Consider the following 57,671-nt stretch of genomic DNA (forward strand, 5'->3'; position numbering starts at 1 on the left):
CTTGTTCAGCTCCTCGATGGCTGCATTCAACGCCACCTGCTGCTTGACCAGCTGGCCCATGGCGTCGGAGCGCCATTGCTGGGCCTGATCTTCCATCTGCGACTGCACCGACTGAATGTCATGGGCGCCGCTTTCCAGCTTGCCTTCGACTTCGCGGATCGTGCCGGTGACTTCCAGCACCCAGTCCTTGGCCTTCAGACCATCGGCCCTGGAGGCATATTTCTTCTCGACCAGCGCACTTTTCATCGCCTCGCTTTCCTCGCTGAGCGACAAGCGCTGGCGATTGACAGTGAGTTCCTGCTGCAATTGGGCTTGCGTGGTTTGTAGCGAAGAGATCTTCGCCTTGAAGGTCGACATCGACGCTTCATATTGCGACCGGCGGGCTTCAAAGAACCGGCGCTGCAATTTGCCGAAACTATCGCCGTCGCGCGGCTGGTAATCACGCCCATCGATTTCCGCCTTCAGCCGCTCGACTTCCGCCGAAAGGCTGGCCATCTGCCGGCTGGCCGTGGTCTGGTCGGCACGCGAAAAGGTCGGATCGAGCGTGGCCAACAATTGCCCCGCTTTCACGTCCTGGCCTTCGCGCACCAGGATTTCCCGCACAATCGAGGTTTCCAGCGGCTGCACCACGGTATTGGGCGCTTCGGAGGCGACACGACCGCGTGCAGTCACCACCCGCTCGACCGGCATGAACACCGACAGCAGGATCGCGCTGGTGATCAGGGCCGCCACCGTGGCAATCGTCATCCGCGCCGATTTGGGCGGGGTGCGATGCAGGATGCTGGCGCTTTCGGACAGGAATTCCGCTGTCGTACGGACCGCGTAACGATGCTCGTCAGGCGACAGCGTCAAGGTTTTCGTCATGATCTTTTCCCGTCGTCAGGTGGCGGTTCTGCTGGTTCCAGAGGTGGCGGTAGTCGCCGGAGCGGCGCAGCAGGTCGTGATGGGTGCCGCTGTCCTTCAACTGGCCGCGATCCAGAACCAGGATCTGGTCGCAATCGACAAGCGAGGACAGACGGTGCGAAATCATCAGCACGGTGCGGCCTTCGGCAATGCGCTTCAGGTTGCGCAAGATGATCGCTTCGCTTTCCGGATCGAGCGCGCTGGTGGCCTCGTCGAAGATCAGAATGGGCGGGTTGACGATCAGCGCCCGGGCAATTGCCAACCGCTGCTTCTGGCCGCCGGAGAGATTGCTGGCATGTTCTTCCAGCATCGTGTCATAGCCGCGCGGCAGACGTTCGATAAATTCATCAGCACCGGCCAGTTGTGCCGCCTCGATCATTTCCTCAGGCGAGGCATCCGGCTTGGCGATCAGGATATTGTCACGGATCGTGCCACGAAACAGAAAGCTTTCCTGAAGCACGACGCCGACATTGGTGCGCAGATGATAGAGATCGACTTCCTTCAGCTCGACGCCATCGAGACGGATCAGCCCCGAATAGCTCTGATGCAGGCCCTGCAACAGCCGCGTCACCGTGGTCTTGCCCGAGCCGCTACGGCCCATCAGCCCGACGATATTGCCCGGCTTGACGTGAAAATTGATGGCGTTGAGCGCCGGCACCGCGGTACCTGCATAGGCAAAACGGACATCCTCGAAGCTGATCCGGCCGGAAAATTCCGGGCGTACCCCGTGTTCACGGCGCGGTTCCGGCTCGGCATTGATGACGGATGCGACCTGGCGCAATGCACCGCGCGCCTCTTCCATCTGCTGCATCATGCCAGCCATCTGCACCAGCGGCTGGGTGGCGCGCATGGCAATCATGGTAAAGGCCACCAGCGTTCCGGTCATGACCGTATGCTCGTTGACGATGACCAGATAGGCGCCGATCAACAGCGAGCCCGCATAGATCAGCTTTTCCAAAGGGGCCAGCAAGGTCTGCGGCTGGTTGGCCAGAAACAGCAGGTTGGTCTGGTTATTGACCGCTTCGGCGACTTTCTGGTCCCATTCGCGCCGCTTGCGGCCTTCAAGTGCCAGAGATTTCACCGTGCGGATGCCGTTGATCATCTCGATCAGCATGGCGGTGCGGCGGTGTTCGCTGCCCATCACCTGCGCATAGGCGCGGCGAATCGGCTTCATATAGATAAACAGTATCAGGCTCATCATCGCGCCGAGGCCCAGGACCCAGAAGGTCAGGCCGGGGCTGAGCAGGAACATGACAGGAATGAGCACGAACAGCGACAGCATATCCAGCACCGAACCGAACAATTGGCCGGTGACGAAAGCCCTCAGCCGACGGGCTTCGCCCAGCCGATGGACGATGCCACCGGTGGCATTCTGCTCGAAGAATTCGATGGGAAGACGCGACAGCCGGTCAAAGATCATCAGGTTCAGCCGCACGTCAATCTTGGCGGTGACGATGGCGGTCACAGTCCGGCGCATATAACCGAGCAGCATATCGAACAGCAGCACGACCAGAATGGCCGCAGCCATCAGCGTCAGCGTCGACAAACGGTGATGCACCATGACCTTGTCGATCACCACCATGTAGAACAGCGAGGGCACCAGCGCCAGAATACCCAGCGAAATGGCCGAAATGAACACGTCGCGCACCATGCGACGGTCCTGCATCACCTGGGCCAGCAGCCAGTGAAAGCCAAATTCCTCACGCGCACTTGCCTCGGTCATCTCCCGCTTCATCAGCAGGACATGGCCGCTCCAGTTTTCCATCAGCCGCAATTCATCGACCACAAACCGGGCGGCTTTCGAATCGGCGGGATCACGAAACACCATGCGCGGCGTCTGCGGATCATCGACAAAGTTTTCAAAGACAAGGAGCGACCCATCATTGAGCTGAATGACGGCGGCGACAGCACCTTCCATCTGGCTCAACAGCTTCCAGTTCATGCGGATCGGCTTGGCCTTTACCCCATGATCGCCGATGATTTCGGCCAGTTGCGGCAGCGAAAAGCATTCCTCATCGCCGTAATCGCGGCACAATTGCTCGACCGAGAGGGATAAGCCCAATTTTTGCGTGGCAAGAGCCAATGCAGCAAGAGCGGATCTGGCCTGCCCCTCATCCGCCAGATCTCTGTCTTCAGCATTCATCGACACACCTCATCATCCATCGCCGGAAGCACACATGGCGAGTTTTTCGTGAGGATCCGTCCTGCCCCACAAGCCGGGAACGGACCCATTCAACCCGACCGTAGAAGCCGAAGCTTTCGCCATGCTGGATTTTCGTGAATCCGCGTCGCAAACAGAAACAGATCCAATACCGTCGTTGATAACGCGGCCCACACCGTTCCAGCGCCTGGAAAAGCAGGTTAAGCTTTTGCAACCGGGGCGAATCGCCCTTCAAACCGCAAAGCCCGGAGATATGCAGCCGTGACCCAGACGCCCAGACGGCCCGTGATTATCCATTGGGGCATATCCAGCTTTTTCGGCTGGGGCATTTACGGCCTCAACCTGGCGCTCAACTGGTCCACCGATCCGCAGCTGGAGCCGGTCACATCCTTTCCGTTGCAATCCGACCAGATCGTCGTCGATCCGTTGCGCCAGCGCGCACTTGGCGGATTTTTCCGGGCCAGCGCCGACCTTTCGAACCGCATCGCCGCCCAGAGCGAAAAGTCCCTGACGGTCAATACCCCGCTTCTCGCCGGGCTGGGCAATGATTTCACCATGTCGCCCGGCCCCAAAGGCGTTGCCCTTTCCGGCAGTCCGACGCTGGGCGTGGTGTTCTTCGAACTACCGCAACTGTCGGAGGCCACGAAAGCCAGAGCCAAAGCATTGCCGCTGGTGATTGCCGGATCGAGCTGGAATGAAGAGATCATGCGCGCCCATGGCCTCAACAATGTTACCACCGTCATCCAAGGCATCGATCAGACACTGTTTCACCCCGGCCCGCGCCAAGGCGTTCTGGCCGACCGGTTCCTGGTGTTTTCAGGCGGCAAGCTGGAATTGCGCAAAGGGCAGGATCTGGTGGTGGCAGCCTTCGCAAGGTTTGCCAAACGCCATCCCGAAGCCCTCTTGGTTTCCGCATGGCACAGTCCATGGCCGCAATTTGCCCTGACGCTCAACCGGTCCGGCAAGGCCACCGCCATCACCACCAATGACAAGGGCGCCATCGATCAATCCGCCTGGATTGCCGCCAACGATATCGCTGCCCATCAATTCCTCGATCTCGGCTCCGTACCAAACGCGCTGATGGCGCCGATCCTGCGCGAAATGGACGTCGCGGTCTTCCCCAACCGCTCCGAAGGCGGCACCAATCTGGTGGCGATGGAATGCATGGCCTGTGGCGTGCCGACGATTCTGTCGGCCAATACCGGTCATCTCGACCTGATCGACGGCGGCAATTGCTATGCGCTGGAACATCAGACCCCCGTTGCAGGCGAAGGCGCTGGTGTCGGCTCCGTGGCCGGGTGGGGAGAAAGCAGCGTCGATGAAATCGAAGAGGCGCTGGAGCGGGTCTGGCGCGACCGCAACGAAGCCCGTCGCCGTGGCGAGCGCGGCGCGGCGAAACTGGCTGGCTATACCTGGTCGCGCACGGCGGATGCGATGAAAAAGATTATCAGGACCTATCAGTAATCGCTTCAGCAAGTGACACCGCCTGGGCAATCGAGGCGGTAAAATTCCCCGCCTCGGTTTGGCGGCAAAGCTGCATCGACGGATACCAGGGCGTGGTGGCGCCCTCAGAACCCCAGCGCCAATCCGGCACTTTCTTCAAAAGGCCGATGGTCGGTACGCCAAGGCTACCGGCCAGATGCAAAGGCGCGGTGCAGACCGAAATGAAGGCCGAAAGCTGGGTGAGGATGGCAGCCGTGTCGAGAAAGGCATCCGCTCCGGCATCGAAGTCCGGGCCTGGATGTTCCAGCGTGAAGGACAGGCCCGCCACTTTATAGCCTGACGGGGTATCGGCGGGTTCCAACGCCGCCTCATCAAGCTTTTGCAGGGCAATCAGCCGCGTGCCGCCAAGGTTCGCAAAGGGCGACAGCTGTTCGGGACCGGCAAGACTGCGGCCTTTTTCCGCTGGTGACAGGGGATTGCCGCGCCAGACAAAACCCAGGGCTTTCTCGCCTTGTTTCAAATCAAGCCGTTCACGCCACAGCGAAACCCGCTCCGCCTGTGGCTGCAAATAGGCACGGGCTTTCGGCACACTGCCCAGCGTCAATTTCAGCCGATGCGGCAGACCAAGCAACGGCACCTGAAAATCGATGGTCCCTGCTGGCGGGTTCTCTGCCTGTACCCGATCTGCCCCCGGCACATCCGCCAGCAGCCCGACCAGCTTGTTTGGCACTTGCAGGATCACCTCGCCGCCAAGCGATTTGACCAGGGGTAGCAGCTTGACGAACTGGATCGTGTCGCCAAGCCCCTGTTCCGCATGAACCAACAGGCGTTTGCCTTGAAAAGGCCGCCCGTTCCAATCGGCAATATCCGTGTGACGTGCCTCTCCCGGAAAGCCTTCGGCCTGCCAGCGCCATTCGTACTCGGCAAAACCAGTGGTATAATCGAAAAGCCGCAGCAGGTTGAGGCCAAGGTTATAATGAGCCTCAGCGGAGGTGGGATAGATTTCCAGCGCCTTGGACAGCAGCGCCATCGCCGCTTCCGCCTCGCCCAATTCGGACAGCGCATTGCCGAGATTGTGGAGCGCTATGCGGTTTTGCGGATCGAGTGCCAGCGCTTGCCGATAAGCGGTAATCGCTGCCGGATAATCATCGAGATCAGCGTGCGTTACGCCGATATTGGCGTGACAGGCGGCATTGTCAGGTGCCAATTGCGCGGCCCTTTGATAGGCTTCCAGCGCATCCGGCTTGCGACCGGCCTCACCCAGCGCATTGCCGAGATTGTACCAGATATCACTTTCCTCAGGCGCAAGTCTGAGCGCCCTGGCATAAAGCGACAGTGATTGCGCCAGATCGCCACGCGAGCGCTCCGCCGAGGCCAGCAGTCTGAGCGCATCGACCTGGTCGGGCTCTTCCTCGAGAATGGCACGGTAATGGGCAATCGCCTCGTCCAGCATCCCAGCCTTGTGCAGCTGAAAGGCCTGGATCAGCCTTTCGCCCGACGCAGTTTGGTTCGTCATGGCTTACGCTCCACCAACCGTTTAAGGTCTTCTGCCACCGCCTTGGCCACACTTGCCCAATCGCCTGGTTGCGGTTGGCGAAACAGTTTCAGGCCCGGATACCAGGGGCTATCGTCTCGACCGGTCATCCAGCGCCAATCCGCACCGTATTTCAGCAGCGCAAAGCATGGCACGCCCAGCGATGCCGCAAGATGCAGAGTGGAGGTGCAGGAGGAAATCACCAGATCAAGCGCAGCAATCGCTGCCGCCGTCTCGCCGAAATCGCCAAGGTCTGACCCCGGCACCTGCATGGCCTTGGCAAACTCCAGACCGGCCATCTGTTCCAGCCCGTCCTTGAATTGCAGGCTGATGAAATGCGCTCCTTCGACAGCAAACAATGGCTCCAACACTTTCAAGGGCGGCGAGCGCCCCTTGTCAGCGCGCGCGACCGGATTGCCCTGCCAGACCAGCCCGACCCGCAAAGCGTCACGATGCGCAAACCGCGCTTCCCAATCCGCCACCCGGCGAGGATCGGGCCGGAAATTGGCCGGGCCGGGCAAAGTTTCCAGCGTGGTTGCAAAAATCAGCGGCAGGCTCATGATCGGCGCTTCGACATCGGCATCGTCAATGGCATCGACGCCCTGGCGGCGCAGGGTGATGTTGCGCCTCTCCACCACCAGCGTTGAAAACAGGCTGATCAGCGGCTCACGCAATTCCAGAATGACATGCCCGACCTTGAGAGCGGCTTGGCGCACGAAACGGGCAAACTGGATCTGGTCGCCCAACCCCTGTTCTCCGTGGATCAGCAGTACTTTGTCCGGCAGGGCCTCGCCAGTCCAGCGCGGCATAGGCAGCGAGCGCGCCACCATTTCGGCACCCTGCCAGCGCGTCTCGTAATCGCGAAAACCCTGCGGCAGATTGCCCGCCATCAAATGGGCATGCGCCCGGTCGATCAGGGTTTCGACATCACCAGGCAGGAGATCCAGCGCCCGATCGAGACTGGCGATTGCCTCCTCAACCCGGCCCATTTCGCGCAATGCATTGCCAAGCCCGCGATGGGCCTTGGACAGATCCGGACGCAATTGGATCGAGGCGCGGTAAGCCTCCAGCGCTTGCCCATAGCGGTCCGTGTCGCGCAAAAGATTGCCAAGCGTCATATAGGCTTCGGCGCTGGGGCTGGTCTCCAGGCTTTGGCGCAGGCAGGCCTCGGCCTCATCCTGCTTGCCGACGTGGCGAAGGGCTATGGCATAATTGGTCTGGAAGGTCGGCGTTGCAAGGCCAAGTGCCGCTGCGCCCCGCAGCAGGACATAGCCGCGATGGTAATGCAGGCGCTCAACCGCCAACCCGCCCAGCATATGCAGCGCCTCGGCCCGTGTTTCGTCCTCATGCAGCAGCGCCGCATAGGTCGCCTCGGCGGCAGTGACATTGCCGGCCATATGGGTGCGGATGGCGGCGGCCAATCGTTGCTGCGGACCCGGCTGGGCCGGAACGGCAACCACAGGCTCGGCGGCTTCAAACAGTTGCGCCCTGTCACCCTCGACCAGCCTGCCAAGCGCGTCGGCCACGCGGGAGACGACACCGGCAAAGGGTTCCGCTTCGACCTCATCGGCCACCCGGCGAAACACCCGGCTTGTCGGATACCAGGGGCTATCGCTGCGTCCGCGCAGCCAGCGCCATTCGGCATGGGATTTGAGGATTACCCAGGTCGGGCGGCCAAGCGCACCAGCCAGGTGCGCCACCGCCGTATCGGAGGTGATGACGAGATCGAGATTCATGATCATCGCTGCCGTATCCGCAAAGGCATCGGCACCGCTGTCAAACTCTTCCGGCGGGCGCTCGACGACAAAATCCACCATGTCCAACTGCTCTTCGCCTGCCCCCTTTTGCAAGGCGATCAGGCGCACACCGTCAATGGCGGCAAGCGGCGCCAACACCTGCAAGGGAAAGCTGCGGCCCTTATCGACCTGTGGATCGGGATTGCCCTGCCAAACGAGGCCGACGCGGAAGCCAGGCTTTGCCGAAAGCCAGCCTGCCCAGCGCCGCACCCGCAGCGGATCGGCAAACAGATAGGCGGGAAAAGCCGGGATTGTCTCGACGACTGTGCCGCAAAGCAGCGGCAAGCTCATCATGAAAACGTGGTAATCGAGCGGCGGGACGGGATCGCTTTCGCAGACAACGCCATCCACTCCCGGCACGGTTTGCAGCAGCGTGGCAATCTTGCGACGGCAGCCAATCATCACCTTGGCCGCGCCTTTTTCCTTCAGGAGCGCCACATAGCGGACGAACTGGAAAGCATCGCCAAAGCCCTGTTCGGCCAGAACCAGAATGGACTTGCCCGCCAGATCCTCCCCCTGCCAGACCGGCAGCCGGACGCGGGTGCGATCTATGCCGAGGATTTCCACCAGGAAGCGACGCTCGTAAAGCGGCAGGCCACGGGCATAATCGCCCTCGTTCAGCAAACACATGCCCAGCGCCATTTCCGCATCGGCATAGCCGGGACGGGCCTCGATCGCCTTGCCAAAAGCCAGTATCGCCTCGTCTTCGCGGCCGGTATCCATCAGGCTGATGCCGAGATTGCTCCAGGATTCGGCATGGCCGGGCTTGGCAAGCGCGCCTTGCCTCTGGATCCAGCAGGCAAGATCGGCATAGCCGTGATTACGCTCCGCCACACCCAGATTGCTCCAGGCATCGGCATTGCCGGGGTCAAGCGTCAAAGCCTTTTCCCAGGCGCGCGCGGCGGCCTGCGGCTGCTTGGCTTTTAGCAGAACAGCACCCAGTTGCACGTGATGCGAGGCCAGTTCCGGCTCGATCCGGCAGGCGCGTCGCAGAGCTTCCTCCGCCACGTTGAACCGGCCAAGCGCCAGCGCCGCCGCCGCATAAACCGACAGGGCGTGACCTGAGCGCGGCTGGGCTTTCAGCACCTCGCCTGCGCGGCGGAAGGCTGTTTCGGCATCACCCACCGACGTTTCGCGCCGGGCCAGCGCCAAAAGGCACGCTGCGTGACCGGTATCGTAGAGCAGCCCGTGGCGCAGCGCCCGCATCCCATCGGTCACAAGCCCCGCAGCATCGAGCGCAATGGCGAAATTGCTCCAGTGATCGCCAAGCGAGGGGCGGATCGCCACCGCGCGGGCGCAAAAGGGAATGGCCTGCCGCCCTGCCACCGATGAGCGTTCACCGGCCTCTAGACACGCCATGCCAAGCAGATTGAGCACCCGCTCTCTTTGAAAATCCTGCGTCAGCACATGCCGGTAAAGCTGCACGGCCCGGCCATAATCGCGGCCCTGATGGCGCTTGATCGCCTCGTTCAATCCGTCAGCGGCCTCATCGGGCGCATCATCCGTGGCACGTCCGGCAAACAGCAGCACTTTCAACTCATGCGCAACGTCCTGAAGAACCGGTTGCCATTGCCCCGCCTCCATCTGGCGAAACAGCCGCATGGTCGGGTACCAGTCGGTCAGAATGCCATCCATGCCCCAGCGCCAGTCCGGGGCTTTCTTCAGCAACAGCCAGACCGGCCTGCCCAATGCGCCCGCAAGATGGGCAAGGGCGGTATCTGAGGTGATGACCAGATCCAGCGACGCCATCAAGGCTGCGGTATCGACAAAGGCATCGGGACCGTCATCCAGACCCGGAACGGGGTGCAGCGCCAATCCCTCCGGCGCTTGCTGATCGGCTCCTACCCCCTTTTGCAGGGAAATGATGTCAATTTCATCTGAGAATTCGGCAAGCGGCTGGAAGAGTTCCAGCGGCAGCGAGCGGCCCGGCTCACCATAGGCCTTTGGATTGCCCTGCCAGGATAGACCGATACGAAAACGTGTCTTCTCCTTCTCCTGCTCTTGCTCCTGGCTTGGAGAAAGCCCGCCAAGCCAGTCGCGCCAGCGCTCGAAAAGCTGTTTTTCCAGGGTGAGATAGGGAACGCGCTGGCCTGTCGCCTCTGGCACAAGGTTGATCAGGCCCGGCAGCGACAAGAGCGGTGCCCAGGCCGCGTAAGCGGGCAGATCCGCACCATCAGGCAAGAGCGTGATGGACGGAGTGGCAAAAAGTTCGGAAAGGTTCAGCAGACGGTAGAGTTGCGGTTGGCAGACGAAAACCACATGGCCGACCCGGTCCGCAATGCGCGGCAAAAACCGGATAAACTGGATTGTATCGCCCAATCCCTGCTCATGAAACACCAGCAGCGTCTGGTCTTGCAGCGCTTCGCCCTGCCAGCGCGGCCCCTGCATCAGCAAGGGCGAGGTGGAACTCCCGGTGGCCTGATCACGCAACTCGTAATCGGCCCAGGCCTCGCTCCATTGGCCGTCCAGCAATTGCAGGCAGGCGCGGTTGAAGCGGTGAACGGGGGCATCGCCGATGCCAATCAATTGCTTGAGAATCCGGTCAGCACCCTTCAAATTGCCCAGAATGCGCAGGCTTGCCGCCAGATTATTGGCGGCGCGTCGATGCGAGGGATCAAGCGTCAGCGCCTTTGTATAGCTGTCACAGGCCTCGGGATCGCGTTGCAATCCATGCAGCAGCACGCCGAGATTATAGAAAGCTTCGGCATCCGGCTTCAGCTCCAGCGCCCGGCGCAAATGGGTTTCGGCTCCCGCACTGTCTCCAAGCTCCAGCAGGATGACACCCATCTGAGCCAGCAGAGACGGTTCATTGTTGTCAAGCGCCAGACCCTGCCGAGCCGCATTCAGGGCTTCATCCCATCGTTTTGCCGATGTCAGGGCCAGAACCAGATTGGACCATGCGCCAACGGCTTTACCGTCAAGCGTCACGGCGCGAGCGCCGATATCAATGGCGCGCTGATGGTCACCCACTGCAATCAACGGAAGAACCATATTTTGCAGCAGGCCGGACTGGTCTGGCGCAAGTTGCAAAGCATGTTCGAAAGCGGGAATGGCCTCACGAGAACGGCCGGAAAGATGAAGGGCGAGCGCATAGTAATGAGCGGTCTCGGCATGTTCAGGATGGGCCTCAACAAGCGCCGTCAAGCCCTGTAAGGCCTCAGCCACGCGCCCCTGCGCCAAAAGCGAACGGCACTGCGAAACCTCATGCGTCGTCATAACGCGCTCTTCTTTCATCCATGGGCCAGATCCAAGGCCAGGAACACCGAACCATCATGGCCCTGTTTTACCCAAAATCGGCGCGTCGGCCACTTAATATCAGGGCGAAAACATGCTCATGCATCCTCGCCTAAAGGTCAAAGAGTCCCAAACATGAATCAAAGACCCATGCCACCATCAATCAGGCCGCAGCATAGGGCTTGTAGGACTTTTCCTCGATGATGTCAGAGCCAAGCTCAATGTTGATCTGCCGCTTCAACTCGGCGCGCCGGTCATTGGTGACATAGACCGAACGAGCGAGAGACACGAAACGCGGACCGAAATCACCGTCGCGCTCGCAATCGCGGATATCGTCCTCAATCTCCCACAGCGCCGTATTGACAGCAAGAAGATCACGGCTGATGGCGATGACACCCTGATGATCGGCCACCGGCTTCAGCCGTTCATTGAGCAGGGACAGCTCGCGCTCGACATTGGTGCGCTTGGCCTCGTCCGTGATCCGCTCTGCCTTGATCTGGAGAATGGTGATCTTGTCGATCAGCTCACCCCAGGACACCGGAACTTCAATCATTGCAGGTCTCCGATTCGTGGAAATGCCACGATACAACACCGAACCGAAAACAGGGAACCGGTTTTCGATGCCGTGCAGTGCTCGTACACAGACAGTTGCCCGGCCCAGGTCAAGAAACCCAGGGCCGGGAGCACTGCCTTATGAGTTCCAGCGGAAGTCGCTGGCCGACATGTTGTCGGCGGTCTTGCCGGACAAGGTCATCTGCATATCTGCCACCGCGTCGCCATCGAAATCGATATAGAGTGTTGCGGTATCATTGACGAAATAGGCCTGGGTATGGTCTGTGACCGAAAATTTCTCTGCCCCCAGATAAGTGAAGGTGCCCTGCAGCAGACCGTTGAACACCAGCTTGTCTTCACCATTGACGAAGTCGGTGATCTTGTCCGGGCTCGACGTGCTCGATTTGTCCGTGGAGGTGAAGGTGAAGAGGTCGGAACCGGCCCCACCCGTCACAGTATCGGAGCCGCTGCTCATATAGATCGTGTCATTGCCAGACCCCAGGTCCACCGTCGTATTGGTGCTGCCCGACAGCACGATCAAATCGGCCCCCGTGCTGCCGGTGATATACTCGATATTGGCCGTGGTCAGCGTCGAGGCGGAACCGAGCGTCAACGTGTCCGAGCCCGCGCTCAGATCAATCGTCACGCCGGTATACTGGCCGGAAATGGTGATCGTATCGTCATAGGCAGAACCGACCAGGGTTTCGACACTGGAAACGGTCGCGGTCGCGGCTTTCTCAAAGTTCAGGTAATCCACGCCTGTACCCAGGAAATACTGGCCGTTGGAGATTTCCGTGTCCTTGATATAGACCACATCGGTATTGCTGCCGCCGGTGACGGATTCGACATTATAGAGGGTTATATCATTGGAATAATTGCCGAGCGTGACCACGTCATTGCCGTCGGCCAGGTTGAGTTGGATGCCCGACACCTGAGCACCCAATGTCACCTTGTCGTCGCCGGAACCACCCGTGACCGTTTCAACGCCGACGATTGTCACCGTGCTTGTCGAGGACGCCAGCTTTAGTTCATCCGTATCTCCGCCCAGTGAAATATAGCCGCTATAGGTGCTGCTGTTGATGGCGATATAGTCCGCCATGGACTGACCGATAATGGTTTCCGCATTCGCCACCGTCACCGTATTGGTCGTGTTGGCCAGCGTCAGCTTGTCGGAACCATCGCCCAGATCGATAAATCCACCGGTCCATTGCGTGGCCAGCGTGATGATGTCGGCATTGGAGCCGCCATTGACCGTCTCAACGTTCGAAACCGTTGCCGTCAGGCCCGCGCTCCAGCTCAGGGTATCCTGGCCATCCCCCAGATTAAGAGTTGCCCCGCCGATCGACCCGCTGACAGTCAGCACATCGTCGCCGGTTGACCCGACCACCGTTTCGACATTGGCGATCGTCACGGTTCCGGATTCGCCGAACGTCAGCAGGTCATTGCCGCTGCCCAGATCCAGAGTGCCGCCGGTATAGACGCCAGACAAAGTGATGTCGTCGATCATCGAGCCGCCAGTCACCGTTTCGATATTTTCCACCGTCAACGTATTGTTGGCGGAAGACAGGATGAGGCGGTCACTGCCAGCATTGAGATTGATGAAGCCATCCGTAATCTGTTCACCAAGGGTGATGACGTCGCTGCCGACATCGCCGAGAATGGATTCGGCCCCGGTGACGGTCAGAGTGCCTCCCAGTTCCGACATCTGAAGAATGTCGTTGCCACCGCCGAGCTTGATAGTCGTCGCGGTTACCGCATCGGAAAACTCAACCGTATCATTTCCCGCACCCCCGGTCACCGTTTCGACGCCCGACAGGGTCACGTTATTGCCGATCACCGTTTCAACGCCACCCACGGTCACCGTAGTTCCGGTTGCCGACAGGATAACGCCATCCTGACCTGCCCCCAGATTGATATAGCCCGATGCACCTTCGGCAAGGGTGATAAGATCGGCGGCAGCACCACCGGTCACCGTTTCGATGCCGTTCACCGTCGCCGTGCCGCCGACATCGCCAATGATGAACTGGTCATTGCCGGCACCAAGCGAAATCTCCCCACCGGTCATATAGGCGGAAAGCGAAATAATGTCGTCGACATCCGAGCCGACAATCGTTTCGATGCTGGAGACCGTCAGCGTTCCGCCTTCATCCGCCAGCGTCAGGCTGTCGAGCCCGTTGCCGAGATTGAGGGCCATGCCAGTCGTGCCGGAGGCCAGCGTGAACACGTCGCTGCCGGTGCCGCCGGTGATGCTTTCCACATTGGCCAGCGTCGCCTCATTGGCGTAATTGCCGAAGATGACAGTGTCGTTGCCATCGCCGAGGTCGATATCAACGCCGGTGACCGTCGCGTTAAACCGGATGACTTCATCGCCGGTTCCACCGATGATCGTCTCCACATTGGCAGCCGTCAACGATCCGCCATTATCCTGGAATTTCAAGGTATCGTCGCCATCACCCAAATCGATCATGGTTGCGCCGCCGACCGTGCCGATCACAACTGTATCCGAACCGGAACCGCCGGTGATGGTTTCGACATTGGAAATCGTGATAAGGTTCTTCATGGCGGTCGCGTTGGCGTCAGCGACATCGGCCATGATGATGGTATCGACACCGTCAGCGAGATCGATACTGCCCTTGAACCCACTGGCAAGGATGATTTTCTGGGTTCCGGCTCCGCCGACCAGCGTTTCGACATTCTGCACGGTCACGGTCGCACTACCACCGATGGTCAACGTATCGTCACCCGCTTTGAGGTCGATCGTGCCAATGGTCACGGTTCCTGAAACCGTCACGACGTCGTCCGCCGCACCGCCGAAGATCGTTTCGATATTGGCCGCCGTCAGGGTGCCGCCCTCGTCACTCAGCGTCAGCTGATCGAGACCCTTGCCGAGGTCAATCGTACCGGCCGACATGTCAGTGCCGAGCGTGATCACGTCGCTGGACGTGCCCGCATTGATGGTCTCAACATTCCGGAGTTCGGCTATATTGTTGTAATTGCCGAAGGTGACGCTGTCATTGCCAGCCCCCAGGTCGAGATAGACTTTCTCCGCGGCCCGATCAAATTTAACGACGTCGATGCCGTCATCGCCGATGATGCTCTCGATATTGCGGGCCGTGATCGTGCCACCTTTCATGATGGTCACCGTATCGATGCCGGTACCCAGATCGATCAGCGAGCCAGTAATGGCGCTGGTGATATACACTTCATCGGTCAAGGTGCCGCCGACGATGGTTTCAATCCCAGCGATGGAAACGGTATTATCAAAATCACCCATCGTGAGCTTGTCGGAGCCGGAGCCGAGCGAGATCAGATTGCCGGTCAACAGGGTCTTGTACAGAATCTGCTCGCTGGCGGAACTGCCCAGAATTGTCTCGACGTTGGAAATGGTCAAGGTTCGTCCAGAGCCGGTAAGCGTCAATGTATCATCGCCGCCCTTGAGATCGATTTCGCCACCCGTCGAGGCGACCGAGAAATTGATCGTATCTTCACCATCGCCGCCGATCAGGGTTTCGACACCGGAAATGTTGATGGTGTTGGAACCATCGGCCAGCGTCAGCTTGTCCATGCCAGTGCTGAGATTGATCGTGCCCTTGGTCAGCTCGGTGGTCAGCGTAATGATGTCGCTGGAACTGTCGCCGGTAATGGTTTCGACATTGGCGAACGTGACATTGTTGTTGTACTTGCCCAGGGTTACGCGGTCGCCATCGTCGTCCAGATCGATCAGGCCGCCGGTTATCTGCGTTTTGAAAATAATATAGTCTTTGGTTTCACTGCCGATGATATTCTCGACATTTTTCAAGGTGGCCGTGCCGCCGTCCTCATTGAAGACCAGTGTATCTTCGCCGGCTCCGAGATCGATCAAGCCGCCGGACTTGGCCTCCTGCATGTAGATAAAATCGCTGCCCGAGCCACCATAAATGGTCTCGACACCGTAGACACTGACGGAATTGGTGTAATTTCCCAGAACGAGCGTATCATTGCCGCCATTCAGAGAAACATATCCGCCAGTGAACACACTCCCGATCGTGACGTGATCGCTTCCGCTCGATCCGACGATGCTTTCGGCACCTGAGATTGTCAGCTTATTGGTATAATTGCTGAGAACGACAGTATCATCGCCTTCACCGGCATCGATACTGAAATTGGAAGCCTTGCTGTTCAGCTGAATGCGGTCGTCGCCGCTGCCAGCCACGATTGTTTCGGTATTGGAGACATAGACCGTGCCGCCGCCATCGCCGAGACTAACAGAGTCGTTGCCGGAACCGAGATCCACGCGGCGCGTCTGGTCGCCGCTTTTATTCTCCATAATCACGATATCGGACTTGGTACTGCCGGTAACCGTCTCAACATCGATCAGGGTGAGCGAATTATCGAATTTGCCGAGGATCACCCGGTCCGAACCGGTTCCGAGATCGATATAGGTCCCGAGCGCCTGGGCGCTCATCGTCAAATAGTCATTGCCCTGGCCAGCGACGATCGTTTCCACATTGAGGATGGTTGCGGTGACGCCAAGGTCTGAAAAGGTCAGGCTGTCGATGCCGGCGCCCAAGTCGATGTAACCTGAGGTAGCCTTGGTATCGTAGAAAATCGAATCCGCACCGGTGCCGCCCAAAACGGATTCGACATTGGACAATGTCACATCATTGTCGAAATTGCCAAGGATCAGCTTGTCGCTGCCACCACCAAGATCAAGGTAAGCGCCCGAAACCTGATCGGTCAGGAGAATAATGTCCGTTGCACTCGTTCCAGTCAAACCATCAAGACTGCTTACAGTCGTTGTCTTATTAGACGTTGCCACGGTAAATCCCCATTGTGGTAATTGCCGACGCAGGTCAGCAACAAAGCGTTTAGTCGACATACGCTCGACCGGCGATCATGGGGAAAGATAGGAAGCGAAGCTGTCGCGAAACTTGCCATATGGTCGATTAGCAACCCAAAAGCCGTAAACGAATGGCGAGACACGCCCCGGTAAACGTTACGGCCATTCCGGCAGCGCAAGGCTCAATACAAAGCAATTCGGTTTAGCCAAAGGATATGCTGAACAGCAATAAGGCCGCCTTGCCGAGCGCCACAATCACGCCCGCGACGACCACAATCGACAGAAGAAACACCACACTGCCCACCACAGCGTAAAGCCCGTCCTTCTCCAGAAGCGCGAAGGCAAACAGCGACAGGGCAATGGCCGGCAGGATATTGCCGAGCGGAATGGGCAATGCGAGAATGATGGCCAGAATGAAAGCCATGATCCCTAGGATGTTTTCCGCCGGTCCGCTTACCAGCAGGCCAAAGCGCGGCTTCAGCAGCCGCTCGCCCCGGGCAAGCCAGGGTACGATCCTGGCGACGATGGCGGAAAAATCGGCCCGCGCCAGCGAGCGTTTGGTGATCCAGCCGGGCAGCCAGGGCTGCCAGCCCAGCATCAACTGCGCCGCCAGAAAGACCAAAGGCGCGCCTGTTATGGCCGACGTGCCAGGCGGGGTCGGCACGATATTGGGAAGCGCGAAGATCAGGATCAACGCGCCAAAAGCCCGGTCGCCGAGCGCCTCGAAAATATCACCAATCGAGACCCGCGCCCTCGTTTCATCCTCAGCAATCCGAAACAGGATCTGCGAAAGCGGCAGGGCCTCCGTCTGCTCAGCACCACTGTCCACTCTCTGATCCATTGCCGCTCCTCAAAGGTCGATGCGGAACCCGAAAAACGCTCCGCCGCGAGCGGCATATGGAAAGTCCCCGCGACGAACGCAAGGGTCGATAGAGAAAGGACCAGCGGCGCTTACACCGTTTCCTGCACCAGATGTCCCGCCGAGACCTCCCGGTAATGGCGCGCTGGCGGTTCATAGCCGAGGGGCCGGACCGGGCTCTTGATTTCATCGGTGGACATTTGCCGGGTGATGTTGCGGCGCGCCGGATCGGGCACCGGCACCGCGGCGATCAGCTTTTTGGTATAGGGATGCTGCGGATTGTCGAACACCGCCTGGCGCGGGCCGATTTCAACGATTTCACCCAGATACATCACCGCAACCCGGTGGCTGACGCGCTCCACCACGGCCATGTCATGGGAAATGAACAGATAGGCGAGATTGAAGCTTTCCTGCAAATCAAGCAGCAGGTTGCAGACCTGCGCTTTGATCGATACGTCGAGCGCCGAGACCGCTTCGTCGGCGACGATCACTTTCGGATCGAGCATCAGCGAACGGGCAATGGCGACGCGCTGGCGCTGACCGCCGGAAAACTCATGCGGGTAGCGGCGCATCATATCGGCGCTGAGGCCGACGCGCTGCAACAGATCGGCAGCCTTTTCGCGCGCCTGTGCCTTGGTGCCGAGGTTATGCTCCAGAAACGGCTCCATCACCGCGGTACCCACCGACATACGCGGATCAAGGCTGGCAAAGGGGTCCTGAAACACCATCTGGATGCTGCGGCGCATCTTGCGCAGGGTGCTACTGTCGAGCGACATGACATTATAACCATCGAGCGCAATCGTGCCGCTGCTCGGCTCGATCAGTCGGGTAATCGAGCGGCCCGTCGTCGACTTGCCGCAACCGGATTCACCGACAAGCGACAGGGTCTCGCCGGGCCTGAGATCGAAGCTGACATTTTCTACCGCATGCACAGCGCCGGATTTACGCCCCAGCAGTCCCGAACGGATAGCAAAGCGTGTCGTCAGATTTTTCACTTCGAGGATCGGGCGCGGCACCATGTCGAGGGCGCCGACTTCCGCTTCCTCGACCAGGGTGTCACCGGTCTTGATGTCAATCACCGGAAACCGCATCGGCAAGGCATGGCCGTGCATCGAACCGAGTTTCGGCACCGCCGACAGCAATGCCCGCGTATAGGGATGCTGGCCGCGGTTGAAAATATCATCCGTCGTGCCGCCTTCGACCATTTCACCCCGGAACATCACGATGGTGCGGTCAGACACCTCTGCCACAACCCCCATGTCATGGGTGATGAACAGCACCGACATGCCCTCTTCTTCCTGCAGGACCTTGATCAGGTCGAGGATCTGGCCCTGGATGGTCACATCCAGCGCCGTGGTCGGCTCGTCGGCGATCAGCAGTTTCGGCTTGGTGGCCAGTGCCATGGCGATCATCACCCGCTGGCGCATGCCGCCGGAAAACTGGTGAGGGAATTCATCGAACCGACTTTTGGCATTGGGAATGCGGACCTTTTCCAACAGCCGGATCACTTCGGATTTCGCCTCTGCCCTGGAAATATCGCGGTGGCATAGAATGGCCTCGGCGATCTGCTTGCCGATCGGGAAAATCGGGTTGAGGCTGGTCATCGGCTCCTGGAAAATCATCGAAATATCATTGCCGCGCACCCGGCGCATCTCTTCTGGTGCCAGCGTCAGCAATTCACGACCGTTCAGCTTGATGCTGCCCTCGATCCGGCTGAAATTCTTCGGCAGCAATTGCATGATCGACAGGGATGTCACACTCTTGCCCGAACCGGATTCGCCGACAATGGCGACCGTCTCACGCGGTGCGACATCGAAGCTCATGTTGCGCACCACGGAAGACCACTGGTCGCCGATCCGAAACGAGGTGGTCAGATTGCGCACGGACAGAACTGGCTGGACATGCCCGCCCTGAATTGCGCCCTGAGTGGTGAGATCTTCAGCCATAGGCCCGTTTTCCCCTGTTTTCGGCCTCGATTTCACGACCGAGGCACTTTATTATTGGTCCACCGCGACAAACACTAAGTCAGGCTGCCAAACCGGTTTCGGCCAATTCCACCCAATAGCTGATGCCGTAAGGAATGGCCTCGTCATTGAAGTCATAGGCCGGGTGGTGCAGATTGGCGGTATCGCCGACGCCTAAGAAAATGAAGGCGCCCGGACGGCTTTCCAGCATATAGGAAAAGTCCTCGGCGCCCATTTTCGGCGCCATATCGGTCTTCACCCGGTTTTCACCAGAGATCTTGGCAGCAACCGAGGCGGCAAAATCCGTCTCTTCGGCGTGATTGAAGGTAACGGGATAGCCCCGGTGATAATGCACTTCGGCGATAGCGCCATGCGCCATGGCCGTGGCGCTTGCCACTTCCTGCACGCGCTTTTCGGCAAAATCGCGGATCTGCGGCAGCAGGGTGCGCACGGTGCCGGTCAGGGTCACATCCATCGGAATAACATTATAGGCATCGCCGCCATGGGTGGTGGTGACGCTGATAACCAGCGATTCCAGCGGATCGACGCCGCGCGACACAATCGATTGCAAGGCAATGATCACATGCGCCGAAACCAGCACCGGATCGACCGACATATGCGGCTGGGCGGCATGGCTGCCCTTGCCCTTGATAACAATCTCGAACGTATCGGACGCCGCCATCAGCGAGCCCTTGCGAATGGCGAAATCGCCAAGCGGCACGCCCGGCGCATTGTGCATGCCGAACACTTGGGAAATGCCGAATTTTTCCATCATTCCGTCCTGCACCATAGCAAGACCACCGCCGCCGCCTTCTTCCGCCGGCTGGAAGATCACCGCAACCGAACCCGCGAAATTGCGGGTTTCCGCCAGATGCTTCGCCGCCCCCAGCAACATGGCGGTGTGGCCGTCATGGCCGCAGGCATGCATCTTGCCCGGCACCGTCGAAGCCCATGGCGCGCCAGTGATCTCGGTGATCGGCAAGGCATCCATGTCAGCGCGCATGCCAATGGTGGTACCCTCGCCGCGATTGCCCTTGATGATGCCAACGACACCCGTTCTGCCAATGCCTGTTTCCACCACGTCGCAGCCGAATTCCTTCAGCTTCTGCGTGACAAAAGCGGCTGTCTGATGCACATCGAACAACAGTTCCGGTGTCTGGTGCAAATGGCGCCGCCAGCCTGCGACCTCTTCCTGCAGGGCGCTGGCACGGTTCAAAATGGGCATGAATGACCTCTTTTTGCTGTTCCCATCCGGTTTTCGATGGCATACTGTTCATCAACTCTGGCGTTTTGCAAGTCGCAAATGCAATGAATGAACAAAAAATAGCCTGAAACGGCAATAGCCCAAAACTTAATCAGATCAGTGCTCTGGGTCACGTTCGAATGCCAAAGCGCTCCGTCATCTTGTCTGTTATTTTAGTAGATTAAACCTCTGCGTTCTTGACTCTGGGCGCCGTGCTGCGAAGCAATGCGATCATCTCAACCAAAGCAGGACACGGCAACCATGACGTATAACAGGCCCTTAAGGGCGCTATCGGCAGCCGCCATTTTCGCAGCGACTGGCGCATTTGTCAGCACCCCTGCCATAGCCGCACGCGGCACGGATGGCGACGTAAAGATCCTGTTCTGGCAGGCCGTTTCCAACCTCAATCCCTATCTGTCGGGCGGCAGCAAGGAAGTCTATGCCGCCTCGATGGTGATCGAGCCGCTGGCCGGTTTCGACGAGCAGGGCAATCTGTTCACCCGGCTCGCCGCCGAAATCCCCACTGTTGACAACGGGGGCATCGCCAAGGACATGACCTCGATCACCTGGAAATTGAAACCGGGTCTGACCTGGTCGGACGGCGGGACCGTCAGCGCCGATGACGTGGTATTCACCTGGAAATATTGCATGGCGCCCGGCGGCGGCTGCGCCCAGGCGGCCAAGTTCGACGGGGTGAAATCGGTGGAGGCCATCGACCCGCTGACCGTGAAAGTGACGTTTGACGCCCCCAAGCCCTTTGCCTACAGCGCCTTTGTCGGCCAACTCTCGCCAATTATCCAGCAATCCCAGTTCAAGGACTGCCTGGGCGAGAAAGCCCCACAATGCACCGAGGCCAATTTCAAGCCGCACGGCACCGGACCCTTCGTCGTCCGGGATTTCAAAGCCAATGACGTCGTGCTGTTTGACGCCAACCCGCGCTACCGCGATCCGGCCAAGCCAGCTTTTGCGAGCATCACCCTGAAAGGTGGCGGCGATGCGATGTCGGCGGCCCGCGCCGTGCTGGAAACCGGTGAATATGATTTTGCCTGGAATACGGTGGTGGAACCTGAAGTGACGGAATCCATGCTGAAAGCTGGCAAGGGCACCATGACCTCGGCCTTCAGCTCCACGGTCGAGCGCATTCAACTGAACCCCTATGCCGTCGATGCGGCCCTCGGTGCCAAACGCTCCACCAAAGAGGCCGGTCCGCATCCAGCCCTATCAGACCCTAGAGTACGCCGGGCGCTGGCGCTCGCCATCGACCGCGATGTGATCGTTGAGGCAGGCTATGGCGCTGCCGGCCAGCCGACCTGTAACATCATCCCGGCCCCGGATATTTTCGCCTCCAAGGCCAAGACGTGGTGCGGAAAGCAGGACCTGGACGGAGCCAACACGCTGCTGGACGAAGCAGGCTGGAAAAAAGGCCCCGATGGCGTCCGCGTAAAGGACGGCCGAAAACTGTCCTTTCTGTTCCTGACCACCACCAATTCGGTGCGCCAGGGCACGCAGGTTCTGGTCAAGGACATGTGGTCACAGATCGGGGTCGAAACCGAATTGCGCAATGTCTCCGCTTCGGTGTTCTTCGGCGGCGATCCAGCCAGCCCTGACACTTACCAGAAGTTCTATGCCGACGTGCAAATGTATGCCAGCGGCTTTGAAAGCACCGATCCTGAGAAATTCATGGGTGGTTTCACCTGTGAAAAGATCCCCACTCCCGCTAATAACTGGCAGGGTGAGAACATCGCCCGCTACTGCGATCCGGCCTATGACACGCTGCTGAGCGAGCTACGCAGGACCTCCGGCACCGAAAAACGCGCCGAACTGGTCCGCACATTGAATGACATGATCGTCAATGACGGCCTGGTCATTCCGCTGGTCAATCGCGGCGAGCCCTCGGCCATCTCGAACACGCTGAAGGGTGCAAAACTCAATCCCTGGGATTCACAGTTGTGGAATGTTGCGGACTGGACCCGTAGCAAGTAAGATCCATTATAAGAAGCGCATATTGATACGCGACATGCTGACGCCACTGACGCCAGCATGTTTGAAGCGCCTTGCCACCGAATGGTACTTTGACCCGCACCCTATCCACAGTTGATGCACGGTCTCGCATTTTCCATCTTGAATGAAAAATAAGCTTGTGATTTTATAGCCCAAAATTTGGGCAAACCAATCATCAGGACAGGCAATCCGACCAGGCCCAGAGGGGATCAGGGCCATATACTCTTTAAATTCAATGCCATTGAGGCAATGGGGAAAATTGGCAGCGTCCTTGCATGCGCTGCCAGAAGAAAACTCTCGACCACGAGATTAACAAGGGAACAGCAAACCATGCGTAACATCCGGTTGATTCTGGCGGCATCCGTCGCGTCATTGATGATGACGGGCGCGCCAGCCATGGCCCAGCGCGGCAGTGACGGCGATCTGAAGATGCTTTTCTGGCAGGCCGTGTCCACCATGAACATCTATCTGTCCGGCGGCACCAAGGAGCAATATGCATCCTCCATCGTCATTGAGCCGCTGGCCGGCTTCGACGAAAAAGGCGAACTGGTTCCCAAGCTGGTTGACAGCATCCCAACTGTAGAAAACGGCGGCGTCTCCAAGGATCTGACCAGCATCACCTGGAAATTGTCGAACGGCATCAAATGGTCGGATGGCACGCCGGTTACCGCCGATGACGTGATCTTCACCTGGCAATATTGCACGGCAGATGGCGGCGGCTGCGCCCAGAAGCAGAAATATGACGGCGTAAAGACTGTCGAAGCGCTCGATCCGCAGACCATCAAGGTGACGTTCACCTCGCCAAAGCCCTATCCCTATTCGGCTTTTGTCGGCTCGCAGGCGCCGATCATCCAGAAGGCCCAGTTCAAGGATTGCCTCGGCCCCAAGGCGCCGGAATGCACGGCTGCCAACTTTGCCCCTATCGGCACCGGCCCCTTCAAGGTCAAGGAATTCAAGCCGAACGACGTGATCACCTTCACGGCCAATGAAAACTACCGCGATCCGGCCAAGCCCGCCTTTGCAACCGCAACGCTGAAAGGCGGCGGCGATGCGCTGTCAGCGGCCCGTGCCGTGATGGAAACTGGCGAATACGACTATGCCTGGAACATGCAGGTCGAGCCTGAAGTGCTGGCAACCATGGAAGCCGCCGGCAAAGGCAAGATCATCACCGCTTTCGGCAGCCAGGTCGAGCGTATCAACCTCAACTTCACCAATGCCGATCCGGCACTTGGCGACAAACGCTCCACCAAGGAAGGCGGCCCGCATCCGTCCCTGTCCGACCCGGCTGTGCGCAAGGCGCTCTCCATGGCCATCGACCGTGATGTGATTGTCGAAGCCGGTTATGGCCTTGCCGGCAAGCCGACCTGCAATATCGTCCCCGGCCCGGATATCTATGTCTCCACCACCAATGACTGGTGCCTGAAGCAGGATATCGACGGCGCCAACAAGCTGCTGGACGATGCTGGCTGGAAAAAGGGCTCTGACGGCATCCGCGCCAAGAACGGCGTCAAGCTGAACTTCCTCTACCTGACCTCGACCAATTCCGTCCGCCAGGGCACCCAGGCGCTGGTCAAGGATATGTGGTCGCAGATCGGCGTTGGCGCTGAACTGCGCAACGTTTCGGCCTCGGTATTCTTCGGCGGCGATCCGTCCAGCCCGGACACGTTCCAGAAATTCTACGCCGACGTGGAAATGTACACCAACAATTTCGACGGCACCGACCCGGAAGCCTATATGGCCGAATGGATGTGCGACAAGATCCCAAGCCCGGCAAACGGCTGGCAGGGCCAGAACATGCCGCGCTATTGCGATCCAGCCTATGATGCACTCGTCACCAAGCTTTCCCAGACCGCCAAGATCGAAGAGCGCGTCGAGATCGTCAAGAAGCTCAACGACATGCTGACGGAAGCTGGCGCGCATCTGCCGCTCGTCTATCGCGGTCAGCCTTCGGCCTTCGCCGCAAGTCTCCAGGGCATCAAGATGACCGGCTGGGACAGCGAGTTGTGGAACATCGCCGACTGGTCGCGCGCCAAGTAACAAGCGCCTTGCCGGACCCGCATGACGCGGGTCCGGTGAGCTGGCGGTTATCGGCACCCACTATGCGCCGACGCCCTGTTCCAGCTTCATCTCTCCTCCCTGGCGCGCCCGGAGATATAAAAAATAATGTTTACCTATACGATCCGGCGATTGCTGTTTGCCATCCCGACCCTGCTGATCATCAGCTTCATCATTTTCGCGCTGCTGGCGATGGCGCCCAACAATCCGCTCGGCGATTTGCCGCTAACGATCCCACCGGAAGTGCGCGAACAGATGCGCGCCGCCCTTGGCCTCGACCAGCCGATGATTGTGCGCTTTTTCCTGTGGCTGAAGCAGTTCTTCATCAATGAGCCGCTGAATATTTTCGAGCAGATCACCGGCCTGACCGTCGGTTCCGGCCAGCGTCTGCGGGTCCTGTCCTGGACCACCCGCAGCCCCGTCGTCGACCTGATCGTCCAGCGCATGCCGCAGACGCTTTGGGTTGTCGGCCTGTCCTATGTGTTCGGCGTATTGCTGGCCATTCCGCTTGGCGTCATCTCGGCCTACAAGCAATATTCGATCTTCGATCAGATTGGCACCTTCGTCTCTATGGTCGGCTATTCCGTGCCGACCTTCTTTACCGGCGTGCTGCTGATCGTGATCTTCTCCTCGACCCTGCACTGGTTTCCCTCGGTCTACGATACCAATCTCCAGGTCGTGGACTGGACAAGCTTCGTCGCCCAGGTCAAGCAGATGGTGCTGCCGGTCATGGTGCTGACGCTCTATAATACCTCGCAGATCAGCCGATTCGTGCGCGCTTCCATGCTGGACAATCTGCATCAGGACTATGTGCGTACCGCACGAGCCAAGGGCGTCAAGGAAAAGACCGTGCTGCTGGTGCATGTGCTGCGCAACAGCCTGATCCCGGTTGTAACAGTGATTGCGCTCGGCGTGCCGACGATCTTTTCCGGCGCGATCATCACCGAGCAGATTTTCCGGGTCAACGGTCTTGGCCAATTGCTGATCACCGCCATCCAGAGCGGCGACTTGCCGCTGGTGCAGACACTGACCTTCATCTTCGCCGTGCTGATCGTACTCTTCAATCTTATTGCCGACGTGTTGTACGGCATTCTCGATCCGAGGATCCGCTATGACTGATGCACCCCTCACCACCCAGGCCAAAGCCGACCGCTCGCAATCCTTCAGTGCCCAGCTTTGGGGGCAGTTCCGCCGCCATACCGGCGGGGTGATCGGCCTTGCCGTCTTCGTGCTGATCGTTCTGGCCGTCTATGTCGGGCCTTTGATCCACCGCGTCGATCCCAACAAGCTGAATATCCGCGACAAGAACCAGGGACCGTCCTGGGTCCATCCGTTCGGCACCGACAATCTTGGCCATGATCTGTTCGCGCAGGTTCTGGCCGGCGGGCAGATCTCGCTGGCGGTTGGCATGGTGGCCATGCTGATTTCGCTGTTCGTCGGTACACTGATCGGCGTGCTCTCCGGCTATTTCAAGCGGATCGACGGGCCGTTGATGCGCATCACCGATCTGTTCCTGGCTCTACCGATCCTGCCGCTGCTGCTGGTCATCACCATGCTGTTTCGTGATGTGCTGCGCGCCGCGTTCGGCCCGGAAGCCGGGATTTTCATCCTGATCGTCTTCGTCATCGGCATTACCAGCTGGATGCACACCGCCCGCATCGTGCGCGGCGATGTACTGACGGTGAAAAACCAGGAATTCGTGCTGGCCGCCAAGGCCAGCGGCATGCGGGAATACCGGGTGATCCTCAAGCATATCGTTCCCAATGTGCTCAGCTCCGTCATGGTCTCGGCCACACTCGGCATTGCCTCGGCGATCATCACGGAATCGGCCCTCAGCTTTCTCGGCCTCGGCTTCCCCTCCGACTTCCCGACCTGGGGTCGATTGCTCTATGACGGTGTGAACTTCCTACAAATCACCCCGGCCCGCGCCATCTGGCCAGGTCTGGCGATTTCGCTCACCGTCCTCAGCGTCAACTATATCGGCGATGGCATCCGTGATGCGCTCGATCCGCGCTCGATGAAGCGCTGATCTTTTATCCGGTCAGGACGTTCATTCACTGCTGCGCGGCGATGAACGTCCGGAACCGGCTGAGACTGAACAGGAAAAATATCAGCCCGATGCCAAGCGTCGCGGTAAATTGCGGCCAGACCACATCGAAGCCCGCGCCGCGATAGAGAATGGCCTGTGAAAAGGCGACGAAATGGGTCGAAGGTGAGACCTGCATGGCGTTTTGCAGCCATTGCGGCTGGCTTTCCAGCGGGGTGAACCCGCCTGACAGGATATTCATCGGCAAAGCGGTGAGGATGAACAGCAGCGCCAGTTGCGGCATGCTGCGGGCCAGCGTCCCTAAAAACAGCCCGAACGAGGTGACGAAGAACAGGTAGAGCGCCACGCCCGCCATATAGAGCGTCAGTGAGCCGGTAATGTGCATGCCGAGCACCTTGACCAACACGGTGACGATGGCAAACAGCGTCATGACCAGAATAACCAGACCATTGGCGGCAAGCTTGCTGACCATGATTTCGACAGGCCTGACCGGCATGACCAACAAATGTTCCAGCGTCCCATGTTCCCGTTCGCGTACCAAAGCGGCGCCCGCCAGCAGGATGGCCAGCATGGTAATATTGTTGATCAGCGCCATCGTGCCGGAAAACCACTCCGAATTCAGCGATTGATTGAAGGCGAGCCGTGTTTCCACCGTTACCGCCTGACTGCTTGAGACGCCGACACGCTGGGCATAAAGCCCGACCTGCTGGCTGACGATCTGCTGGATGGTGCTGGAGCCCACCCCCGCCTGCATCAACGCGGTCGCGTCAATCAGCAACTGCACCGAGGGGCTACGCCCGGCCAAAACATCAGCCTCGAACCGTTCGGGAATATCCAGCACAAAGGTGTAGCGCGCCTGATCCATAGCGCGGTCGATATCCTGGGGCGCGATTGCCACCGGCTTTTGAAAGCGCGGCGGCATCAATCCGTCGAGAATGGAAGACGACAATTGCGACATGTCCCGGTCCACCACGGCCAGCGTCGCATTGCGCAGATCGTGGGAAAGACCGGTCGCCTGGGTATAGATCGCCAGGCTGAAGGCATAGATGACCATGGCCATCAGCACCTTGTCGCGCAAAAGCCCGATCAACTCCTTACGAAACAGAGCAAATACCGTGCGAAGATCCATATCCCTTACCTTTCCTGCTTGCGCAGCAGCGACCAGCCAAGCCCGATGGCGCCAATCCAGAACAGGGCCAGCGGCCAGACGAAGCCCATTAGCTCGACAAAGCCCAACCCCTTGGTGAAAGCCCCGACGCTGGCGCGCATGAAATAGGTGGTGGGAAACACCAGGCCGATGACGTGGCCCATGCCCTGCAGCGACGACACCGGCTGCAACAAGCCGGAAAATTGCGTACCGGGCATCATCGTGCCGATGGCGGTGACGAACAGGGCCGCCACCTGGGTTGAGGTGAAGGTTGAGCTTAAAATACCGATTGAGGTTGTCGCCAGCACATAGACAAAAGCAGCCACCGATAGACCGGCAAGAGAGCCTTTCAACGGCACACCGAACAGCCAGACGGACAGCAGGAACATCATCAGGAAGTTGATGAAGCCGATGGCCACATAGGGCAATTGCTTGCCCAGCAGAAATTCCAGCTTGGTGACCGGCGTCACGTAGAGATTGCTGATCGACCCCATTTCCTTTTCCGACACGACACCGAGCGCCGTCAGGATCGAGGGAATGAACACCAGCAGCAGGGCGATCACCGCTGGCACCATGGCATTCAGGCTGAGAAAAGCCTGATTGTAGCGGTAACGCATTTCCACGCCAGCCACCGACCGGATCGTTCCTCCAGACTGACGGACAATCTCCTGCAAGAACCGCTGATGGGCACCGGAGACATAGCCGAGCGCCGTCTCACCACGGAACGGCATGGCGCCGTCCAACATGGCCAGCACGTTCGGCCGCTTGCCGGCCCGCAGATCAGCGCCGAATTTCTCGGGTATATCAAGCGCCAGCATAATGTCGTTGGCCTTCAACCGCGACAGCATCCCGGCTTCATCTGAGATGGCCGGTTGCAGGGTGAAGGCGGTGGAGGCCGAATAGGCATCGATATAGGCCCGGCTCTCGGCGCTCTGGTCGCGGTCGAGCACCGCAAACCGCAGATGGTCGACATCCAGCGTCAGGCCGTAGCCGAAAATCAGCATCAGCAGCGCCGTGCCAGCCAGGGCGAAACCAAGCCGGATCTTGTCGCGCATCAGCTCCATCGTCTCGCGCCGCGCATAGGCCATGAGCCGGGCCGGAGAAAACCCCTTGCGCACCAAGGCCCCGGCAGCGTTCTCCACCACCGTTGCGGCACCGGCCTGCGGCTGGGTTGCTGCATCAGTCAGGTTTTCCTGTCGTCCTCCCGCCTTCATGAAGGCGACGAAGGCATCGTCGAGGCTGGCGCTGCCGGTCTGCTCCTTCAGCTCCTGCGGGGTGCCGCTGGCAATCACCTTGCCTGCATGCATGAAGGCGATCCGGTCGCAACGCTCGGCTTCGGCCATGAAATGGGTGGAGACGAAAATTGTCACGCCGTTTTGCCGCGATTGCTCCACCAGATCGTTCCAGAAGCCGTCACGCGCCAGCGGATCGACGCCGGATGTCGGCTCGTCGAGGATCAGGATATCCGGCTGGTGGATCAGCGCCACGGCCAGTTGCAGGCGCTGGCGCACCCCGAGCAGCAGATCGCTCGACAGGAACTGCAAATAGGGCTGAAGGCCGAACTGCTGCGCCACGGTCTCGATCCGCGCCTTGGCCGCCTCCCCGGTCAGGTCGAAAATCGCCGCATGCAGGTTGAGATTCTGCTGCACCGTCAATTCGGCATACAGCGAAAAGCCCTGCGACATGTAACCGACCCGACGGCGAGCATCGACATCGCCGGCACCCGTCTTGGCATCGACCGACTGGCCAAACAGCCGCGCCTCGCCGCTACTGGCTGGCAAAAGCCCGGTCAGCATTTTCATGGTGGTGGATTTCCCACAGCCATTCGAACCGAGGAAGCCGAAAATTTCGCCCTTGGGAATGCGGAAGCTGACATGATCAACGGCGGTAAAAGCCCCGAATGACCGGGTCAGCTCCTTGGCCTCGATGGCAACCTCGCCCCGATCCACGAAAGCAAGCCTGGGCGGCGGATCGCCATAGCCCTGTTTTGCCTCATCCGGCAGAAGCGCAATGAAAGCCTGTTCTAGGGTTTGTCGCCCGGTTTGTTGCAGCAGGGTCTCGCAGGTGCCATCCGCCAGGATACGGCCATCGTGCACCAGAACCACGCGCTGGAACCGGCTCGCCTCCTCCATGTCTGACGTGGCGGTGATAATGGTCAGGCCGGGCCGCGAGGCCTGGATGCTCTCCACCAGGTCCCAGAACTGCCGCCGTGACAAGGGATCGACACCGGTCGTCGGCTCATCGAGCAGCAGGAGATCGGGATCGTGCACCAGGGCGCAGCACAGGCCGAGCTTCTGCTTCATGCCGCCCGACAGCTTGCCCATCAGCCGGTCACCGAACGGATCGAGCCCGGTCGCCTTCAGCAGCCGGTCAATACGCCCGGCCCGTTCCGTCGCGTCCTGCCCGAACAGCCGGCCGAAGAAGTCGATATTCTCGACAACCGTCAGGTTCGGATAGAGGTTGCGGCCCAGGCCCTGTGGCATATAGGCGATGCGCGGCTGCACGTCGGTGCGCGCACCGGCGCTCGCCATATCCGCCCCAAGCGCCGTGATCCGGCCTTGTTGGATTTTTTTTGCGCCCGCCAGCAGCGCCAGAAGTGTGGATTTGCCCACCCCGTCCGGCCCGACCAGGGCCACCCGCGATCCCGCCTCGATGGCGAGGTCGATGGCGCTTAAGGCCTGGCGCTTACCATAGAAATGGGACAGGCCTGCCAGTTCGACAGCGTTTTCCATAGCTGCCCCGCTTAAGGCTTATTGGCGGAAGGTTGGGTATTCGAAGCCGAAGGGTCGAGAGGCGCTGTCGTCAGATCGGATTGCAGCCGATCCGGCCAGACCGCGGCCGCATCGGTCTTCACATAGCCAAGACCGGTGATCCCGGTTTTGACGAGCGGCAGATATTGCTTTACCAGTTCCTTCGGTGCGCTGATCTTGACGCGGAACATCAATCGGTCGCGCTCGCTGCGGATTTCCACCTGTTTCGGCGTATATTGCGCCTGCGGCGAGACGAAGGACACCGTTCCGGGAATGGCCCGGTCCGGCAGAATATCGAGCAGGATACGGCCCTCGGCACCGATTGCGGTTTTCGCGGCGTCCGCAGACGGAAGATAGATCGTCATATAAACATCCGACAGATCAAGCACGGTCAACACCTTGCCGCCCGCCGCCAGCACCTCGCCCGGCTCCGCAAGCCGGTAAAGCACCCGCCCGTCCTTCGGCGCCGTCAGCGTCGCATCGGCAACGGTCTGGGCGATGCGGTCGGCCTCCGCCTTGGCATTGTCGATGGTCGCCTGCACGCTGTTCAACGTGCTCTCGGCCGCCGAGACCGCCGCCTTGTCGCTGTCACGGGTCAGCCGCTGACTGTCAACCGCCTGATCGGAAACGAAACCCTTGCCGAGCAGGACCAGCTTGCGCTCCAGATCCTTTTCGGCCAGATCGAGCTGGCTTTGTGCCTGAGACAATTTGAACGCCGAAGCATCGCGGCTCTGTTCGGCTTCGGCGATCTTGGCCTTTGCCGCGCGCAACTGGCTTTGCAGTTCCACCGTATCCATATGCGCCAGCACCTGGCCCTTGGTGACCAAATCGCCCTCGCCGACTTCGACGGAGACCAGCCGGCCTGCGCTTTTGCTGGCAATATCGACCTCGGTCGCCTCGATCCGGCCATTGCCCGTGACGATGCCTGACGGCAGCGTATCGGCTCGCCCGAATTTCAAATAGGCATAGGTGCCGCCGGATGCGGCAAGCAGAACGACAACGAAGGCAAGGGCGAATTTCTGGGGCTTCTGCATGGACAGCTCAAATCTCGAAAAGGGTGCCGACAGCGTGGAAATCCAACGGTCGGTCAAGCCGTAAGACACTAAATTCACTGTATAAACTTGTTACGAGCGCTTTCAGGGTATAACGCTTATGCGTCAAACTTACTGGCCTTTGCCGGTGCGTCCTTGATTGAAATCAAGTCGTCCGCAACACAATCCGAAGGAGCATCCCGCATGAAGCCCGGCCCTCTCAACCTGCTGACGGATGTTACCGGTCTTTCGGTCGGTCATGCCACCGATCTGGCGCTCGGTTCCGGGGTGACTGTCATCATCTTCGATCAACCGGCCACCGCATCCGGCTCGGTGCTGGGCGGTGCGCCGGGTGGGCGTGAGACGGGTTTGCTCGATCCGGCGCTGTCCCTGGTCACGCAGGTCAATGCGCTGGTCCTGTCGGGCGGTTCCGCCTTTGGGCTGGATGCAGCGGGCGGCGTGCAGGCGGGCCTGCGCCAGATCGGCCAGGGGTTTCCGGTCGGTGATATGAACGTCCCCATCGTGCCGCAGGCAATCCTGATGGATCTGCTGAATGGCGGCAACAAGGATTGGGGCCTCCATTCCCCCTATCGCGAAATGGGCTATGAGGCCTTTCAGGCCCGCAGTAGAGGCCGCTTCGCGTTAGGAACAATCGGGGCTGGAACAGGGGCCACCACCGCGACGGTCAAGGGCGGGCTCGGTTCGGCCAGCGCCATCTCCGCCAGCGGCCATACCGTGGCGGCCTTGGTTGCTGTCAATGCGCTTGGCACGGCCACTATTGGCCACTCGCGGCATTTCTGGGCGGCACCTTTCGAGCAAGACGGTGAATTCGGCGGTCTCGGCATGCCCTCCTCTTTCAGCCCTGATGATAGCGCATTGCGCCTCAAGGGCCGCGACCCGATCGCCACCACCATTGGCGTCATTGTCACAGATGCTGAACTGACCAAGGCGGAATGCCACCGCCTGTCGATCATGGCTCATGACGGACTCGCGCGGGCTCTGCTGCCTGCCCATCTGCCTGCCGATGGCGATACGGTGTTTGCCGCTGCCACCGGCGAAAAGCCACTGCCGGACCTTGCCAGTTTCATGGACCTTTGCCATCTCGCCACCCTCACCATGGCCCGCGCCATCGCCCGTGGCGTGTATGAAGCGCAAGCCCTGCCTTACGACGATGCCCAACTGGCCTGGCGTGATCTGGCTGTCTGATTTTACTCCGCTGACATAGAACGGTCATCACAGAGATTTACACCGCGCCTGTTGCAGCACGGCTCGAATCGCCTGAACCATGCTATGTGGAATAAAAAGCGGAGAGATCGGGATGGACATGAGCGGTAAGACACCTTCGAAACGCCTGGTCCTGACCAATGCCGCCCTTGTCCTTGCCGACCGCATACAGACCGGCACGGTCGAAATTGAAAACGGCCAGATCATCGCCATCGGCCCGTTAACCCATGCCAGCGACGCCATCGACCTTGGTGGCGACATGCTGATCCCAGGCCTCGTCGATATCCACACCGACCATTTCGAAAAGCATGTCTTTCCCCGCCACCATGTCCGCTGGAACTATACGACGGCGGCCCTTGCCCATGACGCGCAAATCATCGGCGCCGGCATTACCACCGTGTTCGACAGTCTCTGCGTCGGCGCAGCGGAAGACGGCAGCGAGCGGGCGGAAATCCTCGGGCCAATGATCGAGGCGCTGGAAAAGGCTCAAGGTGCTGGCATGTTGCGGGCCGAGCATTTCGTGCATCTGCGCTGCGAAGTGATCGATGAACAAACGCCTGCGCTGATGGAAGCCAATATTGGCCATGCTCTGGTGCGCGTCGTCTCTGTCATGGAGCATCTGCCCGGTATCCGCCAGACGCGAGATCTCGACACCTATCTGGCCAAGGTCGCGAAATTGCGCGGCGAAGCCCTTGCTGTGACCACAGCACGGGTTGCGGACCTGATCACCGCCAAACAGGCCATTGGCAACAGAATCCGCCCACAGGTGGTGGATATCGCCAAGCGCCACAACAAGCCGCTGCTCAGCCATGACGATACCGATATCGAGCATGTCGATCTCGCCGCTGACGAAGGCGTATCGATCAGCGAATTTCCCTGCACGCTGGAGGCCGCCCGCGAAGCCCGCAAACGTGGCATGCAGATCGTCGGCGGCGCACCGAATATCGTGCGCGGCGGCTCACAATCCGGCAATGTGGCAGTGCGTGATCTGCTGCTCGAAGGCCTCTGCGATATCCTCGCCTCCGATTATGTACCACGCGCCCTGCTGGACGCCCCCTTCGCCATCGCCGCCGACCCAGACCTCGCCTACGACCTGCCCGCCGCGATCCGCATGGTCAGCAAGACCCCGGCAGAAGCCTCCGGCCTCAACGACCGCGGCGAGATCGCGCTGGGCAAGCGCGCCGACCTCTTGCAAATTGGCCAGCATGGCGGCCATCCGTTCATCAAGCAGATCTGGCGTGAAGGGGTGCGGGTTGGGTGATGGTCAGCTTTTGCGCCGAAACCCCTCACTCGCCACCATCAATTGCCGTGTATAATCTGCTTGCACATCACGACGGCGCAACGCTTCGACATCCATGACTTCCACGATCTGGCCAGTGCGCATCACCGCCAGCCGGTCGCACATATGGCTGATAACAGCCAGATCGTGGCTGACCATCAGGAAGGTCAGGCCGCGATCCTTGCGGGCCTGTTCGAGGAGGTTGAGGATTTCCGCCTGGATCGAGGCGTCGAGCGCTGAGGTTGGCTCATCCAGCAGCAGGATTTTCGGCTCAACGATTAAGGCGCGGGCAATTGCGATGCGCTGGCGCTGGCCGCCGGAGAGCTGGTGGGAAAACCGGAAGCGGAAACCGGAACCAAGACCTACCTCATCCAAAGCGCGGGCAATCCGGCTATCGACATCGGAAAATCCATGCACGGCCAAAGGTTCCAGCAGCAGCCGGTCCACAGTCTGACGCGGATGCAGCGAACCGTAAGGGTCCTGGAACACCATCTGCACGGTGCGATAGAAGGTCTTGTCGCGCTGCCTGCTGTCATAGCTTTTGCCATCGACAGTCAGCGCGCCGCTCTCAAAGGCATTTAGCCCGGCAATCGCCCGCAACAACGTTGATTTTCCGGAGCCGGATTCCCCGACCAGACCAAAGCTCTCGCCCTGCTCAACGGCGATGCTGACACCGTCCAGCGCCAGAAACTCATCAAAGCGCACGCCCATCTCTTCAACAATCAGGGCCTTGCTCATTGCGCCCACTCCACCTGACGCTCCAACACTGGCAGCGGATGCTGGTTGCCTTCCAGGCGCGGCAGGCAATTCAGCAGGCCCTGGGTATAGGGATGTTTGGCCTCGGACAGGTTGGCCGCATTCAGTTCCTCGACAACCCGGCCCGCATACATCACCAGCACCCGGTCGCAGAAGGAGGAGACCAGCCGCAAATCATGGCTGACAAAAATCAGCCCCATGCCGCGTTCCCGCACCAGCATGTCGAGAATATCGAGCACTTCCAGCTGCACCGTCACATCCAGGGCTGAGGTCGGCTCATCGGCAATCAGCAGTTCCGGCCCGCAGACCAGCATCATGGCGATCATCACCCGCTGGCCCATGCCGCCGGAAACTTCATGCGGATAAAGCTTGAACACCCGCTCCGGATCGCGGATCTGCACCGCCTCCAGCATGGCCAACGCTCTTTGCCGGGCTTGCTTTCCCGTCATCCGTTCATGGGTCAACAAGGTCTCGACGATCTGTTTGCCAATCGGCATGACAGGGTTCAGCGAATACTTGGGGTCCTGAAGGATCATCGCCATCCGCTTGCCGCGCAGCGTCCGACGCTTCGCTGTCGAAATCGCCAGCAGATCCGTATCGCCGAAATGCAGTTTATCGGCAGTTATCCGTGCATGGGCGGGGGTGAGACCCATGATCGCCCGTCCGGTCTGGGATTTGCCGGAGCCGGATTCGCCGACAATACCGAGTCGCTCCTTGCCCAGCGTGAAGGACACGCCGCGCACGGCTTCCACCAGACCCGTGCGGGTCGGAAAACTGACCTTGAGATTATCCACCGTCAACAAGGCGCTCATTGGCCGGCCTCCTTCGGGTCCAGCGCATCGCGCAGGCCATCGCCCAGCAGGTTGAAGCCGAGGCTGACGATCAGGATGGCAAAGCCCGGCATGGCGGCAACCCACCATTGATCGAGAATGAAACGGCGGCCATCGGCAATCATCGCCCCCCATTCCGGCAGGGGCGGCTGGGCGCCAAGGCCCAGAAAGCCGAGACCGGCCGCCGTCAGGATAATACCCGCCATATCCAGCGTAACGCGGACAATCAGCGAGGACAGACAGAGCGGCATGATATGGCGCAGCACGATGCGAAAGGGCGAAGCGCCCATCAGCTTGACGGCAGAGATATAATCGGAATTGCGAACCGTCAGCGTTTCGGCCCGGGCGATGCGCGCATAAGGCGGCCAGGAGGTGACGGCGATGGCCAGAATGGCGTTTTCAATGCCGGGGCCGAGGGCTGCGACCAGCGCCAGAGCCAGAACGAGCTTCGGAAAGGCCAGGAAAATATCGGTCAACCGCATCAGCACCGCATCGACCCAGCCGCCCGCATAACCGGCCACCGTGCCGACCAGCAGACCGATGGGTGCGGCAATGATTGCTACCAGCACCACCACCATCAATGTCAGCCGCGACCCGTAGATCAGCCGCGAATAGATGTCGCGGCCCTGATCGTCGCTGCCGAGCCAGAAACCACCGGTACCGGGCGCCATTAACCTTGCATTGGCAAGATCGCCCTGCACCGGATTGTGGGTGGCGAGCAGATTGGCAAAAGCAGCAACCAGAATGAGCGCGATAATGATGCCAAGCCCCAGCAGCGCCAGCCGATTGGCCGAAAACTGCCGCCAGATGACATAGGCGCGGCCAAGCCGGGCCTGCCGGCGTGATTGGGGCCGGTCCGACAGCAGCCACTCGCGAAGGGACATATTATCTGAGGGCGTCATCATCGGCTGCGCGTCCTCGGGTCAAGGGTCTTGTAAAGGAGATCCGACAGGATGTTGATGGCGATGAACACGGAACCGATAATGATGGTTCCGCCCAGCACCGCATTCATATCGGCATTTTGCAGCGAATTGGTGATGTAAAGACCGATGCCCGGCCAGGAGAAGATCGTCTCTGTTAGCACCGAGCCTTCCAGCAGCCCGGCATAGGACAGGGCAATCACCGTCAGCAGCGGCACAGCAGCATTGCGCAAGGCGTGGAACCAGATGATCCGGCTTTCGGACAGGCCCTTGGCGCGAGCCGCCACGATATATTCCTGCGACAGTTCGTTGAGCATGAAAGAGCGGGTCATTCGGCTGATATAGGCAAGCGAAAAATAGCCGAGCAGTGCGCCGGGCAGGATGATATGGCGAAACAGATCCCAGAGGATCTCCCATTGGCCTGCCATGGCCGCATCCAACAGGTAAAAGCCGGTGACGGGTATCAGGTCATATTCATAGACCACATCCATCCGCCCGGGATAGGCCACCCATTGCAGCTTGGCATAGAAAAACAGCAGCGCCAAAAGGCCGAGCCAGAAGATTGGCACGGAATAGCCGATCAAACCGATGACCCGGACAATCTGGTCCGCAAGGCTGCCGCGCTTGACTGCGGCCAGAACGCCTAAGGGAAGGCCAATCACCGCGCCGATGATCGTGCCGACCGTGGCAAGCTCAACAGTTGCTGGGAAAAACCGGCCGATATCGGTCATGACAGGATTGGTTGTCAGAACCGATGTGCCAAAATCGCCCGAGAGCACCTGTTTTAGATAGACGAAGAACTGGTAATAGAGCGGTTGATCCAGCCCCATTGCCCGGCGCGTCTGTTCGACAACCGCCTGCGGCGCACGGTCTCCCAGGACAGCAAGAACCGGATCAATCGGGATCACCCGACCAATGAAGAACGTGACCGCCAGAAGACCGAGATAAGTCGTCGCAACAGTCACGAAAAATCCCGCAACTGCCTTGAACCCTCTTAACTGCCGGTCGCGCCTGCGACCGGCAGATGCTTGTGTTGTGGTGAGAGCCAAGAGCCCTGCTCCTGATCAATCCTTGGAAATCAAGTTTTTGAGGTTGCTGTCGAAGGTGGGGCCAAGCTTATAATTTTGAACATTGGCCCTATAGCCGGCAATTTCCGTTTTTTGATAGATGATCACAAACGGACCGTCGGCCAGAACCTTGCGCTGCAAGTCTTCATACATCGCCTTGCGCTTCGGCGTGTCCCGCTCCAACAGCGCTTCGCTGGTTTCCTTGGTCAATTCAGGCACATCCCAGGCATTGCGCCAGGCGAGTGTCTTGGATTTCGGCGTGTCGGAATTGTCAGGATTGCTGGTAAAGGTTTCGGCATTGGAATGCGGGTCCCAATAATCAGCACCCCAATCCCCGATATAGATGTCATGGTTGCGGGCGCGGTATTTGGTCAGCGTCTGCTTACCATCTCCTTGGATGAGTTCCAGCGTAATGCCCGCCTGTGCGAAAGTTTGCTGCATGGATTGGGCAATGCTGGTCATCGGCTCGATGGAGCGCACATCCATGGTGACTTTGAAGCCATCCTTGAGGCCAGCCTTTTCCAGCAATTCCTTGGCTTTCGCAACATTCAACTTGTAGGGCTGGTCATCGATCGAGCCAAGAATACCCTTGGGCAGGAAGGATTCATGCACGGTGCCGACACCCTTGATGAGGGTTGCGCCGATGGCATCGTAATCGACAAGATATTTGATGGCCTGGCGGACTTCCGGCTTGGAGAGATACTGGTTTTTCTGGTTGAGACCGAGATAATAGACCGTTCCCTTCTGGGCAGAATCTGTCTTGATATTTTTCGCATTGGCAATCGCGGTAAAGTCCGTCGGCGAAAGATTACGCGCCACATCGACGTCACCGGATTCCAGCGCCAGACGTTGGCCTGAGCTTTCCTTCAGGAAGCGGTAGATGACCCGCTTAAGCTTAGCCTTTTCACCATAATAATTATCATTGCGCTCCATCACGACCAATTCATTGGCACGCCATTCGCGCAGCTTGAAAGGACCGGAACCAGCGTAATTGGTCTTCAACCAGCCGTTGCCGAAATCGGTGTCATAAGGATAATCCTTGGAAACCGTCACCGCTGCCGCGTGGCTCTGCACCAGTTTCTTGTCAACGATGGCACCGACGGTTGCGGTCAGGCAGTTCAGCACGAAGCTGGTCGCATAAGGCTTGTCCACCTTGAACTGGAAGGTCGAGGCATCGACTGCCTTGGCATTTTCCGCGACATTCTCGCCACTCAGGCCGAATTGCTGGAGGATGAAGGCCGGGTTCTTGTTGAGCTTGACGGCCCGTTCAAAAGAATAGGCCACATCTTCCGCAGTGATCGGGTTGCCGGACGCGAATTTGATGCCGGACTTGATCTTGAACGTATAGGTCAGGCCGTCTTCAGACGCACTCCAGCTTTCCGCAATGCCGGGAGCCACGGTCGAGGTATCGGCAATATTCAGCTTTACCAGCGTATCATAGGTATTGCCGGTGACTTCGGCGGCAGAGATTTCGAAAGCCTCGCCCGGGTCCATGGTAATGATATCGTCAAACGCCCAGGCCTCGACCAGGGTATCTTTCGGCGTGGCGGCAAAAGCGCGCGGCACGCCCGTAACGCCCCCCGCAACGCCCAATGCCAGAACAGCACTGGCCGTCGTCATCAGCCTGCGGCGCGTCAATGTCATGGTCATGGTCCCTTCCCCTTCTTTAAAGTCAATGATCGTCAACAGATGCCGGAATTACTCGCCCCACGTCGTCCCCAGCACCCGCAGCCAGTTTTCACGGGCAATCTTAGCAATATCTGCATCACCGTATCCAGCCGATTGCAACGCTTCAAGCAACCTCTGGTTCCCACTGGCATCACCGATTGCACCGGGCACCGTGCAACCGTCGAAATCGGAGCCGAGGCCGACGCAATCGATACCCATGCGTTCCACCATATAGTCGATATGGCGTACCATATCTGACAGCGGGGTCTCGGCAAAATCGCGGGCATCGGAGCGCAGCATGGTCACGGCGTAATTCAAACCGGCGATGCCCTTGCGCTCGCGGATCGCGTCCATCTGCCGATCCGTCAGGTTGCGGGCCACTGGTGTCAGCGCGTGCGCATTGGAATGGCTGGCGATCAGCGGTTTGTCGGAGGTTTTCGCCACGTCCCAGAAGCCCTTTTCGGTGATATGGGCAAGGTCGAGGGCAATGCCCAGCCGGTCGCAGGCTTTCACAAGCTCAAAACCGAGTGTCGTCAGACCCGGCCCGGTATCCGGCGACATTGGAAAGGCGAAGGGAACACCATGCCCGAAAATATTCGGGCGGCTCCAGACCGGGCCGAGCGTGCGCAGGCCCGCCTGGTAAAACACCTCAAGGGCGGCCAGATCAGCATCGATGGCCTCGCAGCCTTCCATATGCAGCACGGCGGCAAAGACGCCCTCGGCCATTGCAGCGCGAATATCCGATGTCGAGCGGCACAGCCGCCAGCCCCCCGCCCGCTCGACCCGCAGCGCAATCGCGGCCATCTGCAAGGCGATGTCGAGTGAGGATGCACGCGCCAGGGGCTTATCAACAGGGGTATTGTAGTGGCCCTTGTCATCCGGCTCGGTCAGCACGAACTCGCCATCGGAGGGAATATAAATCGCGCAGAGACCGCCACCAAGCCCGCCCCGGCGGGCGCGTGGCGCATCGATATGACCTTCCCGTGTGCCATTGATGAATTGCCGCACCGGATCGACGCCCGCTGCATGAGCCCTCCACAAACGCAGGAGGACATCATTATGCCCGTCGAAAACCAATTGCATGAACACTCACCTTTTGACGCATCGCGACTGGCCAGTCCTTTTTGACAAGGGCCACAAGCCTATGACAAAAAAGGGAAATATCGCCAATCTCCTATTTTAGGCGCAGAGTAGAATCAAAAGCTGCAAGGGTTCAAGCGAAAATAATTTGCATCGCAACACAAAGAAGCGAGCATTCTTGCGACATTGGTTTTCGGACACGGCTTTTCGCGTGTCCGTCGGCCAAGGGTGTTTTGAGGAGATGTTTTCAGAGGATATTTTCGATCTTCACCAAAGCGCCTCGCTTACGGATCACCTGAGCGGAAACGGCAGCTCCTTGCGCCAATGCCTCAGCCATCGCGACACCCGAAAGGCGGGCCGACAGGAAACCGGCATTGAAACTATCGCCAGCTGCTGTCGTATCGACGAGATCGGCGACCGGCACGGGATCGAATGTCACTGGCCCTTCTGCTGCGTCAAAGGCATGCACACGGCCCGCGCCATTCTTGACCACCACGGTGGCCGCACCTGCTTCACGGTATCGGATAATCGTGGCGTCAGGTGTGGCATCGTTGAAATTCGGCCCATCCTCGTCAAAGGACGGCAGGACAATATCGGCAATCTTGGCCGCCTGCGAAACCGCATTGCACATGCTGTCACGATCCGGCCAAAGCCGGGCGCGCATATTAGGATCGAAAGCGATCAGGCTGCCAGCATCGCGTGCCTGCGCCAGAACCTCCAGCAATTGCTGGCGGCCCGCCGGGGACAGGATGGCAAGGGTAATACCGGAAAACAGAATGAGATCGCGGTCTCGCACGGCCTCTAAAAGAAACTCCCGGTCGTCTGCCAGACGCTTGGCAGCGGATTGGCCGCGCCAATAGCTGAAACTGCGCTCGCCATTGGCAAGCTCGATCATATAAAGCCCGACCGTCGCATCCTCCAATCGGCGCAAATGCCCTGTGCCTATTCCCGCCGCTTGTATGAAGGTGAGCATGGCTTGCGAAATACCATCGACGCCGATAGCCGAGCAGTAATCCACCACGTCGTCAGCGCCCAGAAGGCGACGCAGATACCAGGCAGTGTTGAATGTATCGCCAGCAAAATTGCGATGATAGGCACCGTCTTCGCGGGGCGCCATTTCCACCATGCATTCGCCGATGGCCAAGATCCGTTTGCCGCTCATATTATCCTGCCATCCTCATTCGGTCGCGAAATACTGGCCTTGGGTTTCCCTGATCCGGCTGATGATCGACAAGATACGTGACAGGTGAACACGCATGTTGGCCGCAGCCCGGTCGCCATCGCGTGCCTTCAGCGCGGCCATAATCTCGATATGGTCGTCAATGGCGCTTTGCGCACCAAAAGCAAGGCTGAGATAGCGGATTCGGTCCATATGCGCCTTGCTGTCGCGGATCAGCGCCCAGGCGAATTCGTGGCCGGACATCTTGCAGATCTGCCGGTGAAACTCGTCATCCAACTCATGAAACAGCATCTTGTCGCCAGCCTCCATGGCCTTGATCTGCCGCTGCACCAATTCGTCGAGCGCCGCGATCTGCTCTTCGCTCAACCGCTCGGCGGCGGCTCGCACGGTTTCCATTTCCAGCGCTGTGCGGATGAAGCGGGCCTGCAAAACCCCACGCTCGGAAATATGCGTCACCACGGTTGCCCGTTGCGGGCGGATCATCAGGAAGCCCTGCTGCGACAGGCGATAGAAGGCGTCGCGCACCGGTTGGCGCGACACACCCATCTGCTTGGCAACATCCACTTCCGACAATTTTGCCCCGGGCGGCAGCTCCAGTTCAACCACCTGCCGGTATAACAGCTCGAAGACCTGCTCGGTGACCGAAGGTTGCCGCTGAACGTCCAGCGTGCGCACATTGACCGTATCAATCATCCCACCCTCCGATTACCACCGCCATCGTCACTCCAAAGCAGCCGGGCCAAGTATCCGGGATCATCCCCCGGGACCGCATTGACACAATTTGCATACTAACATATTAGATTGGCAGCGGAATGCAATTGCGTTTCGCCACCACTGTCACCGCCCAGGCCATCGATCAAAAGACGATGGCCAACGCAAGGGGCGGCAGTTGTTTTAAGCCATAATACGCCGGACCGAAATCGGCTTGCGATATTATGCTCTATTAGAATTACGGGGCGCACGCGGAGACCACGGCATTGCTTCATCCAGACAGGCTTTTTCCCCTTGACCCCACAGCACGCACGCTGGCGCGCACGCTTTATGACACGGTCAGCGACCTGCCCATCGTCAGCCCGCATGGCCACACTGACCCCCGCTGGTTTGCGGAAAATGAAGCGTTTCCCGATCCGGCCCAGTTGTTCGTGGTGCCGGACCATTATGTGTTTCGCATGCTCTATTCCCAGGGTATCGACCTCACGGCGCTTGGCGTGCCGCGTGTCGATGGCGGCATGACGGAAACCGATGGCCGCAAGATCTGGCGGCTGTTTGCCGAAAACTTCCACCTGTTTCGCGCCACGCCCAGCCGCATGTGGCTGGACCATGCTTTTGAGGATGTGTTCGGACTGACGACCCGGCTGTCGGCGCAGACGGCGGACCAGACCTATGACCATATCGCCGATTGCCTGACGAAACCGGAATTTCGCCCCCGCGCCCTGTTCGAGCGCTTCAATATCGAAGTGATCGCCACCACGGAAAGCCCGCTGGACGAGTTGAAATGGCATGAGACGATCCGCGCCTCCGGCTGGGATGGCCGCGTCGTCACCGCTTACCGGCCTGACCCTGTAGTCGATCCGCAATTTGAAGGCTTTGCCACCAATATCGAGCGGTTCGGGCAATTGGCTGACGTCGATGCGACAAGCTGGAGCGGCTATCTGGAGGCGCATCGCAACCGCCGCGCCTTCTTCAAATCCTATGGCGCCACGAGTTCCGACCACGGCCACCCCTCGGCCCGCACCGAGGATCTGCCCCAGGATCAGGCCAAGGCGCTGTTCGATAAGGCGCTGACCGGGCGGATCACCCCCGATGAGGCAGATGCCTTCCGTGGCCATATGCTGACGGAAATGGCCCGGATGAGCCTGGAGGATGGGCTGGTGCTGCAAATCCATCCCGGTTCCTACCGCAACCATTCCGCCGGTATCATGGCCAAACATGGCCGCGACAAGGGCTTCGATATCCCGACCCGCACCGATTACGTCCGGGCGCTAAAGCCGCTTCTGGATGCGGTCGGCATGGAAAAGGACCTGACGGTCATTCTCTTCACGCTGGACGAAACCAGCTATTCGCGCGAATTGGCACCGTTGGCCGGGGCCTATCCGGCCCTGAAGCTCGGCCCCGCCTGGTGGTTCTTCGACAGCCCGGATGGCATGCGCCGCTTCCGCGAGACCACCACCGAAACCGCCGGTTTCTACAATACTGTCGGCTTCAACGACGACACCCGCGCCTTCTGCTCCATCCCGGCCCGCCATGATGTGGCAAGGCGGGTGGATTGCGCCTATCTGGCCGAACTGGTGCTGACGGGCCGACTGGAGGAGGACGAAGCCCAGGAGCTTGCAGGCGATCTCGCCTACGGACTGGCGAAAAAGGCCTATCGGCTCTAGCTGAGGAGCAGCGGGTCCCAGCGTTTTTCAGAGAAAAGCGGATACCGATTTTCCCGAAAAGACAAACGAAAACAAAGGAAAGCGAGAGGTTACCTGGTTCAGAACACAGTACACGCCCAAAGGACTCATGGGCTTCGCCCCCCTCATCCCCCTGCCGGGGACTTCTCCCCGCTGGAGAGAAGAGGCCAAGGCGATAGCACTCAGCTTTATTCTGATGTTGAAAAAGGGCTTTACTCGCTCTTTACAGCACCAAAGAAAGCGCTGGACGCCACTGCAAGTCTCTTCTCCCCATCGGGGAGAAGGTGGCAGCAGCCGGATGAGGGGGCGGCAAAGCCGCAAGACCTTTGCGTCGTGTACTGTGGCTTCAGACTGAACCAGACAGCCTCGATGGAGGAGAAGCCAGCCATGGATACAGACTTCGTCAGGACCTTTCCGGTGGTCGAAACCGGCCACGGGGTGACCCGCCAGGTTCTCTCCGATAGCCCAGAACTGATGGTGGTAAAATTCACCTTCGCCAAGGGTGCGGAGGGCCTGCGGCACCATCACCCGCATGTGCAATCCACCTATGTTCAATCAGGCCGGTTCGAATTTTCCATCGGCGACGAGACGTTCACCGTCGGTCCGGGCGACAGTTTCGTTATTCCCTCCCTTGCCTTTCACGGCTGCCGGGCCATGGAGCCCGGTGTGCTGATCGACACATTCACGCCCCGGCGTGACGATTTTCTTTGATATTTGAGGAGTAAAGCCCATGCTGAGCGTTGAAACCCGCCACGCCATCGACCCGCAGACCGCCAAAAGCTTCGACACCACGGCCCTGCGCAAGCATTTCCATGTCGGCGGTATTTTTGCGGCGGGCGAAATCCGGCTTATCTATACCCACTACGACCGGATGATCGTCGGTGGTGCGGTGCCTGAAGGCGCTTCGCTGGTGCTGGACCATGTGAAGGAATGCGGCACCGCCTCCATTCTCGACCGGCGCGAACTTGTCGTCGTCAACATCGGCGGCACCGGCACGGTCGAGGCGGATGCCACCTATGAAATGGGCAAGGGCGACATGCTCTATCTCGGCATGGGCGCGGGCAAGATCACCTTTTCAGGCGCTGGCCGGTTCTACATTCTCTCGGCCCCGGCCCATCACACCTATCCGTCGCGCCTCATCAAGATTGAGGAAGCCGCCAATGTGACGCTTGGCTCGCAGGCGACCTCCAACGAGCGCACGATCTACCAGTTCGTGCATCCTGACGTCATGAAGGCCTGCCAGCTGGTGGTCGGCATGACCAAGCTTGCCCCCGGCTCCGTCTGGAACACCATGCCCGCCCATGTCCATGACCGGCGCATGGAAGCCTATCTGTATTTCGACCTGCCGGAAGGCCAGCGCGCTTTCCATATGATGGGCGAGCCGGACGAGACCCGTCATCTGGTGCTGAAAAACGAGGAAGGCGCGATTTCGCCGCCCTGGTCGATCCATTCGGGTGCAGGTACCGCCAATTACACTTTCATCTGGGCGATGGCCGGTGACAATGTCGATTACAAGGATGTCGAAGTGGTCTCGATGGAGACGCTGAAGTGAGCGATCTGTTCTCTCTTTCGGGCAAGACAGCGCTGGTGACAGGCGCAAATACCGGCATCGGCCAGGCCATTGCCCTGTCGCTGGCCGGGGCTGGCGCCAGCGTGATTTGCGCGGGCCGTTCGCCGGTGACGGAAACTGTCGAGCAGATTACCAATGCTGGCGGCAAGGCGTCCGGCCTTACCCTCGACCTGTCAGACCCGATGGCCGGCAGCGGCATTTTCGAGGATCTCGGCCCGGTCGATATTCTCGTCAACAATGCCGGTATCATCCGCCGCGCCGATGCGGTGGATTTCACCGAAGCCGATTGGGACGCGGTGATGGATGTCAACCTGAAGGCGGTATTCTTCCTCTGCCAGGCCTTCGCCAAAGCCTTGTTTGCCCGCGACGCAGGCGGCAAGATCGTCAATATCGCCTCGATGCTGTCCTTCCAGGGCGGTATCCGCGTGCCATCCTATACGGCGTCGAAAAGCGGTGTCGCCGGGCTGACCAAGCTGCTCGCCAACGAGTGGGCGGCAAAAGACATCAATGTCAACGCCATTGCCCCCGGCTATATCGAAACCAACAATACCGAGGCGCTGCGCAATGACGCGGCCCGCAACAAGGCGATCCTGGAGCGCATTCCGGCTGGTCGCTGGGGCAAGGCCGAAGACATTGGCGGCGCTGCGGTGTTTCTTTCCTCAAGGGCAGCCAAATATATCCATGGCGCCATTCTCAATGTCGATGGAGGCTGGCTTGCCCGCTGATATATCCGCCAATCCGCAACGGCTGCGCCGCCCCGATAGCATCAGACCGCAGACGGGCATTGTCCATCTCGGGCTTGGCGCGTTCTACCGCGCCCATGGGGCGATCTATATCGAACAGGCCATGGAGAAATCCGGCGGGGATTGGGGCATTATCGGCGTTAGCCTGATGCGGCCCGACCAGCGCGATGCGCTCGCCCCCCAGGATTTCGCCTATACCGCCGTCGAGCTTGGGCCGAATGGCGAAACACCGCATGTGATCGGCGTGATCAACGATGTGCTGGTGGCACGGGAAAACCAGAGAGCCGTGATCGACGCGATGAGCGATCCGGCTGTCAAGATCGTCAGCCTGACGGTAACGGAAAAAGGCTATTGCCACGAACCCTCCACCGGCAAACTGAACCGCAACCATCCCGACATCCAGCATGATCTGGCCTATCCAGAAGCCCCCGTCTCCGCCCTCGGCTTTCTGGTACGGGCGCTGGAAAAGCGCCATGCGGCGGGCCTGCGTCCCTTCACGGTGCTATGCTGCGACAACCTGCCGGAAAACGGCAAGGTGGTGCGGGGCGTCGTGCTGGAGCTTGCCGGACTGATCTCATCCGATCTTCAAGGCTGGATTGCCAGTGAAGGTGCTTTTCCCTCGACCATGGTGGATCGGATCGTGCCCGCCACCAAGCCGGAGGATATCGACCGGCTGGCGCAGATCACCGGCGTGCTGGATCTTTCCCCCGTCATGCATGAGCCTTTCCGGCAATGGGTTGTGGAAGACCATTTCGTTGATGGTGAAAGACCGGATCTTGGCGCGGTCGGCGTCGAGCTGGTCAAGGATGTGACGCCGTTCGAGCATATGAAGCTGCGCTGCCTGAACGGCACCCATTCCTCACTTGCCTATCTCGGCTATCTCGCCGGTCACGAAACCATTGCCCAGACGGTGGCCGATCCGGTCTTTGCCCGATTCTGCAAAATGCTGTGGGACACCGAAATCACCCCCGGCCTGAAAGCCCCACCCGGTATCAGCCTTGGCGATTATACAGCAGCCCTGTTTGACCGTTACGCCAATCCCGCCATCCGCCACCGCACCTGGCAGATTGCCATGGACGGATCACAGAAGCTGCCGCAGCGAATTCTCGGCACTCTGACGGAGAACCTCGCCGCCAACCGGCCGATCACGGGATTGGCTTTGGCCGTTGCCGCCTGGATGCGTTATGTTGGCGGTATCGATGAAAAGGGCGACGCCATCGACGTCCGCGACCCGCTGGCCACACGATTGAAAAGCCTGAGCGATGGTGCTGCCGAGCCTGCCGAGAAGGTCGCGGCGCTGTTGTCGGTGCGCGAGATTTTCCCTGCACCGCTGGCCGACAACCCAACTTTCCGCAACGCGCTGACGACAGCTTATCAAAGCCTTGTGACCAAGGGCGCGCGACAGACGATAGAGGATTTGAGCCGATGAAAGAGAGCTGGCGCTGGTACGGACCCTTTGATCGCATTACCCTGACCGAGGTCGCCCAGACCGGGGCCTCCGGCATCGTCAACGCGCTGCATGAAATACCCTATGGCGAGGTCTGGGGCAGCGATGCCATTGCGGCAAGGCGCGACGAGATCGCCGATAGCGGCTTAGGCCTCACCTGGAATGTGGTGGAAAGCCTGCCGATCCATGAGGATATCAAGCGCGGCGAAGGCGATCTTGAGCGGCTGTTTTCCAATTACCGCCAATCGATGAAGAACCTGGCCGATGCCGGTATCCACACGATCTGCTATAATTTCATGCCATTGCTCGACTGGACCCGCACTCAGCTGGATGCGCCGGTTGCGCGCGGCGGCACCGCCTTGCGGTTTTCCGAACCGCATATGGCCGCCTTCGAGATCCATATGCTGGAACGTGACGGTGCTGAAAATGACTATTCGCCAGAGGTGCGCGAGGCCGCCAAGGCTTGGTTCGACGCCTCCAGCGAAGGCCTGCGCCAAAACCTGTTGAACAGCATCATGTCCGGCCTGCCCGGTGCCTTCGACCGCTACGACATAAGCGGGTTGCGTGAGGCGCTGAAGCGCTATCACGGCATCAGCCGCGATGAGATCCGCGCCAACTATGCACGCTTCCTGGCCGAAGTCATCCCGACGGCGGAAGAGCTTGGCATGCGGTTTTGCGTACACCCCGACGATCCGCCGCGCGATATTCTCGGCCTGCCGCGCATCGTCTCCTGCGAAGACGACATTGCCTGGATCATGGAACAGCAACCGGCCCTTGCCAACGGCTTGACGCTGTGCGCGGGCTCGCTGGGTGCCAATCCGAAAAACGATGTGCCTGCCATTGCCGCACGCTTTGCCGAGCGCATCCATTTCGCCCATCTGCGCAATGTGGCCAAGGAGAAGGACGGTTCCTTCCAGGAGGCCGCGCATCTGGATGGCGATACCGACATGGTGACGCTGATTGCCGTGCTGATTGCCGAAGAACGCCGCCGCAAGGCAGACGGTCGCGCCGATTTCGAAATTCCCTTCCGCCCCGATCACGGCCACGAATTGCTTGACGATGTCAGCCGTGGCACCCATCCCGGCTATCCGCTGGTCGGGCGTCTGCGCGGTCTGGCGGAACTGCGCGGGGTCATTCGCGCCCTCTCTCACGGACATGTGCATTATGGCTGAAGGGACAGGGATAGTGTTGCTGCACGCGGACGACACCGTCGCCATCCTGACCAATCCCGCCCCGGCAGGCGCGCAGCCGCTTGGGTTTGGCGTGAGCCTTGATCATCCGGTGGCGCGTGGCCACAAGATTGCCCGACAGGATATGGCGGAGGGAGGCAATATCATCAAGTTCGGACAGGTGATTGGCTATGCCAGCCGCCCGATCCGGGCGGGTGAGCATGTGCATACCGACAACTGTTCCTTCGGCGCTCACGACCAGCACTATGAGGTCGGCGCCGATTACCAGAAGGCGCTGGCCGCCATTCCCATTGTTAAGCCTGAGACATTCATGGGCTATCGCCGGGCGAATGGACAAGCGGGAACGCGCAATTTCATCGCCATCTGCGCCACCGTCAACTGTTCCGCCACGGTCATCCGGCGTGCTGCCGATGACATCAACCGCTCCGGTATTTTGGCTGACTACCCCAATATCGACGGGATCGCCGCCTTTGCGCATGGCACCGGCTGCGGCATGGATGCAGGCGGCGAAGGAGCCGATATTCTGCAACGGGTGCTATGGGGCTACGCCACCCATCCCAATGTCGGCGCTGCGGTTTTTGTCGGTCTGGGTTGCGAGGTCATGCAACTCGCCCGGATGAAAATGCTTTATGGTGGCAATGACGAAAGCCGGTTCTTCGGCCTGACAATCCAGGAGAGTGGCGGCACCGCTGCGACCATCGCGCATCTGATCGACCACATCAAATCCATCCTGCCGGTGGTCAACGCCATCAAGCGCCAGCCGATCCCGGCCTCGGAGCTAAAACTGGCGCTGCAATGCGGCGGCTCGGATGGGTTTTCCGGCATCACCGCCAATCCGGCGCTCGGCATCGCCTCCGATCTGCTTGTCGGCCTGGGCGGCACGGTGGTTCTTTCGGAAACCCCTGAGATCTACGGTGCCGAACAATTACTGCTGCGCCGCGCCGCATCAAGCGAAATCGGCGAGAAGCTGATTGCCCGCATTCGCTGGTGGGAAGACTATACAAAAATGAACCGTGGCTCGATGGACAACAACCCCAGCCCCGGCAACAAACTGGGCGGGCTGACCACCATTCTGGAAAAATCGCTGGGCGCTTCCGCCAAAGCCGGCAGCACGCCGCTGACCGACGTGCTGAACTACGCAGAACGGATCGAAACCCCCGGCTTCGTCTTCATGGACACCCCAGGCTACGACCCGGTCTCTGCCACCGGCCAGATCGCTGGCGGCGCGCAAATGCTGGTGTTCACCACCGGCCGAGGCTCCGCCTTCGGCTCCAAGCCCACCCCCACCATCAAGCTCGCCACCAACAGCAAATTGTTCGAGGACATGCCCGACGACATGGACCTCAACTGCGGCGACATCATCAGCGCCGGGATTTCGGTGGAACAGAAAGGGCGAGAGATTCTCGATCTCGTGCTCGCTTCAGCTTCGGGGCAGAAGACCAAGTCGGAGATTTTGGGCTTGGGGGATAATGAATTTGTGCCTTGGCAGGTTGGTGCGGTGATGTGAGGATTCAAAAAGCCGGGTGTTTCCACCCGGCTTTCCATCTCTCAAACCTGTCAAATCTTACTTAATCATCGGCAACAATTCAGTGATCGACTTCTTCGCGTCGCCATAGAACATCCGCGTATTTTCCTTATAAAATAGCGGGTTCTCGATGCCGGAATAGCCGGTGCCTTGGCCGCGTTTGGAGACGAACACCTGCTTGGCCTTCCACACCTGCAAGACAGGCATGCCGGCAATCGGGCTGTTGGGGTCTTCTTCGGCTGCTGGGTTGACGATGTCGTTGGAGCCGATGACGATGACGACGTCGGTGCTTGGAAAATCGTCGTTGATTTCGTCCATTTCCATGACGATGTCGTAAGGCACCTTGGCTTCGGCCAGCAGCACGTTCATATGGCCGGGCAAACGGCCTGCCACCGGATGAATGGCAAAGCGCACGTTTTTGCCAGCGTCACGCAGTTTGCGGGTGAGTTCCGATACCGCCTGCTGGGCTTGAGCCACCGCCATGCCGTAGCCCGGCACGATGATCACGCTTTCAGCCTCGTTCAGCGCATTGGCCACGCCTTCCGCATCGATAGCCACCTGTTCGCCCTCGATTTCCATCGCCGGGCCAGTGGTGCTGCCAAAGCCGCCGAGGATGACCGAGATGAAGGACCGGTTCATCGCTTTGCACATGATGTAAGACAGGATCGCGCCTGACGAGCCAACCAGCGCGCCGGTCACGATCAGCAGGTCATTGCCGAGCGTAAAGCCGATGGCCGCTGCTGCCCAGCCGGAATAGCTGTTGAGCATCGAGACCACCACCGGCATATCGGCACCGCCAATGCCCATGATCATGTGATAGCCGATGAAGAAGGCCAGCAGCGTCATCAGCACCAGCGCCCAGGCACCAGCGCCGTAGAAATAGGCGATCAACAGCAGGAAGGACAAGGCGGCGGCACCGGCGTTGAGCATATGCCCGCCGGGCAACTGCTTGGCCTTGCCATCGATCTTGCCTGCCAGCTTGCCGAAAGCAATGACCGAGCCAGTGAAGGTGACGGCACCGATAAAGACGCCGAGAAACACCTCGACCTTCATGATCGACAGTTCGACAGGCAGTTTATGGGCGAGAATAGCGGCAAAGCCGGTGAGTGCGGCCCGCGCCGTCTCGTCCAACCGGGCAACATGGGCTTCTTCCAGATGGGTGTTATAGCCGATAAACACGGCGGCCAAACCGACAAAGCTATGCAATGCCGCCACAAGCTGTGGCATTTCCGTCATCTGCACGCGGTTTGCCACGTAATAGCCAAGCACAGACCCACCAGCGATCATCAGTACAATGATGAACCAATGGCCAATGCCGGGGCCGAAAATCGTGGCGATGACCGCAAGGCCCATGCCGACAATGCCGTACCACACGGCCCGTTTGGCGCTTTCCTGGCCCGACAGGCCACCCAGCGACAGGATAAACAACACAGCGGCTGCAATATAGGCCGCAGAAACAATACCAATAGCCATAATAACGTCTTCCCCCTCAGGACTTCTGGAACATGGCGAGCATACGCCGTGTCACAAGGAAGCCGCCGACGATATTGATCGTCGCAATCAGCACGGACAGTGCAGCCAGTGTCACCACCAGCCAATTGCCGGAGCCGATCTGGAGCAATGCGCCCAGAATGACGATGCCGGAAATCGCATTGGTCAGGGCCATCAGCGGCGTGTGCAGCGAATGGCTGACACCCCAGATCACCTGGAAACCAACGAAGCAGGCCAGAACGAACACAATGAAATGGCTCATGAAGCTGACCGGAGCGAAAGCACCCACCAACAGCATCACCGCCGTGCCAATCGCCAGCAGCTTGATCTGATTGGCGGTCTGCGCCTTGAACTCGGCAGCTTCCTTGGCCCGCTTTTCATCATGGGTCAGTTCCTTGACCTTCTCCTTCGGCTTGGCAGCGGCAATCGCCTGCACCTTGGGCGGCGGTGGCGGATAGGTGATCGCGCCTTCAAAGGTCACGGTCGCGCCCCTGATAACGTCGTCTTCCATGTTATGGACGAGCTTGCCATCCTTGGCCGGTGTCAGATCCGTCATCATATGGCGGATGTTGGTGGAATAAAGCGTCGAGGATTGCGCCGCCATCCGGCTGGGGAAATCGGTATAGCCAATGACAATAACGCCATTGTCGGACACCACCCGCTGGTCGGCCACGGTCAGATCGCAATTGCCGCCGCGTTCAGCCGCCAGATCGATAATGACAGAGCCGGGCTTCATGGAGGCCACCATATCGGCCAGCCACAGCTTTGGTGCATCCCGACCGGGGATCAGCGCCGTGGTGATGACGATATCGATATCGGGAGCCAGTTCGCGGAACTTCGCCAATTGCTTTTCGCGGAATTCCGGCGAAGACGGCGCGGCATAACCACCGGTCGCGGCCCCATCCTGGCTGGCTTCGAATTCGAGATAGACGAATTGCGCGCCCATGCTTTCAATCTGCTCGGCCACTTCAGGGCGAACGTCGAACGCATAGACGATGGCACCGAGCGAGGTTGCCGTACCGATGGCAGCAAGACCGGCGACACCGGCACCGATGATCAGCACCTTGGCTGGCGGAACCTTACCCGCTGCCGTCACCTGGCCGGTGAAGAACCGGCCAAAATTATTGCCCGCCTCGATCACGGCGCGATAACCGGCAATATTGGCCATGGAAGACAGCGCGTCCATTTTCTGAGCGCGCGATATGCGTGGCACCATATCCATGGCGATAACGTTGGCGCCCTTGGCCTTGGCTTCTTCCAGCAGCGCCGTATTTTGCGCGGGATAAAAGAAGGAGATCAGGGTTTTGCCTGGCGCGAGCTTTTCCACCTCAGAGGATTCCGGCGGACGCACCTTGGCAATCACATCCGCCTGCGCGTAAAGCGCGTCTGCGCTATCGGCGACCGTGACGCCCGCTTTGCGGTAGGCATCGTCGGAAAAACCCGCCGCCTTGCCAGCACCCGTCTCGATCAGGCAGGCATAGCCAAGTTTCTGCAATTGTTGTGCGCTGTCGGGCGTCATCGCAACGCGCGCTTCGCCAGCATATAATTCTTTTGGTGAGCCTATTGTCAAACTCATGGAAACCTCCTGACCCTCGATACGAGGGAACCGCACCAGCTTATAGCCTCCGCGCCCCCCCGTCCCCGTGACATGATGACCTCATGCCTGCGGCATTTAAGGGAGGTCGCGATTGCAAAACAAGCCTTTGTTAACGCTTTCGGTACGTTCGACTATCGATAAACACGGCTTTGCCGACAAACTGGCAAAACCACCAGTGCTTGGCCGGTCTGTGTACAACCGCTACCCCGTGGAAACGTGAGGGCTGCTCCAAAACGACCCTCCTCACAGGCAACCAGATACCAGAAAAGCACAGGCCTCAGCGCGTGATGAATTCCTGAAGGACGAGATCCTGAAGGCGGGCGGCGAGCGTTGACATATGGCGGTTTTTCATACTGATCAAATGGTAGGGCAAGACGATAATCGGTCTGCGGATCTTCAGGCGGCACAGCCCAGCCCCGGTTGTCTGGCGACAGAGCAGGTCGGAAACCTCCCGCGACAGTGGCGTGATCGCATTGGACGCGGCAATCATCGCAATCATCACCAGCAGCGACGTGGTGTTGACGACATCCACCGGCAGCGTTGTTCCCGCATCGATGAAGGCGTTTTCAACGGCCTGGCGCACCGGCGCGCCCGGCCCCTGCATCACCCAAGGAAAATGCAGCAGGTCGGTCATGCGCAGATCCGTCGAATTGGCCAGGGGATGGCTCTGGTGGACGATCAGGTCCACTTCCTCGGTGCGGGCATGACGAATATGGAATTGACGGGCATCGACACCAACAGGGATCCGCCCCAGCACAAAATCGAACTGTCCCGAAACAAGATTGGAGATCAGCGTGCCGCTTGGTGCCACATCGACGTAAATATCGGCGGTCCGTGCCTCCGCCTTCAGGGTGCTGATGGCCGGCACGATATAGCCGAGCGCACCACCCGTCACCGCCCCGACGCTGACCGTGCCGGATGCGCCACGCTTGATCGCATCCACCTCGCGCATCGCCTCGCGCATTTCCTGAAGCAGGATTTCCGAGCGTCGCACCAGCGCCGCCCCCACTTCTGTCGCCTCCATACCCTTGGGCGTGCGCAGAAACACCGCCGCGCCGACGATCCGCTCAATTTCGGCCAGCATGCGCGATGCCGCAGGCTGGGTCATCGAGACCTGGCCTGCGGCAAGGCTCAACTGTCCAAGATCGCCAATCGCCTTGATCAAGGTGAAATGCTTCGGCTGGAGCCGGTTTGCCGGTGTATTATTCATACAGCGTATATCAAGATTGATATGGGGAATGTCAAATAAATCATTTGAATGACATATCGGGACGGATAAGAGTTCACCATGGATCGTGTAGTGCTTATAAAGCCTGCCAGATTCTTTGCGGCGAACAGAAGGAGCTGGGGCCGCTTCTGCATGACGTGCCAGACCGGAAACGGATTACGCGCCAGATCATGTAGCGGATTTATATGGAAACCAAGGGAGGTTCCTCGTGAAGACACTCGTAAAACTTTTTGCGTCCATCGCTTTGGGCGCAGCCGTCATGTCGTCGTCTGTATTTGCAGCCGACAAGGGCACGGTTGGCATTGCCATGCCAACAAAGTCTTCGGCCCGCTGGATCGATGACGGCAACAACATCGTCAAGCAGCTCAAGGAAGCCGGTTACACCACCGACCTTCAGTATGCTGACGACGATATCCCGAACCAGCTCTCGCAGATCGAGAACATGGTCACCAAGGGCGCCAAGGTTCTGGTCGTCGCCGCCATCGACGGCACGACACTGTCCGACGTGCTGAAGCAGGCCCATGACGCGGGCATCAAGGTCATTGCCTATGACCGCCTGATCCGCGACAGCGCCAATGTCGATTACTACGCAACCTTCGACAACTTCCAGGTCGGCGTCTTGCAGGCTGGCACGCTGGTTGACGGCCTCGGCCTCAAGGACGGCAAAGGTCCGTTCAACATCGAGCTGTTCGGCGGCTCGCCTGACGACAACAACGCCTTCTTCTTCTACAATGGCGCAATGTCGGTTCTCCAGCCTTACATCGACAGCGGCAAGCTGGTCGTGAAGTCCGGCCAGACCGGCATGGACAAGGTCGGTACGCTGCGTTGGGATGGTGCCGTTGCCCAGGCCCGTATGGATAACCTGCTGTCGGCCTATTACACCGACGCCAAGGTCAATGCCGTTCTGTCTCCTTATGACGGTATCTCCATCGGCATCATTTCCTCGCTGAAGGGCGTTGGCTACGGTTCCAAGGACCAGCCGCTGCCATTCATCTCCGGTCAGGATGCTGAAGTGCCTTCGGTCAAGTCGATCATTGCCGGTGAGCAGTATTCGACGATCTTCAAGGACACCCGCGATCTCGCCAAGGTGACCGTTTCCATGGTCAACGCGCTGATGGAAGGCAAGACGCCTGAAGTCAACGACACCAAGACCTACGACAACGGCGTCAAGGTGGTTCCGGCTTACCTGCTGAAGCCCGTTGCTGTGACCAAGGCCAACTACGAAAAGGTCCTGGTTGAAGGCGGCTACTACAAGGCCGACCAGCTGAAGTAACAAAAAGCGGCCGGAACTTTTCAAGCAAAAGTTCCGGCTTCCTTTTTATTGTCGCCCGCCTGCGCATTTCTACTGTGGATTTGGCCTACTGTGGATTTGGGCGGCCGTGGCTCTGGAACGATATTATGGAAAATACCATCCTCGAAATGCGGAACATCACCAAGACGTTCCCGGGCGTGAAAGCGCTTGAGAATGTGAACCTCAAGGTTCGCCGTGGTGAAATCCATGCATTGGTGGGAGAGAACGGGGCCGGAAAATCCACCCTGATGAAAGTTCTCTCCGGCGTTTACCCCGCAGGAACCTATGATGGCGACATCGTCTATGATGGCGAAGTGCGCAATTTCAAGGTGATCAAGAATAGCGAAGAAATTGGCATCATCATCATCCACCAGGAACTGGCTTTGGTTCCGCAGTTGTCGATTGCCGAAAACATCTTCCTTGGCAACGAAATTGCCAGCAACGGCGTCATCAGCTGGGAAGAAACCTTCAGCCGCACCAAGAAGCTCCTCGCCAAGGTTGGCTTGAAGGAGCAGCCATCAACGTTGGTGACGGATATCGGTGTCGGCAAGCAGCAGCTGGCGGAAATTGCCAAGGCGCTGTCAAAAAGCGTCAAGCTTTTGATCCTCGATGAGCCAACTGCCTCGCTTAACGAAACCGACAGCGACGCGCTGTTGAACCTGTTGATGGAATTCCGCGAACAGGGCATCACCTCGATCATCATCACCCATAAGCTGAACGAAGTGCGCAAGGTGGCCGACCAGATCACCGTGCTGCGCGACGGCATGACGGTCAAGACTTTGAACTGTCATGAGGAAGAAGTCAGCGAAGACGTCATCATCCGCAACATGGTCGGCCGCGACCTGGAAGACCGATACCCGCCACGCGACGTGCCGATTGGCGAAACCGTTCTTGAGGTTAAGAACTGGAACGCCTTCCACCATCAGCACCGTGACCGCCAGGTTCTGCATGACATCAACGTGTCAGTGAAACGCGGCGAAGTCGTCGGCATTGCCGGGCTGATGGGCGCCGGTCGCACAGAATTCGCCATGAGCGTGTTTGGCAAAGCCTATGGTCACAAGATCAGCGGCGATGTTCTGATCGACGGCAAGCCGGTCGATGTCTCGACCGTGCGCAAGGCCATCGACGCGGGTCTCGCCTATGTCACCGAAGACCGCAAGCATCTGGGCCTGGTTCTGGCCGAAACCATCCTGCACAACACCACGCTTGCCAATCTGCCCGGCGTGTCCAAGGCCACTGTCATCAACGATATCAGGGAAATCAAGGTCGCCACCGATTATCGCTCGAAGCTGCGCATCCGTTCGCACGGCATCTACCAGGAAACCGTCAATCTATCGGGCGGCAACCAGCAGAAGGTGGTTTTGTCGAAATGGCTGTTTTCCAACCCGGAAGTTCTCATTCTCGATGAACCGACCCGTGGTATCGACGTTGGCGCGAAATACGAAATCTACAGCATCATCAACCAGCTTGCAGCCGACGGAAAAGGCGTTCTGATGATTTCATCGGAAATGCCCGAACTGCTTGGCACCTGCGATCGCATCTACGTCATGAATGAAGGACGCATGGTGGCCGAGCTCTCGAAAGAAGAGGCAAGCCAGGAAAGCATCATGCGCGCTATCATGCGCTCAGGGGAGAAGAAATAATGAGTTC

40 protein-coding genes (2 of these 40 only partly in view) are annotated in these 57,671 nt (G+C 59.3%); 17 read left to right on the forward strand and 23 right to left on the reverse strand.

The genetic code is table 11. The annotated features are described in order from the left end of the window. Positions 1-864, reverse strand: the 5' portion of a protein-coding gene (locus AVI_RS15230) for an HlyD family type I secretion periplasmic adaptor subunit (protein WP_015917193.1). 507 nt of this gene lie to the left of the window's left edge; 864 of the gene's 1,371 nt are visible here — the first part of the coding sequence; it begins with the start codon at positions 862-864; its stop codon lies beyond the left edge, outside the window. Beyond that, positions 836-3,046 (reverse strand): peptidase domain-containing ABC transporter, encoded by a 2,211-nt coding sequence (locus tag AVI_RS15235; protein WP_015917194.1) that lies wholly within the window; start codon positions 3,044-3,046, stop codon positions 836-838. Before AVI_RS15235 ends, AVI_RS15230 begins: the two co-directional genes overlap by 29 nt. Positions 3,047-3,325: 279 nt before the next feature. Here AVI_RS15235 and AVI_RS15240 point away from each other — a divergent pair, with 279 nt between their 5' ends. Beyond that, positions 3,326-4,528, forward strand: a complete 1,203-nt coding sequence (locus AVI_RS15240) for a glycosyltransferase family 4 protein (RefSeq protein ID WP_015917195.1) — start codon at positions 3,326-3,328, stop codon at positions 4,526-4,528. Here the strand turns inward: AVI_RS15240 and AVI_RS15245 are convergent. The 7 genes from AVI_RS15245 to AVI_RS15275 all read right to left on the reverse strand — a co-directional run bounded on the left by AVI_RS15245 (position 4,512) and on the right by AVI_RS15275 (position 20,490). Further along, on the reverse strand, positions 4,512-6,023 hold the full coding sequence (locus AVI_RS15245) for a tetratricopeptide repeat protein (protein ID WP_015917196.1): 1,512 nt from the start codon (positions 6,021-6,023) through the stop codon (positions 4,512-4,514). The two genes, AVI_RS15240 and AVI_RS15245, sit on opposite strands and share 17 nt — an antisense overlap. Next, positions 6,020-11,053: a tetratricopeptide repeat protein gene (locus AVI_RS15250; protein ID WP_015917197.1), complete on the reverse strand. Its 5,034-nt coding sequence runs from the start codon at positions 11,051-11,053 to the stop codon at positions 6,020-6,022. Before AVI_RS15250 ends, AVI_RS15245 begins: the two co-directional genes overlap by 4 nt. Before the next feature lie 181 nt (positions 11,054-11,234). Further along, a complete protein-coding gene (locus AVI_RS15255; protein ID WP_015917198.1) occupies positions 11,235-11,624 on the reverse strand; it encodes a DUF6165 family protein in 390 nt (129 codons plus the stop codon). A 138-nt stretch (positions 11,625-11,762) separates the two neighbouring features. After that, positions 11,763-16,421 (reverse strand): beta strand repeat-containing protein, encoded by a 4,659-nt coding sequence (locus AVI_RS15260; protein WP_139192536.1) that lies wholly within the window; start codon positions 16,419-16,421, stop codon positions 11,763-11,765. Between the two features lie 223 nt (positions 16,422-16,644). Further along, positions 16,645-17,283 carry an exopolysaccharide biosynthesis protein gene (locus AVI_RS15265; RefSeq protein ID WP_015917200.1) on the reverse strand — a complete coding sequence of 213 codons (639 nt, stop codon included), beginning with the start codon at positions 17,281-17,283 and terminating at the stop codon, positions 16,645-16,647. Positions 17,284-17,393: 110 nt separating this feature from the next. Further along, entirely contained in the window at positions 17,394-19,247 is a 1,854-nt protein-coding gene (locus tag AVI_RS15270) for an ABC transporter ATP-binding protein (RefSeq protein WP_015917201.1), read from the reverse strand. 79 nt (positions 19,248-19,326) lie between these two features. Beyond that, complete coding sequence (locus tag AVI_RS15275; RefSeq protein ID WP_015917202.1) at positions 19,327-20,490, reverse strand: M20 aminoacylase family protein; 1,164 nt, start codon at positions 20,488-20,490, stop codon at positions 19,327-19,329. Between the two features lie 279 nt (positions 20,491-20,769). On the opposite strand from AVI_RS15275, the gene AVI_RS15280 reads away from it, so the two are divergent. The 4 genes from AVI_RS15280 to AVI_RS15295 all read left to right on the forward strand — a co-directional run bounded on the left by AVI_RS15280 (position 20,770) and on the right by AVI_RS15295 (position 26,593). Then, a complete protein-coding gene (locus tag AVI_RS15280; protein WP_041697103.1) occupies positions 20,770-22,491 on the forward strand; it encodes a peptide ABC transporter substrate-binding protein in 1,722 nt (573 codons plus the stop codon). A 348-nt stretch (positions 22,492-22,839) separates the two neighbouring features. After that, complete coding sequence (locus tag AVI_RS15285; RefSeq protein WP_015917204.1) at positions 22,840-24,546, forward strand: peptide ABC transporter substrate-binding protein; 1,707 nt, start codon at positions 22,840-22,842, stop codon at positions 24,544-24,546. A gap of 126 nt (positions 24,547-24,672) precedes the next feature. Next, positions 24,673-25,683 carry an ABC transporter permease gene (locus AVI_RS15290; RefSeq protein ID WP_015917205.1) on the forward strand — a complete coding sequence of 337 codons (1,011 nt, stop codon included), beginning with the start codon at positions 24,673-24,675 and terminating at the stop codon, positions 25,681-25,683. Then, entirely contained in the window at positions 25,676-26,593 is a 918-nt protein-coding gene (locus tag AVI_RS15295) for an ABC transporter permease (RefSeq protein WP_015917206.1), read from the forward strand. The genes AVI_RS15290 and AVI_RS15295 overlap by 8 nt, the downstream gene beginning before the upstream one ends. Positions 26,594-26,618: 25 nt before the next feature. Here AVI_RS15295 and AVI_RS15300 read toward each other — a convergent pair whose 3' ends face one another. The 3 genes from AVI_RS15300 to AVI_RS15310 are packed head-to-tail and all read right to left on the reverse strand — an operon-like array spanning position 26,619 to position 31,542. Continuing rightward, on the reverse strand, positions 26,619-27,740 hold the full coding sequence (locus AVI_RS15300) for an ABC transporter permease (protein WP_041697105.1): 1,122 nt from the start codon (positions 27,738-27,740) through the stop codon (positions 26,619-26,621). A 5-nt stretch (positions 27,741-27,745) separates the two neighbouring features. After that, positions 27,746-30,490, reverse strand: a complete 2,745-nt coding sequence (rbbA, locus tag AVI_RS15305; RefSeq protein ID WP_015917208.1) for a ribosome-associated ATPase/putative transporter RbbA — start codon at positions 30,488-30,490, stop codon at positions 27,746-27,748. 11 nt (positions 30,491-30,501) lie between these two features. Further along, complete coding sequence (locus tag AVI_RS15310) at positions 30,502-31,542, reverse strand: HlyD family secretion protein (protein WP_015917209.1); 1,041 nt, start codon at positions 31,540-31,542, stop codon at positions 30,502-30,504. A 201-nt stretch (positions 31,543-31,743) separates the two neighbouring features. On the opposite strand from AVI_RS15310, the gene AVI_RS15315 reads away from it, so the two are divergent. Continuing rightward, a complete protein-coding gene (locus tag AVI_RS15315) occupies positions 31,744-32,745 on the forward strand; it encodes a P1 family peptidase (RefSeq protein WP_015917210.1) in 1,002 nt (333 codons plus the stop codon). A gap of 118 nt (positions 32,746-32,863) precedes the next feature. Next, positions 32,864-34,024 carry an alpha-D-ribose 1-methylphosphonate 5-triphosphate diphosphatase gene (locus tag AVI_RS15320; protein WP_041698217.1) on the forward strand — a complete coding sequence of 387 codons (1,161 nt, stop codon included), beginning with the start codon at positions 32,864-32,866 and terminating at the stop codon, positions 34,022-34,024. A gap of 3 nt (positions 34,025-34,027) precedes the next feature. Here the strand turns inward: AVI_RS15320 and AVI_RS15325 are convergent, their stop codons facing one another. The 8 genes from AVI_RS15325 to AVI_RS15360 all read right to left on the reverse strand — a co-directional run bounded on the left by AVI_RS15325 (position 34,028) and on the right by AVI_RS15360 (position 42,236). Next, complete coding sequence (locus AVI_RS15325) at positions 34,028-34,780, reverse strand: ABC transporter ATP-binding protein (RefSeq protein WP_015917212.1); 753 nt, start codon at positions 34,778-34,780, stop codon at positions 34,028-34,030. Continuing rightward, positions 34,777-35,610, reverse strand: coding sequence for an ABC transporter ATP-binding protein (locus AVI_RS15330; RefSeq protein WP_015917213.1), 834 nt, complete (start codon positions 35,608-35,610; stop codon positions 34,777-34,779). The genes AVI_RS15325 and AVI_RS15330 overlap by 4 nt, the downstream gene beginning before the upstream one ends. Beyond that, positions 35,607-36,533, reverse strand: coding sequence for an ABC transporter permease (locus AVI_RS15335; protein ID WP_409065462.1), 927 nt, complete (start codon positions 36,531-36,533; stop codon positions 35,607-35,609). The genes AVI_RS15330 and AVI_RS15335 overlap by 4 nt, the downstream gene beginning before the upstream one ends. After that, positions 36,530-37,597, reverse strand: a complete 1,068-nt coding sequence (locus AVI_RS15340; protein ID WP_015917215.1) for an ABC transporter permease — start codon at positions 37,595-37,597, stop codon at positions 36,530-36,532. Before AVI_RS15340 ends, AVI_RS15335 begins: the two co-directional genes overlap by 4 nt. 15 nt (positions 37,598-37,612) lie before the next feature. Next, positions 37,613-39,265, reverse strand: coding sequence for an ABC transporter substrate-binding protein (locus AVI_RS15345; protein ID WP_015917216.1), 1,653 nt, complete (start codon positions 39,263-39,265; stop codon positions 37,613-37,615). A gap of 48 nt (positions 39,266-39,313) precedes the next feature. After that, positions 39,314-40,366 carry a dipeptidase gene (locus AVI_RS15350; protein ID WP_015917217.1) on the reverse strand — a complete coding sequence of 351 codons (1,053 nt, stop codon included), beginning with the start codon at positions 40,364-40,366 and terminating at the stop codon, positions 39,314-39,316. A 244-nt stretch (positions 40,367-40,610) separates the two neighbouring features. After that, the gene (locus AVI_RS15355; protein WP_015917218.1) at positions 40,611-41,525 is read right to left on the reverse strand and encodes a sugar kinase; all 915 of its coding nucleotides are present in this window, start codon (positions 41,523-41,525) and stop codon (positions 40,611-40,613) included. A 15-nt stretch (positions 41,526-41,540) separates the two neighbouring features. Next, positions 41,541-42,236, reverse strand: coding sequence for a GntR family transcriptional regulator (locus AVI_RS15360; protein ID WP_015917219.1), 696 nt, complete (start codon positions 42,234-42,236; stop codon positions 41,541-41,543). A 284-nt stretch (positions 42,237-42,520) separates the two neighbouring features. Here AVI_RS15360 and uxaC point away from each other — a divergent pair, with 284 nt between their 5' ends. The 7 genes from uxaC to AVI_RS15395 all read left to right on the forward strand — a co-directional run bounded on the left by uxaC (position 42,521) and on the right by AVI_RS15395 (position 50,396). Next, on the forward strand, positions 42,521-43,921 hold the full coding sequence (uxaC, locus tag AVI_RS15365; protein WP_015917220.1) for a glucuronate isomerase: 1,401 nt from the start codon (positions 42,521-42,523) through the stop codon (positions 43,919-43,921). Between the two features lie 405 nt (positions 43,922-44,326). Beyond that, a complete protein-coding gene (locus AVI_RS15370) occupies positions 44,327-44,650 on the forward strand; it encodes a cupin domain-containing protein (RefSeq protein ID WP_041697109.1) in 324 nt (107 codons plus the stop codon). 19 nt (positions 44,651-44,669) lie between these two features. Further along, positions 44,670-45,491, forward strand: a complete 822-nt coding sequence (kduI, locus tag AVI_RS15375; RefSeq protein WP_015917222.1) for a 5-dehydro-4-deoxy-D-glucuronate isomerase — start codon at positions 44,670-44,672, stop codon at positions 45,489-45,491. After that, positions 45,488-46,234 carry a 2-dehydro-3-deoxy-D-gluconate 5-dehydrogenase KduD gene (gene kduD, locus AVI_RS15380; RefSeq protein ID WP_015917223.1) on the forward strand — a complete coding sequence of 249 codons (747 nt, stop codon included), beginning with the start codon at positions 45,488-45,490 and terminating at the stop codon, positions 46,232-46,234. Before kduI ends, kduD begins: the two co-directional genes overlap by 4 nt. Next, complete coding sequence (locus AVI_RS15385; RefSeq protein WP_015917224.1) at positions 46,212-47,681, forward strand: mannitol dehydrogenase family protein; 1,470 nt, start codon at positions 46,212-46,214, stop codon at positions 47,679-47,681. The genes kduD and AVI_RS15385 overlap by 23 nt, the downstream gene beginning before the upstream one ends. Next, positions 47,678-48,871, forward strand: coding sequence for a mannonate dehydratase (gene uxuA / locus AVI_RS15390; protein ID WP_015917225.1), 1,194 nt, complete (start codon positions 47,678-47,680; stop codon positions 48,869-48,871). Before AVI_RS15385 ends, uxuA begins: the two co-directional genes overlap by 4 nt. Beyond that, positions 48,864-50,396, forward strand: coding sequence for a UxaA family hydrolase (locus AVI_RS15395; RefSeq protein ID WP_015917226.1), 1,533 nt, complete (start codon positions 48,864-48,866; stop codon positions 50,394-50,396). Before uxuA ends, AVI_RS15395 begins: the two co-directional genes overlap by 8 nt. A 57-nt stretch (positions 50,397-50,453) precedes the next feature. Here the strand turns inward: AVI_RS15395 and AVI_RS15400 are convergent, their stop codons facing one another. From AVI_RS15400 to AVI_RS15410, 3 genes are all read right to left on the reverse strand, one after another. After that, positions 50,454-51,887, reverse strand: a complete 1,434-nt coding sequence (locus AVI_RS15400; protein ID WP_015917227.1) for an NAD(P)(+) transhydrogenase (Re/Si-specific) subunit beta — start codon at positions 51,885-51,887, stop codon at positions 50,454-50,456. Between the two features lie 16 nt (positions 51,888-51,903). Next, complete coding sequence (locus AVI_RS15405; RefSeq protein ID WP_041698220.1) at positions 51,904-53,475, reverse strand: Re/Si-specific NAD(P)(+) transhydrogenase subunit alpha; 1,572 nt, start codon at positions 53,473-53,475, stop codon at positions 51,904-51,906. Between the two features lie 304 nt (positions 53,476-53,779). Beyond that, positions 53,780-54,712 carry a LysR family transcriptional regulator gene (locus tag AVI_RS15410; RefSeq protein WP_015917229.1) on the reverse strand — a complete coding sequence of 311 codons (933 nt, stop codon included), beginning with the start codon at positions 54,710-54,712 and terminating at the stop codon, positions 53,780-53,782. 277 nt (positions 54,713-54,989) lie between these two features. Between AVI_RS15410 and chvE the strand changes: the two genes are divergently transcribed. From chvE to mmsB, 3 genes are all read left to right on the forward strand, one after another. Beyond that, positions 54,990-56,003, forward strand: coding sequence for a multiple monosaccharide ABC transporter substrate-binding protein (gene chvE / locus AVI_RS15415; protein ID WP_156542295.1), 1,014 nt, complete (start codon positions 54,990-54,992; stop codon positions 56,001-56,003). A 125-nt stretch (positions 56,004-56,128) separates the two neighbouring features. Next, positions 56,129-57,664 (forward strand): multiple monosaccharide ABC transporter ATP-binding protein, encoded by a 1,536-nt coding sequence (gene mmsA / locus AVI_RS15420; RefSeq protein ID WP_041697112.1) that lies wholly within the window; start codon positions 56,129-56,131, stop codon positions 57,662-57,664. Further along, on the forward strand, positions 57,664-57,671 hold the 5' portion of the coding sequence (gene mmsB / locus AVI_RS15425) for a multiple monosaccharide ABC transporter permease (protein ID WP_015917232.1). It continues 1,192 nt past the right edge of the window; 8 of the gene's 1,200 nt are visible here — the first part of the coding sequence; the start codon lies at positions 57,664-57,666; its stop codon lies beyond the right edge, outside the window. Before mmsA ends, mmsB begins: the two co-directional genes overlap by 1 nt.

This window comes from Allorhizobium ampelinum S4, from assembly GCF_000016285.1.
Taxonomy (GTDB): Bacteria; Pseudomonadota; Alphaproteobacteria; order Rhizobiales; family Rhizobiaceae; genus Allorhizobium; species Allorhizobium ampelinum.

Coding starts and splice junctions, on each gene's coding strand:
- AVI_RS15245 (WP_015917196.1), bottom strand. CDS start 6,023: ATGACGAACCAAACTGCGTCGGGCGAAAGGCTGATCCAGGCCTTTCAG.
- uxuA (WP_015917225.1), top strand. CDS start 47,678: ATGAAAGAGAGCTGGCGCTGGTACGGACCCTTTGATCGCATTACCCTG.
- AVI_RS15350 (WP_015917217.1), bottom strand. CDS start 40,366: ATGCAATTGGTTTTCGACGGGCATAATGATGTCCTCCTGCGTTTGTGG.
- mmsA (WP_041697112.1), top strand. CDS start 56,129: ATGGAAAATACCATCCTCGAAATGCGGAACATCACCAAGACGTTCCCG.
- AVI_RS15325 (WP_015917212.1), bottom strand. CDS start 34,780: ATGAGCAAGGCCCTGATTGTTGAAGAGATGGGCGTGCGCTTTGATGAG.
- AVI_RS15280 (WP_041697103.1), top strand. CDS start 20,770: ATGACGTATAACAGGCCCTTAAGGGCGCTATCGGCAGCCGCCATTTTC.
- AVI_RS15360 (WP_015917219.1), bottom strand. CDS start 42,236: ATGATTGATACGGTCAATGTGCGCACGCTGGACGTTCAGCGGCAACCT.
- AVI_RS15295 (WP_015917206.1), top strand. CDS start 25,676: ATGACTGATGCACCCCTCACCACCCAGGCCAAAGCCGACCGCTCGCAA.
- AVI_RS15355 (WP_015917218.1), bottom strand. CDS start 41,525: ATGAGCGGCAAACGGATCTTGGCCATCGGCGAATGCATGGTGGAAATG.
- AVI_RS15395 (WP_015917226.1), top strand. CDS start 48,864: ATGGCTGAAGGGACAGGGATAGTGTTGCTGCACGCGGACGACACCGTC.
- AVI_RS15410 (WP_015917229.1), bottom strand. CDS start 54,712: ATGAATAATACACCGGCAAACCGGCTCCAGCCGAAGCATTTCACCTTG.
- AVI_RS15335 (WP_409065462.1), bottom strand. CDS start 36,533: ATGATGACGCCCTCAGATAATATGTCCCTTCGCGAGTGGCTGCTGTCG.
- AVI_RS15290 (WP_015917205.1), top strand. CDS start 24,673: ATGTTTACCTATACGATCCGGCGATTGCTGTTTGCCATCCCGACCCTG.
- AVI_RS15310 (WP_015917209.1), bottom strand. CDS start 31,542: ATGCAGAAGCCCCAGAAATTCGCCCTTGCCTTCGTTGTCGTTCTGCTT.
- AVI_RS15300 (WP_041697105.1), bottom strand. CDS start 27,740: ATGGATCTTCGCACGGTATTTGCTCTGTTTCGTAAGGAGTTGATCGGG.
- rbbA (WP_015917208.1), bottom strand. CDS start 30,490: ATGGAAAACGCTGTCGAACTGGCAGGCCTGTCCCATTTCTATGGTAAG.
- AVI_RS15285 (WP_015917204.1), top strand. CDS start 22,840: ATGCGTAACATCCGGTTGATTCTGGCGGCATCCGTCGCGTCATTGATG.
- AVI_RS15370 (WP_041697109.1), top strand. CDS start 44,327: ATGGATACAGACTTCGTCAGGACCTTTCCGGTGGTCGAAACCGGCCAC.
- AVI_RS15315 (WP_015917210.1), top strand. CDS start 31,744: ATGAAGCCCGGCCCTCTCAACCTGCTGACGGATGTTACCGGTCTTTCG.
- AVI_RS15235 (WP_015917194.1), bottom strand. CDS start 3,046: ATGAATGCTGAAGACAGAGATCTGGCGGATGAGGGGCAGGCCAGATCC.
- AVI_RS15265 (WP_015917200.1), bottom strand. CDS start 17,283: ATGGATCAGAGAGTGGACAGTGGTGCTGAGCAGACGGAGGCCCTGCCG.
- AVI_RS15345 (WP_015917216.1), bottom strand. CDS start 39,265: ATGACCATGACATTGACGCGCCGCAGGCTGATGACGACGGCCAGTGCT.
- AVI_RS15330 (WP_015917213.1), bottom strand. CDS start 35,610: ATGAGCGCCTTGTTGACGGTGGATAATCTCAAGGTCAGTTTTCCGACC.
- AVI_RS15400 (WP_015917227.1), bottom strand. CDS start 51,887: ATGGCTATTGGTATTGTTTCTGCGGCCTATATTGCAGCCGCTGTGTTG.
- chvE (WP_156542295.1), top strand. CDS start 54,990: ATGTCGTCGTCTGTATTTGCAGCCGACAAGGGCACGGTTGGCATTGCC.
- AVI_RS15270 (WP_015917201.1), bottom strand. CDS start 19,247: ATGGCTGAAGATCTCACCACTCAGGGCGCAATTCAGGGCGGGCATGTC.
- AVI_RS15250 (WP_015917197.1), bottom strand. CDS start 11,053: ATGACGACGCATGAGGTTTCGCAGTGCCGTTCGCTTTTGGCGCAGGGG.
- AVI_RS15275 (WP_015917202.1), bottom strand. CDS start 20,490: ATGCCCATTTTGAACCGTGCCAGCGCCCTGCAGGAAGAGGTCGCAGGC.
- AVI_RS15385 (WP_015917224.1), top strand. CDS start 46,212: ATGGAGGCTGGCTTGCCCGCTGATATATCCGCCAATCCGCAACGGCTG.
- AVI_RS15255 (WP_015917198.1), bottom strand. CDS start 11,624: ATGATTGAAGTTCCGGTGTCCTGGGGTGAGCTGATCGACAAGATCACC.
- kduI (WP_015917222.1), top strand. CDS start 44,670: ATGCTGAGCGTTGAAACCCGCCACGCCATCGACCCGCAGACCGCCAAA.
- AVI_RS15320 (WP_041698217.1), top strand. CDS start 32,864: ATGAGCGGTAAGACACCTTCGAAACGCCTGGTCCTGACCAATGCCGCC.